At 36.3% G+C, this 57,671-nt stretch carries 56 protein-coding genes, 14 tRNA genes, 1 rRNA gene and 1 pseudogene (1 of these 72 running past the window's edge); 10 read left to right on the top strand and 62 right to left on the bottom strand.

Annotation, left to right across the window (positions count from 1 at the left end; translation table 11 throughout):
- The 3 genes from HCB45_RS09405 to HCB45_RS09395 form a co-directional block, all read left to right on the top strand.
- Positions 1-307: the end of an ABC transporter substrate-binding protein/permease gene (locus HCB45_RS09405; RefSeq protein ID WP_185619680.1), read on the top strand. 1,154 nt of this gene lie to the left of the window's left edge; 307 of the gene's 1,461 nt are visible here — the last part of the coding sequence; the start codon falls outside the window, past its left edge; its stop codon occupies positions 305-307.
- Positions 300-1,025 carry an amino acid ABC transporter ATP-binding protein gene (locus HCB45_RS09400; RefSeq protein WP_185319400.1) on the top strand — a complete coding sequence of 242 codons (726 nt, stop codon included), beginning with the start codon at positions 300-302 and terminating at the stop codon, positions 1,023-1,025. Before HCB45_RS09405 ends, HCB45_RS09400 begins: the two co-directional genes overlap by 8 nt.
- Before the next feature lie 75 nt (positions 1,026-1,100).
- On the top strand, positions 1,101-2,249 hold the full coding sequence (locus HCB45_RS09395) for a pyridoxal phosphate-dependent aminotransferase (RefSeq protein ID WP_185319457.1): 1,149 nt from the start codon (positions 1,101-1,103) through the stop codon (positions 2,247-2,249).
- Between the two features lie 42 nt (positions 2,250-2,291).
- Here HCB45_RS09395 and HCB45_RS09390 read toward each other — a convergent pair whose 3' ends face one another.
- Positions 2,292-2,921, bottom strand: coding sequence for an HAD family hydrolase (locus tag HCB45_RS09390; RefSeq protein WP_185619678.1), 630 nt, complete (start codon positions 2,919-2,921; stop codon positions 2,292-2,294).
- 173 nt (positions 2,922-3,094) lie between these two features.
- On the opposite strand from HCB45_RS09390, the gene HCB45_RS09385 reads away from it, so the two are divergent.
- Positions 3,095-4,387, top strand: a complete 1,293-nt coding sequence (locus HCB45_RS09385; protein WP_185319402.1) for an NCS2 family permease — start codon at positions 3,095-3,097, stop codon at positions 4,385-4,387.
- Positions 4,388-4,499: 112 nt separating this feature from the next.
- On the top strand, positions 4,500-4,766 hold the full coding sequence (locus tag HCB45_RS09380; protein ID WP_003737336.1) for a hypothetical protein: 267 nt from the start codon (positions 4,500-4,502) through the stop codon (positions 4,764-4,766).
- Between the two features lie 40 nt (positions 4,767-4,806).
- Here the strand turns inward: HCB45_RS09380 and HCB45_RS09375 are convergent, their stop codons facing one another.
- From HCB45_RS09375 to HCB45_RS09365, 3 genes and pseudogenes are all read right to left on the bottom strand, one after another.
- Positions 4,807-5,328, bottom strand: coding sequence for a type 1 glutamine amidotransferase domain-containing protein (locus HCB45_RS09375; RefSeq protein WP_003723656.1), 522 nt, complete (start codon positions 5,326-5,328; stop codon positions 4,807-4,809).
- A 163-nt stretch (positions 5,329-5,491) separates the two neighbouring features.
- Positions 5,492-5,801: pseudogene (locus HCB45_RS09370) on the bottom strand (hypothetical protein).
- 26 nt (positions 5,802-5,827) lie between these two features.
- On the bottom strand, positions 5,828-6,019 hold the full coding sequence (locus HCB45_RS09365) for a hypothetical protein (RefSeq protein WP_185319404.1): 192 nt from the start codon (positions 6,017-6,019) through the stop codon (positions 5,828-5,830).
- A gap of 151 nt (positions 6,020-6,170) precedes the next feature.
- On the opposite strand from HCB45_RS09365, the gene HCB45_RS09360 reads away from it, so the two are divergent.
- Positions 6,171-6,524, top strand: a complete 354-nt coding sequence (locus HCB45_RS09360; RefSeq protein ID WP_003763637.1) for a PTS sugar transporter subunit IIA — start codon at positions 6,171-6,173, stop codon at positions 6,522-6,524.
- Here HCB45_RS09360 and HCB45_RS09355 read toward each other — a convergent pair.
- The 3 genes from HCB45_RS09355 to yjfP all read right to left on the bottom strand — a co-directional run bounded on the left by HCB45_RS09355 (position 6,521) and on the right by yjfP (position 8,599).
- Positions 6,521-7,396, bottom strand: a complete 876-nt coding sequence (locus HCB45_RS09355; RefSeq protein ID WP_185619676.1) for a GNAT family N-acetyltransferase — start codon at positions 7,394-7,396, stop codon at positions 6,521-6,523. The two genes, HCB45_RS09360 and HCB45_RS09355, sit on opposite strands and share 4 nt — an antisense overlap.
- 77 nt (positions 7,397-7,473) lie before the next feature.
- Complete coding sequence (locus tag HCB45_RS09350) at positions 7,474-7,782, bottom strand: metal-sulfur cluster assembly factor (protein ID WP_003763640.1); 309 nt, start codon at positions 7,780-7,782, stop codon at positions 7,474-7,476.
- 64 nt (positions 7,783-7,846) lie between these two features.
- Positions 7,847-8,599 carry an esterase gene (yjfP, locus tag HCB45_RS09345; protein WP_185619674.1) on the bottom strand — a complete coding sequence of 251 codons (753 nt, stop codon included), beginning with the start codon at positions 8,597-8,599 and terminating at the stop codon, positions 7,847-7,849.
- Positions 8,600-8,749: 150 nt separating this feature from the next.
- On the opposite strand from yjfP, the gene HCB45_RS09340 reads away from it, so the two are divergent.
- The gene (locus tag HCB45_RS09340; protein ID WP_185619672.1) at positions 8,750-9,562 is read left to right on the top strand and encodes a Cof-type HAD-IIB family hydrolase; all 813 of its coding nucleotides are present in this window, start codon (positions 8,750-8,752) and stop codon (positions 9,560-9,562) included.
- 76 nt (positions 9,563-9,638) lie between these two features.
- On the opposite strand, the gene HCB45_RS09335 is transcribed toward HCB45_RS09340, so the two are convergent.
- From HCB45_RS09335 to HCB45_RS09310, 6 genes are all read right to left on the bottom strand, one after another.
- Positions 9,639-10,541, bottom strand: a complete 903-nt coding sequence (locus HCB45_RS09335; protein WP_010991142.1) for a YitT family protein — start codon at positions 10,539-10,541, stop codon at positions 9,639-9,641.
- 83 nt (positions 10,542-10,624) lie between these two features.
- A complete protein-coding gene (locus tag HCB45_RS09330; protein WP_185619670.1) occupies positions 10,625-10,987 on the bottom strand; it encodes a YisL family protein in 363 nt (120 codons plus the stop codon).
- Between the two features lie 19 nt (positions 10,988-11,006).
- Positions 11,007-11,855, bottom strand: a complete 849-nt coding sequence (locus tag HCB45_RS09325) for a fumarylacetoacetate hydrolase family protein (RefSeq protein WP_185619668.1) — start codon at positions 11,853-11,855, stop codon at positions 11,007-11,009.
- Positions 11,856-15,563, bottom strand: a complete 3,708-nt coding sequence (gene addA, locus HCB45_RS09320) for a helicase-exonuclease AddAB subunit AddA (protein WP_185619666.1) — start codon at positions 15,561-15,563, stop codon at positions 11,856-11,858. It lies immediately after the preceding gene.
- A 1-nt stretch (position 15,564) separates the two neighbouring features.
- Positions 15,565-19,038 carry a helicase-exonuclease AddAB subunit AddB gene (gene addB, locus HCB45_RS09315; RefSeq protein WP_185619664.1) on the bottom strand — a complete coding sequence of 1,158 codons (3,474 nt, stop codon included), beginning with the start codon at positions 19,036-19,038 and terminating at the stop codon, positions 15,565-15,567.
- 149 nt (positions 19,039-19,187) lie between these two features.
- The gene (locus HCB45_RS09310; RefSeq protein WP_185319413.1) at positions 19,188-19,544 is read right to left on the bottom strand and encodes an IDEAL domain-containing protein; all 357 of its coding nucleotides are present in this window, start codon (positions 19,542-19,544) and stop codon (positions 19,188-19,190) included.
- Between the two features lie 129 nt (positions 19,545-19,673).
- Between HCB45_RS09310 and HCB45_RS09305 the strand changes: the two genes are divergently transcribed.
- Positions 19,674-20,273: a competence protein ComK gene (locus tag HCB45_RS09305; protein WP_185319414.1), complete on the top strand. Its 600-nt coding sequence runs from the start codon at positions 19,674-19,676 to the stop codon at positions 20,271-20,273.
- A gap of 47 nt (positions 20,274-20,320) precedes the next feature.
- On the opposite strand, the gene relB is transcribed toward HCB45_RS09305, so the two are convergent.
- From relB to HCB45_RS09285, 4 genes are all read right to left on the bottom strand, one after another.
- Positions 20,321-20,668, bottom strand: a complete 348-nt coding sequence (relB, locus tag HCB45_RS09300; protein ID WP_003749261.1) for a type II toxin-antitoxin system RelB family anti-toxin — start codon at positions 20,666-20,668, stop codon at positions 20,321-20,323.
- 106 nt (positions 20,669-20,774) lie between these two features.
- Positions 20,775-22,673: a PTS fructose transporter subunit IIABC gene (locus HCB45_RS09295; protein ID WP_185319415.1), complete on the bottom strand. Its 1,899-nt coding sequence runs from the start codon at positions 22,671-22,673 to the stop codon at positions 20,775-20,777.
- A 1-nt stretch (position 22,674) separates the two neighbouring features.
- Positions 22,675-23,598, bottom strand: coding sequence for a 1-phosphofructokinase (gene pfkB, locus HCB45_RS09290; protein ID WP_185619661.1), 924 nt, complete (start codon positions 23,596-23,598; stop codon positions 22,675-22,677).
- Complete coding sequence (locus tag HCB45_RS09285; RefSeq protein WP_185319417.1) at positions 23,595-24,347, bottom strand: DeoR/GlpR family DNA-binding transcription regulator; 753 nt, start codon at positions 24,345-24,347, stop codon at positions 23,595-23,597. Before HCB45_RS09285 ends, pfkB begins: the two co-directional genes overlap by 4 nt.
- 216 nt (positions 24,348-24,563) lie before the next feature.
- Here HCB45_RS09285 and pepC point away from each other — a divergent pair, with 216 nt between their 5' ends.
- Positions 24,564-25,889, top strand: a complete 1,326-nt coding sequence (gene pepC, locus HCB45_RS09280; RefSeq protein WP_185319418.1) for an aminopeptidase C — start codon at positions 24,564-24,566, stop codon at positions 25,887-25,889.
- Here the strand turns inward: pepC and HCB45_RS09275 are convergent.
- The 13 genes from HCB45_RS09275 to ssuE all read right to left on the bottom strand — a co-directional run bounded on the left by HCB45_RS09275 (position 25,886) and on the right by ssuE (position 36,069).
- Complete coding sequence (locus HCB45_RS09275) at positions 25,886-26,329, bottom strand: 2-thiouracil desulfurase family protein (RefSeq protein WP_185619659.1); 444 nt, start codon at positions 26,327-26,329, stop codon at positions 25,886-25,888. The genes pepC and HCB45_RS09275 overlap by 4 nt on opposite strands.
- A gap of 79 nt (positions 26,330-26,408) precedes the next feature.
- Complete coding sequence (locus tag HCB45_RS09270) at positions 26,409-27,320, bottom strand: pseudouridine-5'-phosphate glycosidase (RefSeq protein ID WP_003770033.1); 912 nt, start codon at positions 27,318-27,320, stop codon at positions 26,409-26,411.
- Positions 27,317-28,435, bottom strand: coding sequence for a carbohydrate kinase (locus tag HCB45_RS09265; RefSeq protein ID WP_185319420.1), 1,119 nt, complete (start codon positions 28,433-28,435; stop codon positions 27,317-27,319). Before HCB45_RS09265 ends, HCB45_RS09270 begins: the two co-directional genes overlap by 4 nt.
- 132 nt (positions 28,436-28,567) lie before the next feature.
- A complete protein-coding gene (locus HCB45_RS09260) occupies positions 28,568-29,269 on the bottom strand; it encodes a pseudouridine synthase (RefSeq protein ID WP_185619657.1) in 702 nt (233 codons plus the stop codon).
- Positions 29,270-29,340: 71 nt separating this feature from the next.
- A complete protein-coding gene (locus HCB45_RS09255) occupies positions 29,341-30,663 on the bottom strand; it encodes an LLM class flavin-dependent oxidoreductase (protein ID WP_185619655.1) in 1,323 nt (440 codons plus the stop codon).
- Complete coding sequence (locus HCB45_RS09250; protein WP_185319423.1) at positions 30,660-30,926, bottom strand: glutaredoxin family protein; 267 nt, start codon at positions 30,924-30,926, stop codon at positions 30,660-30,662. Before HCB45_RS09250 ends, HCB45_RS09255 begins: the two co-directional genes overlap by 4 nt.
- Complete coding sequence (locus HCB45_RS09245) at positions 30,919-31,914, bottom strand: LLM class flavin-dependent oxidoreductase (protein ID WP_185319424.1); 996 nt, start codon at positions 31,912-31,914, stop codon at positions 30,919-30,921. The genes HCB45_RS09250 and HCB45_RS09245 overlap by 8 nt, the downstream gene beginning before the upstream one ends.
- Positions 31,911-32,690 (bottom strand): amino acid ABC transporter ATP-binding protein, encoded by a 780-nt coding sequence (locus HCB45_RS09240; protein ID WP_185619653.1) that lies wholly within the window; start codon positions 32,688-32,690, stop codon positions 31,911-31,913. Before HCB45_RS09240 ends, HCB45_RS09245 begins: the two co-directional genes overlap by 4 nt.
- Entirely contained in the window at positions 32,687-33,394 is a 708-nt protein-coding gene (locus HCB45_RS09235) for an amino acid ABC transporter permease (RefSeq protein WP_185619721.1), read from the bottom strand. The genes HCB45_RS09240 and HCB45_RS09235 overlap by 4 nt, the downstream gene beginning before the upstream one ends.
- A gap of 13 nt (positions 33,395-33,407) precedes the next feature.
- Positions 33,408-34,124 (bottom strand): amino acid ABC transporter permease, encoded by a 717-nt coding sequence (locus tag HCB45_RS09230; protein WP_185619651.1) that lies wholly within the window; start codon positions 34,122-34,124, stop codon positions 33,408-33,410.
- Between the two features lie 21 nt (positions 34,125-34,145).
- Positions 34,146-34,955, bottom strand: a complete 810-nt coding sequence (locus HCB45_RS09225; protein WP_185319427.1) for an amino acid ABC transporter substrate-binding protein — start codon at positions 34,953-34,955, stop codon at positions 34,146-34,148.
- Between the two features lie 16 nt (positions 34,956-34,971).
- Complete coding sequence (locus HCB45_RS09220) at positions 34,972-35,508, bottom strand: GNAT family N-acetyltransferase (RefSeq protein ID WP_185319428.1); 537 nt, start codon at positions 35,506-35,508, stop codon at positions 34,972-34,974.
- A 15-nt stretch (positions 35,509-35,523) separates the two neighbouring features.
- A complete protein-coding gene (ssuE, locus tag HCB45_RS09215) occupies positions 35,524-36,069 on the bottom strand; it encodes an NADPH-dependent FMN reductase (RefSeq protein ID WP_185619649.1) in 546 nt (181 codons plus the stop codon).
- Between the two features lie 241 nt (positions 36,070-36,310).
- Here ssuE and HCB45_RS09210 point away from each other — a divergent pair, with 241 nt between their 5' ends.
- Positions 36,311-37,204 (top strand): LysR family transcriptional regulator, encoded by an 894-nt coding sequence (locus HCB45_RS09210; RefSeq protein ID WP_185319430.1) that lies wholly within the window; start codon positions 36,311-36,313, stop codon positions 37,202-37,204.
- A 31-nt stretch (positions 37,205-37,235) separates the two neighbouring features.
- Here HCB45_RS09210 and HCB45_RS09205 read toward each other — a convergent pair whose 3' ends face one another.
- From HCB45_RS09205 to rrf, 32 genes are all read right to left on the bottom strand, one after another.
- Positions 37,236-39,188 carry a Na+/H+ antiporter gene (locus tag HCB45_RS09205; protein ID WP_185619647.1) on the bottom strand — a complete coding sequence of 651 codons (1,953 nt, stop codon included), beginning with the start codon at positions 39,186-39,188 and terminating at the stop codon, positions 37,236-37,238.
- Between the two features lie 126 nt (positions 39,189-39,314).
- The gene (locus HCB45_RS09200; protein ID WP_185619645.1) at positions 39,315-40,913 is read right to left on the bottom strand and encodes an amidohydrolase; all 1,599 of its coding nucleotides are present in this window, start codon (positions 40,911-40,913) and stop codon (positions 39,315-39,317) included.
- A gap of 3 nt (positions 40,914-40,916) precedes the next feature.
- Positions 40,917-42,158: an MDR family MFS transporter gene (locus tag HCB45_RS09195; protein WP_185619643.1), complete on the bottom strand. Its 1,242-nt coding sequence runs from the start codon at positions 42,156-42,158 to the stop codon at positions 40,917-40,919.
- A 199-nt stretch (positions 42,159-42,357) separates the two neighbouring features.
- Positions 42,358-42,969, bottom strand: a complete 612-nt coding sequence (locus HCB45_RS09190) for a hypothetical protein (RefSeq protein ID WP_185319434.1) — start codon at positions 42,967-42,969, stop codon at positions 42,358-42,360.
- A 189-nt stretch (positions 42,970-43,158) separates the two neighbouring features.
- Positions 43,159-43,689 carry an HdeD family acid-resistance protein gene (locus tag HCB45_RS09185; RefSeq protein ID WP_185619641.1) on the bottom strand — a complete coding sequence of 177 codons (531 nt, stop codon included), beginning with the start codon at positions 43,687-43,689 and terminating at the stop codon, positions 43,159-43,161.
- A 13-nt stretch (positions 43,690-43,702) separates the two neighbouring features.
- Positions 43,703-44,434: a glucosamine-6-phosphate deaminase gene (locus HCB45_RS09180; RefSeq protein WP_185319436.1), complete on the bottom strand. Its 732-nt coding sequence runs from the start codon at positions 44,432-44,434 to the stop codon at positions 43,703-43,705.
- Positions 44,435-44,479: 45 nt separating this feature from the next.
- Complete coding sequence (locus HCB45_RS09175) at positions 44,480-45,325, bottom strand: Cof-type HAD-IIB family hydrolase (RefSeq protein WP_185619639.1); 846 nt, start codon at positions 45,323-45,325, stop codon at positions 44,480-44,482.
- Positions 45,326-45,446: 121 nt separating this feature from the next.
- Positions 45,447-46,754 carry a 6-phospho-alpha-glucosidase gene (locus HCB45_RS09170; RefSeq protein WP_185619637.1) on the bottom strand — a complete coding sequence of 436 codons (1,308 nt, stop codon included), beginning with the start codon at positions 46,752-46,754 and terminating at the stop codon, positions 45,447-45,449.
- Positions 46,755-46,774: 20 nt separating this feature from the next.
- A complete protein-coding gene (locus HCB45_RS09165) occupies positions 46,775-48,691 on the bottom strand; it encodes a BglG family transcription antiterminator (RefSeq protein ID WP_185619636.1) in 1,917 nt (638 codons plus the stop codon).
- Positions 48,692-48,706: 15 nt separating this feature from the next.
- Positions 48,707-49,453, bottom strand: a complete 747-nt coding sequence (locus tag HCB45_RS09160; RefSeq protein ID WP_185319440.1) for a carbohydrate deacetylase — start codon at positions 49,451-49,453, stop codon at positions 48,707-48,709.
- Positions 49,454-49,466: 13 nt separating this feature from the next.
- Positions 49,467-49,781, bottom strand: coding sequence for a PTS sugar transporter subunit IIA (locus HCB45_RS09155; protein ID WP_003763713.1), 315 nt, complete (start codon positions 49,779-49,781; stop codon positions 49,467-49,469).
- Positions 49,781-50,137, bottom strand: coding sequence for a PTS sugar transporter subunit IIB (locus HCB45_RS09150; RefSeq protein WP_185619634.1), 357 nt, complete (start codon positions 50,135-50,137; stop codon positions 49,781-49,783). The genes HCB45_RS09155 and HCB45_RS09150 overlap by 1 nt, the downstream gene beginning before the upstream one ends.
- An 18-nt stretch (positions 50,138-50,155) precedes the next feature.
- Entirely contained in the window at positions 50,156-51,457 is a 1,302-nt protein-coding gene (locus tag HCB45_RS09145) for a PTS sugar transporter subunit IIC (RefSeq protein WP_185319442.1), read from the bottom strand.
- 154 nt (positions 51,458-51,611) lie between these two features.
- Entirely contained in the window at positions 51,612-54,395 is a 2,784-nt protein-coding gene (locus HCB45_RS09140) for a YhgE/Pip domain-containing protein (protein WP_185619631.1), read from the bottom strand.
- 33 nt (positions 54,396-54,428) lie between these two features.
- On the bottom strand, positions 54,429-54,899 hold the full coding sequence (locus HCB45_RS09135) for an Rrf2 family transcriptional regulator (RefSeq protein ID WP_185619629.1): 471 nt from the start codon (positions 54,897-54,899) through the stop codon (positions 54,429-54,431).
- A gap of 296 nt (positions 54,900-55,195) precedes the next feature.
- Positions 55,196-55,666: a macro domain-containing protein gene (locus tag HCB45_RS09130; RefSeq protein WP_185319444.1), complete on the bottom strand. Its 471-nt coding sequence runs from the start codon at positions 55,664-55,666 to the stop codon at positions 55,196-55,198.
- 19 nt (positions 55,667-55,685) lie between these two features.
- The gene (locus tag HCB45_RS09125) at positions 55,686-55,943 is read right to left on the bottom strand and encodes a hypothetical protein (protein ID WP_246414945.1); all 258 of its coding nucleotides are present in this window, start codon (positions 55,941-55,943) and stop codon (positions 55,686-55,688) included.
- Between the two features lie 126 nt (positions 55,944-56,069).
- Positions 56,070-56,153 (bottom strand) — tRNA-Leu (locus HCB45_RS09120).
- Positions 56,154-56,198: 45 nt separating this feature from the next.
- Positions 56,199-56,272: transfer RNA gene (locus HCB45_RS09115), tRNA-Cys, on the bottom strand.
- A 20-nt stretch (positions 56,273-56,292) separates the two neighbouring features.
- A tRNA-Gly gene (locus HCB45_RS09110) sits at positions 56,293-56,364 on the bottom strand.
- 5 nt (positions 56,365-56,369) lie between these two features.
- Positions 56,370-56,441, bottom strand: a tRNA-Gln gene (locus tag HCB45_RS09105).
- 31 nt (positions 56,442-56,472) lie between these two features.
- Positions 56,473-56,545, bottom strand: a tRNA-His gene (locus tag HCB45_RS09100).
- Positions 56,546-56,559: 14 nt separating this feature from the next.
- Positions 56,560-56,633 (bottom strand) — tRNA-Trp (locus tag HCB45_RS09095).
- Between the two features lie 7 nt (positions 56,634-56,640).
- Positions 56,641-56,724, bottom strand: a tRNA-Tyr gene (locus HCB45_RS09090).
- A 21-nt stretch (positions 56,725-56,745) separates the two neighbouring features.
- Positions 56,746-56,818, bottom strand: a tRNA-Phe gene (locus HCB45_RS09085).
- Positions 56,819-56,822: 4 nt separating this feature from the next.
- A tRNA-Asp gene (locus HCB45_RS09080) sits at positions 56,823-56,898 on the bottom strand.
- Positions 56,899-56,904: 6 nt separating this feature from the next.
- Positions 56,905-56,978: transfer RNA gene (locus HCB45_RS09075), tRNA-Met, on the bottom strand.
- A 21-nt stretch (positions 56,979-56,999) separates the two neighbouring features.
- Positions 57,000-57,075, bottom strand: a tRNA-Val gene (locus tag HCB45_RS09070).
- Positions 57,076-57,131: 56 nt separating this feature from the next.
- Positions 57,132-57,203: transfer RNA gene (locus HCB45_RS09065), tRNA-Glu, on the bottom strand.
- Between the two features lie 36 nt (positions 57,204-57,239).
- Positions 57,240-57,328: transfer RNA gene (locus tag HCB45_RS09060), tRNA-Ser, on the bottom strand.
- A 6-nt stretch (positions 57,329-57,334) separates the two neighbouring features.
- Positions 57,335-57,410, bottom strand: a tRNA-Asn gene (locus HCB45_RS09055).
- 10 nt (positions 57,411-57,420) lie between these two features.
- A 5S ribosomal RNA gene (gene rrf, locus HCB45_RS09050) occupies positions 57,421-57,536 on the bottom strand.
- Between the last annotated feature and the right edge of the window lie 135 nt (positions 57,537-57,671).

The raw sequence follows: 57,671 nt of genomic DNA, 5'->3' as shown, positions 1-57,671 counted from the left end.
CCAAATGGAAGCAGCTCGTTCCCTTGGTATGACACAAGGAGCTAGCATGCGTTATATCATCTTGCCACAAGCTGTGAAAAATATTCTGCCTGCACTTGGGAATGAATTCGTCACTGTTATTAAAGAATCTTCCATCGTATCGGTTATCGGTGTAACAGAACTAATGTTTATGACTGGCGTAGTCCAAGGAGCAAGCTTCAAACCGTTTATCCCGCTAATCATCACATCATTAATTTACTTTGTACTAACATTTAGCTTGTCAAGGCTACTAGGTGTTGCTGAAAGGAGAATGAGAACAAGTGATTAATATTAAAAACTTACACAAACATTTCGGTAAATTAGAAGTCTTAAAAGGCATTGACCTTGAAATCGCATCCGGAGAAGTGGTCGTAGTTATCGGCCCTTCCGGAAGCGGGAAAAGTACCTTCTTACGTTGCCTAAACTTATTAGAACAACCAACAACCGGCACAATTCTCTTCGAAAACAAAGACCTAATGGCAAAACAAACAAACGTGAACGAACTTCGTCAAAAAATGGGCATGGTTTTCCAAAACTTCAACTTATTCCCGCATAAAAATGTCCTTGAAAACCTAATGTTAGCTCCAATGAAAGTAAAAAACGAAGATAGTTCAGCTGCTAAAAAACATGCCCTTTCTCTACTTGAAAAAGTCGGCCTGGCTGATAAAGCAACTAGTTATCCTTCCCAGCTTTCTGGTGGACAACAACAACGGGTCGCTATTGCGCGAGCCCTTGCAATGAATCCTGACGTAATGCTATTCGATGAACCAACTTCCGCACTCGACCCCGAAATGGTCGGTGAAGTTTTAAGCGTTATGAAGTCGCTTGCGAAAGAAGGTATGACGATGGTTGTTGTCACACACGAAATGGGCTTTGCAAGAGAAGTTGCCGACCGTGTTGTCTTTATGGATGCCGGAGTGGTTCAAGAACAAGGTACACCAGAAGAAATATTCGGAAACCCTCAAAACGATCGTACTAAAGACTTTTTAGGAAAAGTATTAGCATAAACATAGATTACGTCTCGCCTATTTTAGGTGAGGCGTTTATCTGCACTTATAGAAAAAAGGAGCTAATTAAACATGATGAATAATTCAAAGATTGCTAAAAAACATCAACAAATGCCCGTTAATATCCTAGCTGATATTGGAACGCTTGCAAAAACAATGCCTGATATTCTCGATTTATCCATCGGTGATCCTGATTTAATCACGGATGAATCGATTATTAATGCTGCTTTCGAAGATGTTCGAGCTGGTCATACAAAATATACAGAATCTGGTGGGGATGTGGAACTAATCGATGCGATTCGTGGTTATTTCAGCCGTAACTATGCCCTTTCTTTTGAACGTAGCCAAATCCGTGCAACAGTCGGCGCACTTCATGGCATGTATTTAACTTTGCAAACCATTTTAGACGACGGCGATGAAGTCATTATTCATGAACCTTACTTCTCTCCTTATAAAGATCAAGTATTGAATTCTGGTGGTACGCCAATTATCATTCCAACATATGAAAAAGACGACTTTGCGATTAATGTCGATATTTTAGAAGCAGCCATTACCGATAAAACGAAAGCTTTAATTTTAAATTCACCTAACAATCCGACTGGTGCTGTTTTTTCACCAGAAACTTTTGAAAAAATTGCTAATTTAGCCCAAAAATATGATTTCTTTATTTTATCTGATGAAGTGTATGATGGTTTTAGTTTTTATGAAGACTTCGTACCAATGGCCAAATTTGCACCGGACCATACGATTACATTTGGTAGCATGTCTAAAAATTTCGCGATGACAGGTTGGCGCTTAGGTTATATGATTGCTCCTACTTATTTAAATGAAGCAGCGAAGATCATAAATGAAGGAATTACTTATTCCGCTCCCACGCCGTCCCAAAGAGCAGCTATTTACGCGTTAAACCATTCCGAGAAACTAATTCCTTTAGTCACAAAAACTTTCCAAAAACGCCTAGAATACATCTCAAAACGGGTAGAAGAAATCCCTTATCTTTCCTTACATCCACTTAAAGGTTCGATTTATGCCTTTATTAATATTTCCAAAACACAAATGGATTCTGTTTCCTTCACAGAATATGTCTTAAAAGAAACACAAGTCCTCGTAATTCCTGGGCTAGCTTTCGGTGAATCTGGTGATAACTATGTTCGTTTAGCCGCAACCCAAGACATAAGTGTACTAGAAGAAGCATTTGACCGTCTAGCTAAATTAACATTTTAATCAAAAGAGCAAACTCGCTTCATTCGCAAGTTTGCTCTTTTTTTATTTTAAATTGATTTCTGCAAAAGAAGAAACAACCGTCGCCCCTTTTGGAAAAGTGATATTTTTCGTAGCTTCATTTGGTACGATATATACTTTTAACCCCGCCTGCATTGCGGATAGTGCACCATTTTTTGAATCTTCTATAGCAATGGCTTCTTCTGGCTTCACACCAAGAGCTTCTACTGCTTGCAAATAAAGTGCCGGATGTGGTTTAATTTCATCCACATGATCCGCCGTTTGAATCGTTTCAAAATCAGCTAAAATGCCCAGACGATCCAACGTAGGCTCAATCCAGTCAAATCCCGAACTCGTTGCAAGACCTATTTTATAATCATTCGCTTTTACTTGTTCAAAAAATTCTTTAAAACCATCACGAAAGTCAAGTGACTGTTGGCCAAGATAACAAGCTTCCGCCACGGTACTTAAAAAAGCTTCTTTATCAAAAGCCCCGTTCGTTGCTTCCATCATATAACGAATAATCGGTTCTTCACTTGTGCCAATAATTTGTTGATAAATTTCATCTGGCAAATCAATATCATACGTATCTTTCAAATAGTTCATTGTCTCTGTATACCATAAATTCTCCGTATCAAGCATGGTCCCATCAAAATCAAAAACAACCGCCTTCACATGCATCCTCCTAGTATAAGTGATACTTTCATTGTAACATAGATAAACTATTTAAGAAATCTTCAAAAAAGGGTTGCTTTTTTAGTAAAAAACGAATAATATTGTATTTGTGGTTTTTAATGTTCGTTATTTACCATTAAGCATGATTTTTAAAAAAGGAGTGAAACACACGCATGTTTCAATTAAAGGCAAACGGTACAGATGTTAAAACGGAAGTTATCTCTGGTTTTACTACATTCCTCACGATGGTTTATATTGTAGTCGTTAACCCAGCAATTCTTTCCGCAGCAGGTGTTCCATTCAATACTGTATTTATGGCAACAATCATTTCAGCAGTTATTGGTACATTATGGATGGCGATTTTCGCTAACTATCCAATCGCGATTGCGCCAGGACTTGGTATGAATGCTTATTTCGTAACAGTAGTTACAACACAAAAACTAGATTATTCGGTCGCATTCGCTGCGGTCTTTGTAGCAGGTATTATTTTCTTACTATTATCTTTAACACCGCTTCGTGAAAAAATCATTGAAGCCATTCCACATAATTTAAAAGCTGGGATTACTGCCGGTATTGGTTTATTTATCGCTTTCCTTGGCTTCCGTATGACAGGCATTATCGTTTCTAATGATTCTAACTTAGTAGGTTTAGGTGACTTACATTCCAAAGAAGCTATTTTAGCTATTGTTGGTCTTTTAATTACTTTAATCTTGCTTGCTTTAAACGTAAAAGGTGCTTTATTTATTGGGATGATTGCCACTGGTATCATTGCTTTTATCACTGGTGAACTTAAATTTACACAAGGTATTGTCAAACTTCCACCAATGCCAGAATTCGTCTTCACTAATCCTATTCACGCTTTTGGTGATGTGATGAGTTACGGGCTCTATGCTGTCGTCTTGTCCTTCTTACTTATAACGATTTTTGATACAACCGGTACAATGATCGGTGTTGCTAAAAAAGCAGGCTTGATGAAAGGCGAATCATTACCAAACGCCAAACAAGCATTAATGGCTGATGCGGTTGCAACAAGTGTTGGTTCTATGTTCGGTACAACTCCAACAAGTGCTTATATCGAATCTTCAGCTGGGGTTGCAACTGGTGGACGTACTGGTCTTACTACTCTTACAGTAGCTATCCTATTCATGGTTTCGGCATTCTTCGCTCCACTCGTCGGCGCTGTTTCTGGAATTTCTGCTATTACGGCACCAGCTCTTATCGTTGTTGGTAGCATGATGATTGGCGCAGTAAAAGAAATTGATTGGGATACGCTAGATGAAGCTTTTCCTGCTTTCTTAGTTATTCTAGCTATGCCACTTACTTCAAGCATCGCTATCGGCTTAGCATTCGGATTTATTTCTTACCCTGTATTAAAAGTATTCACTGGTAAATGGCGCGAACTTAACTGGTTCCTAATCGTTATCGCCATATTATTCTTCATTCTTGTAGCATTTTTACCACATTAATAAATGGATAAAAGCGTCTACCAAACTCAGGTAGGCGCTCTTTTATTGGACAAAAACCCGCTATTTTGCTATAAAGAAGAGAGAAACTAATTAGAAATGAGTTGAACTTGTCGTGTTTTTAAAATCTCTACTCGCCGGTGTCGCACTTGCTGTGGTTGTTTTTCTAGCAAGCTTTTTGATACCTGATTACACTGTATCCACTCTCTATTCCATTGTTACAACTATCATTGTTTTTGCATCCATCATTCTATCCGCCTTCGTTTCCTTTGGTGGTCGCAGTGGAAACCCTAGTCGAAAAAGCCAATTACGCTGGAGTATCCTACTTTTAGTTGCAGCTATTCCTAGTTTTATTGGTTTTATTGTTACTTTTTACTTTTAAAATAAAAAGAAGCATTCCCAAAACGGAAATGCTTCTTTTTTTAATCTTCTAGAGCAGAAATGAACGCTGGTAAATATTCTGGAAGGTCTGGTGGGCGGCGACTCGAGATAATGTGTCCGTCTGTTACAACTGGCTCATTATGCCAAATAGCTCCCGCATTTGTCATATCATCTTTAATTCCTGGCGTACTTGTTACATTCACACCTTCTAAAATTCCGGCAGAAACAAGTACCCAACCAGCGTGGCAAATTTGTCCAATTGGTTTTTTCGCTTTATCAAAAGCACGAACCAAATTGAGTACACTATCAAAACGACGTAGCTTATCTGGGGACCAGCCACCTGGAACTAAAATCCCATCATAATCTTCTGCGCGAACAGAATCAAAATCATAGTCAGAAGTAACAGGGACTCCGTACTTACCGTGATAAACTTTTTTCGCTTCCTCTGCCACTAAATGCACAGAAGCTCCTGCCTCGCGCAATCTAAGCACTGGATACCAAAGTTCTAAATCCTCAAAGTCTTCACTGACAAGTGCAATAACTTTTTTACCTTTTAAAGTCATATAAATCTCCTCCTATCCTCCTCTACAGTATAACAATAACTAGGTTGTTATTAAATTATTCCGCCTATAAAAGAAGACAAAAAAAGACGCTCGAAATAAACATTTCCAGCGTTGCCATCATGTTCGGTCGTCCATGCATAACGGGATGAGGCATAGACATAAACTACACGGCCAATGAGATGAATGAAAACAAATAATGATTTTGGTGTCTAAACAGATGTCTGACTAGTTGCCATTCTATTGGAAGATGGATACACCAAAAGTCATTATAACCATGATAGGGTCTTATCCCCATGAAAATCACATTAATAAAATGAAACTTTCATCGAGGTAAAACTCTATCCTATAACTTATTTTACTATTGTTCTCGAAAAAAGCAAGTAAATAAATATAGATTTTTTGTGACGAACTTAAAAAAACAAGAAAACTTTACTATTATCATATACTTTTGTATAAAATAAATTTTTATAAATAAAAAGGAGACTATTAAAAGCTCCTTTTAACCAAAGATTTCAACAACCATCCATGAAAAAATAGCGACTAATGGAATTAACACCCATACATTATGTCCAATCAGACTAGGACGAGCAGCTGGTCTATCTTCGAGTAGTTGAATTCTTTCACGTAAATCGTGTACTTCTAGCTCTAAATCCTGCACTTTATCTTCTAGTTCATACAAACGTTCTTCCATTTTAATCCCTCCACACCTTTTTCTACATCCCATTATACGCGCAACGAAATGAAATACATCCTTCCATAGGCTGATTTATTGCTAATTTATTGTCATATTGTTTAGCCATTTGCTACAATAAAAGAAAACAATCAACTGTTGGGGTGGAAAAATGGAGATTCAAGTAGAAGAAGCTGTTGTAAAACTCATTTTACATGGGGGAAACACACGTAAAGAAGCATATAAAGCAATTGATTATGCTGAAAAATACCAATTTGATCAGGCAGACAAGCATTTACAAATGGCCCAAGAACAGTTTCAAGAAGGTCACGTTTGGCAAACAAAACTAGTCTCGATTCGCGACACCGAAACCGTAGCACACCCGTCATTTTTATTAATTCACGGACAAGACCATTTAATGACTGCCCAAGCCGAACTACAACTAGCCAAAAGAATCATTGAACAATATAAACATCAACAAAACTTAGAAAAACGCCTAACAAAATTAGAAAATCAGCTAGCTTAAGCATGAGACGTAGCTGGAAATAAGAAATAAGATTCACTTGTAAGGATTTTCGGACGCACAAATAATATATCTTCCGTCTCGATAATATATGCCGCATCAATACGCGTATCTTTTTCAGGCGTAAATAAGAGATGTATCGTCATGATTCCGTCACTAAGCATATAACTTAAAACTTCCACCACATCTAGTTTTTTGACACTAAGAATATCTAATACATACAAGTCCGTCTCTTCTCGCTCAAATAAAACAATTGCATCTATTTCTTCTATATAGTAAATATCATTTTTTAAAGCTATCAATAAATAAAACATAAGCAAGTCTTCACTATTTTTCACATCTAATGTACTAGAAAGTGGTACTCGTTCGGATACAATGCGCTTAATTAGCTGGAAATCGGTTTTATTATCGGGATTCAGCTTTTTTATTTTGGAAAATTTCTTTTTCAAAATACTAGCATCCACGGTAAAACTACTCTCTTCCACTCGCTCAAAACCAAACTTCGGATAAAAATCAAGCACAGAATCATTTGCAAAAAGATAAAGAAAATCATAGTCATGTTCATACTTAGTGATTACATGATCCAATAACTGCTTCATAAGCCCTTGGCCGCGATACTCTGGATGGGTCATTACTGTACCTATTTGAAGCGCCTTACAATCCTTCCCTTGATAAATCAGATCCATTTTATTGATAGAAACATTAGCAATGATTTCATTTTTATCTAAATAAGAATAACAAATATATTTATCATTCCAAAACCCTTTTTGAAACCATTCTTCAAAATTAATATCAAACGTACTTTCTGCAAGTTTATTAAAACTATCACGGTACATTTTATTGTCTTTATAATCACTTATTAGTTCATAATTCATTTAAAATTCCTCGATTCATTCGTATAAAAATAACAGGCACGGCGTAACATACGCCCTACCTGTTAATTTTATTTAATTTAACGTATACCAAGTGCTATTTTTGCATAGCGTGACATACGATCTTTCGTCCAAGGTGGATTCCAAACAAGATTCACATTCGTATCTTTTACTTCTGGGATATCACTTAATGCCATTTGCACTTGCTCTGTTAAAATCCCTGCAAGTGGACAGCCCATCGTCGTAAGCGTCATTGATACGGTACAAAGCCCATCTTCATCTAACTCAACATCATATACAAGTCCAATGTTTACAATATCAATTCCAAGCTCCGGATCAATTACTTGTTCCAGCGCGCCCATTAGATTTTCTTTTAGTTGCTCATCCATGAAGCATATGCCTCCTTTTTGCAATTTTGTACATTTATTGTATCATATATGAGAATGATTTTCATTATAAGAATTTCTCAAAAAAGCTAACTCCTTGTAGCATTCCTTCAACTGAAACTTTGTGTTTTGCATTATCATCAATAATAAATTCGACATTATCTGCTAAGCTCTCTTCAACCAATGTCTGATATAGTTTTTCACTGTACGCAAAAGGAACTACATCGTCTTTTTTCCCATGCCAAAGTAACAATGGGCGGTTATTAATTTTCGTAATGTTTTGGGTTAAATCAAATTTCTGTAAAGCTAAAATCCGTTCATCAACATCATAAGGAAAAGTTAACCCCTGTGTCAAAGCATATTTAGATAATTCTTTAGCAAAGTCGACATAATAAGCGCTTCCCATTAAACTAACTGCCACTTTAATATAATCATATTGTCCGAGTAAACCAAGGGATGTAATTGCCCCCATCGACACTCCTCCAACACCGATACGGTTAGCATCTGTTTTTCCTGTTTTAATTAATTCATCTGTAATTAGCGGAAATTCAGTAATATTCGTTTCAATAACATCCCAAAAATAAGTAGCTTGATCTTCCGGATTCGCGCCTTGAAGACGTTCTCCGTGTAATTTAGCATCAGGTAAAACCACCCGGAAACCTCGTTGTGCAAGCAAATAACCGTAATGTAAATAAAGTTCTTTTTGTGAAGTAAATCCATGATAAAAAATAATAGTCGGTAACTCTTTTCCTGCATTTTCACGATTACTAATATGTAAAACTGGAATTTCCGCAATTAGTTCATTTTCCACTTGAATCATTGTGAAGCCTCATTTCTATAGGTTTTATTGAGTTATTGTAAAGAACGGAATCATTTACAAATAGGTAATAAACGTCTATCATTAACCTGTGCCCTTATTTTAGCATGAAGGGCAGTTATGAACTAACCATATGAATTAAAGGAGCAAACTATGTCTAAAAAATTAATCGTACTAGATCTTGATGGCACAACACTTAGAGATGATTTAACTATCTCCTCGCATACTAAAAACACATTGGAAAAAGCACGAATGGCCGGTCACGAAGTAATGATCGCAACAGGACGCCCTTACCGAATTAGCGGCTCGTATTATCATGAGCTTGAATTAACTACACCTATTGTAAATTTTAACGGCGCTGTTTATCATCATCCAAGACTTACCACTTTCACTGAAGGCTATCATCACGCAATTGATTTACAAGTAGTTCGAGAATTGCTTGATTTCTCCAATGATTTCGCGCTAGATAATATTGCGGCTGAAGTAGAGGATAATGTCTTTTTGAAAGAACGCAATAATAGTGTACCAGAGACATTCCATTTAGGAACAGAAAATATTGTTTTTGGAAATATTCGCGATGCCATTACATCAGATGCGACATCGCTGTTATTTTTCGGTCAACTTGATCAACTAGATTTAATTAGTAAACATTTAGACGAATCACTTTCTGGCGTTATTTCTCACCATACTTGGGGAGCATCTGCTTGGCCAGCTGTAGAAATTATCAAGTTTGGCATTCACAAAGCAATCGGTGTACAAGCTGCTGCAAAAACACTTGGATTCGACCGTAAAGATATTATCGCTTTCGGTGACGAAACGAATGATTTACAGATGCTTGATTATGCTGGTGTTGGTGTTGCAATGGGTAATGCCGCTGAATCTGTAAAAAACGTCGCAAATGTTGTAACCGCATCTAACCAGGATGACGGAATCGCTTTATATCTAGAAGAAAACTTAAACCTATAACAAAAAGCTGCAAGCATGGCCTTACAAAAGTTAGAATTTCTAATTTTTTGTTTCAACCATGACTTTGCAGCTTTTTTTACATCATTTTATTTTTATACATAGCTAGCGCTAATTTTTGGTCTGCTTCTGAACGAAAATCTCCAAACACACTCGAAGTTTCCATGACATTAATAAATGCTTTAGGGTCAAATTCTCCAACAATATGTGTAATGTCATATAGCTCATAACGTGTAATAACCATGATTAGCATAGCAACATCCTGTTTTGAATATCCACCCATCGCATCTACTACGGTTATTCCTCGAACCATATTCTCATGGATAGCTTTAATAACTGTTTCAGAATGCTGAGTCATAATCATTACAGTTAGTTTTTGATGTCTAGTATGGATAATGTCAATTACTCTACTTTGTACATATAAAGAAATTAACGTATAGAGAGCAAAAGTCCAATCATAAGCAAATCCTGCCACAATAATGATAATACCGTTTAATAGTAAGAAATACTTTCCAAATGAACGCCCTGTTTTAATTGTAATATACATAGCTAAAATATCTAGCCCACCTGTCGAAATCCCAAATTTCAATGCTAACCCAACACCCACCGAAGCAATTAATGCTCCAAAAATCGCATTAAGTAAAATGTCATTCGAAACTTGTACTTCTGGAATAACAATTAAGAAAAAAGACATAAAAGCAACAGTTAAAAAGCTAAAAACAGTAAAGGATTTCCCTACTTTTAACCAACCTAATATAGCAACGGGAATATTTAACAGCAGAACAAGTAGCCCTGTCGAAATCGAAATATTCATTGTATCACGTAACATGTCTGATCCTAGTTGCGCAACCCCATTTAATCCAGCAGCATAAACTTGAGCTGGTATTAAAAAGAAGTTCATACCAATTGCATTTAAAAGTGCTGCTATGATAGCAATAGCGGTTTTTTTAGCATATTCTTTATACACTAATTTTGAACTCATCTTCTTCTCTCCTTTTTTGGCCCTAACATAACATACCAACTTTCTAGAGAAAAGAGAAGTCTTTTTTATTATTTTTTTGATTTTTAATTAAATAATGGATAACCACCTGATAAATAGAAGCCTAGTGACACGGTTATAACTACCACTATAATGAAAATCATTAAGAACATTCCTGTTGGCTTTTTTTGTTTTCTATAACTAAGCAACATTTCCACCACACCAATAACAATAATTCCCATTAAGATTTTAAATATAGCTAAAATCCAGCTTTCTTTCACACTGTATTGCACCATCATAATTCCACTTAATATGACTAAAATATAAAAAACTCGGTTAATCATTTGTAACATGGTAAATCCTTTAACAGATTTTGAATAGATTAGTAACGCTGTGATGGTTAAAACAACAATTGCTACCCAAGAAATTAAATGTACATATCCCCACATAATACTTCCTTCTTCCCTATTAAGATTTTCTAACTTTATTCGTTAAAGTGCCAATTTTATCGATTGTAATTTCAACTGTATCCCCTGCCTGTAAAAAGGTCGGAGGATTCATCCCGCTCCCTACACCACTTGGAGTCCCCGTTGCAATTATATCTCCTGGAAGTAAAGTATGACCTTTTGATAAATCAGAGATAACTTTCGCTAAATTGAAAATGAATTTTTCTGTAGAATCAGATTGCCTTACTTCACCATTTACTTTTGTTTCAATATGGAAAACAGTTTCTTCACTAGGTTGATATTCAAGTATAAATGGTCCAATTGGACAACTAGCATCAAGGCTCTTCCCAATGTAAAATTGTTTATGTTTTTTCTGCAAATCTCTAGCTGTAATATCGTTCAAAATAGTAAACCCGAAAATAGATGATAAAGCTTCCCTTTCAGATACATCTCTAATTTTTTCTCCAATTATAACTGCTAACTCACCTTCATAATCTAGCTTATTTGTTATATCTTGATGCAACTCAATTTCGCCATTATGGGGCAGTAAACTATTCGCACTTTTAGTAAAGACAAGAATATGGTCAGGTATATCTCCTCTATTCCCCATTTCTAATACATGATCATAATAATTTTTCCCTACTGCGATAATGTTATTAGGAGGCATAAAAGGTATTTGGATTTCTACATCTGCTAGGTCAATACTTTCCTCTGCCATCTTTATGTCCGGAACAACAGGTTTTTCTTTAATAACATCTAATAAAGTAGCTGGTGGATCTTGAAAAATAGCTTGTGCTGAGATAATTTTATTTTCATTTACTAAAGCACCATAATTAAGTTGCCCATTATATGAATAGCTTAACCATTTCATTTAAATACCTTCCTCTATGTTTATTTGGCAAATATGTTGTCCATCGAAAAAATATAAATATGCTTGAGAAACTTTTTTCCCACTAATTGCTTGAATAGCTTCTGCATAAAGTTTAATTTGAATTTGATAACGCTCCCTCATCACTTTCTCTGCTACCCCCCAGTTATCATATCGTCCTTCAATTTTATCTGTCTTGTAATCGATTAAAATAATGGATTCTTCTTCCTCAATCATGCTATCAACAACACCTTGAATGAGCACGTGTTCATCAAGGTTTGTTTGTTCGTATAATTTAGCTGCAGGAAGCAAGTAACTGAATGGAACTTCACGCTTCACTTTATCTTTTTTCTGCAAAACGGTTTTTCCTAGAGCTGATTCAAAGAACGCAATAATTTGGTTAACATTGATAGCTTTAATTTGTGCTTCTGTAAGGATATCTTTTTCTCTCATTGATTGTAATAATGAGATTAAATCTTTTTCGGTTGGTTTATCATGTAGTGGCACAGCTTGCATTAATGTGTGCATTGCCGTACCAATTTCTGTAGCAGACAATTTATTTTGTTGCAAAAATTTAGGTCGGTCTAAAGATACTTTTTGGAATTCTTTTAGGATAGATGTATCACTCCAACTATCTTGCAAAGAGAATTGTCTTTTAAGCTCTGTCACAGACTGTTTAGCGCGAATTCCAGTAGATTCCTCATCTTTATATTGGTAATGCATAAAACGCTCAATTTCATCCTTATATGGACTTTTAACGGGCACTTGCTTATGTGCTTTTACATTCTCCATCCAGTTATCTGATTTTTCCTTTTCTAAGTCATCAGTTAGGAACATTTCTTTCGTTTTAATTTCAATTTGAAGTTTCATATCTGTTAGAAGTGTTTTAATCTTTTCTTCACATAATAATTCTTTAAAATGGCTGTGGCGGATTGTAGCATTTCCAATCCAATCTAAATAACACTTCGCCTTCGCTCGAATTGCTGCTGGTAAAATAGTTTCTTGTTGGTTACTTACTTGCAACCAATTTTTACTTGTTTTTTCAAAATCTGGAACAGTTGCCGTTAAAATTAGTTTTTCTTCCGCACGAGTAAGTGCAACATATAAAACTCGCATTTCTTCTGCAATCATTTCCCGAGATTTTTTTTGTTTTATCGCTTGTTGCATGATAGTTGGATAGACAATCATCTTTTCTATATCTCGATAGTTAGAAGCAAAACCATAGTCTTTGTCTAATAGTGTTTTACTATAAATATCACGCATATTAAATTTTCTACTTAATCCTGAAACTATAACTACTGGAAACTCCAAACCTTTACTTGCATGAATCGTCATCATACGCACTACATCTTCTTTTTCGCCGAGCGTTTTGGCTGTGCCTAAATCATCTCCACGAATTTCTAATCGCTCAACAAAACGCACAAAACGGAATAATCCACGGAAAGAAGTTTTTTCATACTGATTCGCACGATCATACAAAGCGCGTAAATTAGCCTGACGTTGTTTTCCACCTGGTAACCCGCCTACAAATTCATAGAAGTTTGTTTCTTGATAGATTTGCCAAATTAAGGCAGTCAAATTCTCCCGAATAGACAGTTCACGCCAATTGTTTAATTGTGTTATAAAACGACTAATTTTATTTGCTGCATCCGAAACTGTAATATCCTTATAGGCTAGCATCGCATCAAAAAAATAGCCTTTTTTCTTCGCCATCCGAATTTGCCCTAATTCTTCTTCATTTAAACCGATTATTGGAGAACGCAGAACTGCTGCTAGTGGAATATCTTGATATGGATTATCGATTACTTTCATTAGAGCAATCATTGTTGCTACTTCTGTCGTTTCGAAATAACCAGAATTATTATTGGCATAGAAAGGTATATCTTTTATTTTCATTGCTTCTTCCATATCTGGTGCACTCGTCATGGCTCTTGCTAGAACAACAATATCTCTGTATTGAATTGGTCTATTTTGTTGTAACTTTTTATCATAAATTGGAAACTTGTTATCTATCATGTCTCTAATTTTTGTCGCAATAGCTCTTGATTCAACTTGATTTTTTTGCAATTCTTGTGGCGATAATTCATCCTCAGATTCTTTTTCTTCTGATTTCATATCAATTAACAAAAGTTCTGTTGCCATATTGTTAGCTTCAGGAAAACTAGCCCCTAAAGTTAACTCAGCCGCCTCATCATAATCGATTTCTGCAATATGCTTATCCATCAACTGATGAAAAATAAAATTGGTAGCATCAAGAACTTCTTTTCTACTTCTAAAGTTTTGAGATAAATCTATTCGTATTCCGCTGCCTTCTCCGTCTTGCTGATATTCTTGATACTTCGTCATGAATAAAGTTGGTTCCGCTAATCGAAAACGATAAATCGATTGCTTTACATCCCCTACCATAAACAAGTTTCCTTTTGTATCATTCGAATTAGTGACAAGCAAAAGAATAGTTTCTTGCACCATATTAGTATCTTGATATTCATCAATTAATACTTCTTTGAACTGGTTTTTATAACTATTTGCCACATCAGAGGGAGCACCATTTTTTAAAAGTATTTTTAAAGCTAAATGCTCTAAATCATTAAAGTCTAATACTCCACGTTGTTGTTTTTCCTCAAAAAAGCTTTCAGCAAAATTTTTCACTAATTTACTTAACGTTTTAATATCTGGTTTCATTTTGTCTAAATCAGCTAGATAATTTTCTTCTTCTCTTGAAAACCAATCTATTAAGACATTTTTCACTTCTTTTTTTGCAGCATCACGGAGTTTTTTTGCTTCTTCTACATATTCTTCATCAAAATCAGCTTTATTTTTAAGCGCAGGTATACGTTTAAAATCAATGCTCTCAACACTAAATTTCATGTCTTGCCAATTATCCCAACTACTACTTGATAAAGTGTTAATTTGCGCTAAATCATTTTCTAATGTGCTTAAATAAGGCGCCGGTCCATTATTTTCATTTGCATAATCTATCGCGTTTAGCAAATAACTTTTAGCTTGATTCATTCTAAGTTGGATATCTTCTTTAATAATTGGAAAATAAGGTAATTCTGTGATGGAAGCAATCGCCTCTGTATCGTAAAAACTTACCATTTGTTCTAACCATAAATCAGGGTTTGGATTTGCTCTAGAGAAATCATAAAGTTTCGAGATTAACGTATGCAACTCAGCATCAGTTCTATCCCCAGTAAATGATTCAACTAGATGAAAAAAGGCTTCATTATTTTCTATACCATATTGTTTTTCTAACAGGTTTTCTAAAACTTCATCACGAATCATACTACTTTCAATAGGTTCAATTAAACGGAAATTAGGATCAATATCGGCTTCGAAATAATGTTTTCGAATGATTTCCAAACAAAATGAATGCAAAGTCGAGATGGAGGCATAGTTTAGTAATGCGACTTGTTTTTTTAAATGTGCAGATTCCGGATTTTGCACTAATGCTTCTTCTAAACTTTTACCTATTCTATACTTCATTTCAGCAGCTGAAGCATTGGTAAAAGTTACAATCAATAATTCATCAACATTTAGATTTTCTGTTTCATTTATTAGTTTTTCAATGATTCTTGTAACTAAAACAGCTGTCTTACCAGAGCCCGCAGCAGCTGCTACAAGAATATTGTTCCCATTTGCTTGGATGGCTTTCCACTGGTCATCAGTCCATAAAGAATTTTCTGGTTTGGTTGGTATATTTATGCCCATGCTACTGCGTCCCTCCTTCTATATCCATTTTTGTTAAAATCGTTTCTGTTTTTTCATTTGTTAAATGTCTATATTGATTACTCGTTAAGGATGGATCAAATCCACAAAATGAGCGAAATCCACAAAATTGACAAGGTGTTTTTTCTTTTAATTTATAAGGATTAATGGAAACAGCTCCATCTAGTATTTTATTTCCTGCCTCTTGATACTTTTGCCTTACAAATCGGCGCATTTTATCAAACTCTGCTTTTGTTGCAGTTCTGGAACGGGCACTTAACTCACCGTTTTGCTTAATTTCAGCTGGAATAATATTGGAAGACTTTCCTTTTTCCAGATTTGTATCCATGAGCGAAACAGCCACAGGATCTGATAAAATTAAGCCTTTCATTTTGGAACTTTTTTGCAGTTCCCGAGCAATTGCTTCATCACTCAATTCTTTTTCTGCTTGGACATATTGATTATGCATATGAAAGTACAAAACTCCAGCAGGTTCAGCAGTTTTGCCTATCATTTTTTGAGCATTTGTTATAACTATGTCTAAATAAGTAAGCATTTGAAGAGCCAACCCATAATAAACTTCAGTAAGAGCCAAATCATGTGAACTAGATTTATAATCAATGATTCGAAGGAAAGTACGATCATCTAGTTCAGCTGCATCAATTCTATCAATACGTCCTTGTAAAAGAAGTTCGCTATTTGATTGTAATGGAATTTTTAAAGGTGGAATATCTCCTTTCAAACCAAAATCCACCTCTAAACCAATTGGGCGAAACGCACTGCTTTTCGCTTGTTCATTTAAAACCGTAGTAGCTCTTGTAATAATTTGAAGTAATTTATACTGAATATATTCCATCCGTTTTGAACTTAATAAAATTTCATGTTGAATCTTCGGAGCTAAAAATGTCATCGCAAGTTTAGCCATTTGTCTACATTCTTCCTCCGTCAAATCACCCCAATCTCGGTTAGTTCGCTTTAATTCAGCCGAAATCCATTCCATTGCCCCGTGGAAAATTTCTCCCATGTCTACAGCTTGTAACTTATAATGAGCTCTTTCTTCTAATTTCAAGCCATATTGCGCAAAGTGTTGGAACTCACAACTAAAAAATTTCTCCATTCGCGAAACACTCGCATGAATATTTTCACCAAATAGATTTTTAGCAGTTGTTTCTTGGAGTGGTTTGGTATTATTTTCATAATAAAGACTAGAAAGTACTTGTTTTGCTACCTCAGATTCTTTGTTATCTTCAAAATAACTATTATAAGCATCCCACCATACATTTGATAAAGGATAACCACGTTTATACATTTGTAATTGGCTTGTTAATAAACCCAGTGTAGCTTGTTTAGAACGAATATAACTACTTTGGTCTTCATCATTCAGTAAACTTGGGTCAGTTAAATAAACCGATTCATTTAAATTTTTGAATTGGCCTTTTATTTTTCTTAGATAATTCGATTCGCTAAGAACTTTTCCTTCCTCATCTGCAGCTGGATAACTAAGAAATAATTTGTCGCTTGGCAAACTCATTATTTTATAGGCTAATAAATCTTCTTCACCAATGTTATTTTTAGCAGATGGCTTTAAATTGCTATTTTCTACTCGTAAAGAATCGCGATCTTGATCTGACAAAATCCCTTTATCTTTTTGACGTAGTGGCATTACACCATCATTCATTCCAATCGCAAAAACAACTTTCATATTAAGCAACTTTGCATTTTCCATATCAGCTAAAACTATTTGATCTAAAGAAGGTGGTAGTAAAGAAAATTCTAGCGCATCCAAGCCAGTCGTAATTATTTCAGAAAAACTATTAATATCTAATTCTTCCTCACCTAAAACTTCTACAAATTCATCTAGCAGTTCTGATATTGAGCTCCAAGCTTGTTCATGTTCTCTAGCAAGTTCCAAATAACCATTTTCTTCTGCCACTTGTCTCCATGATTCTAAATGTTCTACAGCTTTAACTTGCTCCAAATAATGATATAAAGCCGTAGCAAATTCTATTCCTGTTTTTGCTTTTGTTAAATTATCTTCTAACGTTGAAAGCGGTTCAACAATAAGGTTTCTCATTTCATTAATAATGCTTTGAGTCGCCAATTCTTCATCTGTTTGTGGCAATACATTGGTAGAAAGTCCTCGAATTTTACGATAAATCCAATCGCCTTCTTTTTCCCATTTCCACTTATTTTGAATACCATTTTCAAGTACATAATTTTCTAATATATCTGCTTTTCTTCTCATAACACTCGCATTTTCAGCCGCATCAAAGTAAAATTCTGTTTTAACTGCTTGGAAAATTGGTTCATATTTCCAATTAAATAAAATCGCATCAATACTGGAACGAATAAATTCAATAAATGGATGTTTTGCCATTGCTCGTTTTTTGTCTATAAAAATAGGAATGTCAAATGACTCCATTACTGTTTCACATAAAATATCATAATCACTGATGTTTCTAGTCAAAATCGCTATGTCTCGGTATCTATAACCGTTTAATGTTAATTGCCGAATTTCGCGGGCAACACCTTCCATCTCAGCACGCCTATTATTAGCTTGACGGATGGTTAAATCATTTGCTCCACCTTCATATGACGAGTATTTATTATCTCCCCAAGCGTTGGCTAAAAAGGCTAATGATTCGGAGTTAGCTCGTTTATTTTCTATAAGGATTTTCTCCGGTTCCACTTGAATTTTATTTAATTTAGCCATCTCTAATAAAGCAAAGTATGCTTCAGTGCTCGCTTTAAACATACTGAATTCTTCCAAACCTTTATGAATTTCAGGCACGTTTAAAGTTAACGATACTGTTACTTTATCGCATTTTTGCATGAGCTTTTCTATTACTGTTAACTCTTGATTGGAAAAAGAAGTAAAACCGTCAATAATTATTTCCGTTTGATTTAAATAATCACTTTCAATAATTTTATCTGCTAATAGCCTCAGATAATCCTCGTTTTCAAGAAATTTTCCTGCTAATAATTCCTCATATTTTTGATAAATAAGCGAAATGTCATGTACTTTGCTAGATATACTTGTAGATAGATTTGTCGCGCTATTCTCTAATTCTTCTATAGAAATTTCTTCTTGTTTCATTTCTTTAAATAACTTAGCCAATTCTGAATAAAAGCCTTTTTTTGAAGTAGCTCTAGAGAAAATTTTCAACTTATCTTTTTGATCTAAAGCAGCTTTTCGAATAACCATCTCAATACCTGTTTGACTCAGAAAAGTTTTAGATAATCCACCTGTTTCTTGAAGTATTTTCCAAGCAAGCCTACTAAAACTGAAGATTTGTGTCCCTAACATCCCTGCCAAGTTTTGTTTATTTAAAAAGCTTGTTTCCATTTGAAACGTCATTTGATCGGGGACGATAAAAATATACGTCTTGGAAGTTTTTTTGATTTTTCCGCCTACTTCATCCATCAAATGAGTGGTTTTACCTGTTCCTGCTTTACCAGAAATTATTTGAAGTGTCATACCCTCACCACCGAACATATGTTTTTATTTAGTTTACCACATTTGAGCAATCTGTCCAGAACTTTTTTCGGAACATTTTTTTTACGAAAATTTATAAAACAGCTCAAAAAAACTAAGATAGCTCTTACTATCTTAGTTTTTCATATATTCTACTCAAAAGCCAGCATTTCCTGTTGGATTTTATTCATTTTTTCTGTTAGTTGCATAAATTTAGCTTTGTTCCTATTATCGAGAGCTTTATCAATTTCAGCTCTAAGTTGTTCTAATTTTCTCTCTTCTAGGAGCATCGTCAGGAAGCATTCGATAAAAACATTTGTTAATTCTTTTTCACCCTTAAGGACGCCCACCTGATTCATCAACGAATTAGAAAAATCACGCATTTCCACGACTACCACTCCTTCACTCATATTTATTACAATTTCGAAAAAATGTAATATGACAAGAAAAAACAGAAAACAGCTTGAAAATACAACTTTACGAAAATCTAATGACTTGTAAATTACCATGTGCTATAATGACAAAAAATAACTCATAACTTACTTTGGTGCTTAGTCGTTATTTGGAATTTTGTGCATTACGCAATAATTTCAGGTTACTTCTTAGACATAAATACAAACATAGAGGAGTTGAATGAAATGAAAAAAGAACAAATAAGTACTCAGTTTTATGAAGTAAATCCCCACACAATGATTATTTTTCCAAAAAAATCTGGAAGTATAGTCTATTCAGAAATTTATGAAGTTGATTCTCATTATACTTCTAAATTTACCCCATTTGAGTTAATTAAAACCAGCTGCAACTTTTTCGGATCAAGCTACGATGGACGTAAGGAGGGAACAAAGCATCTAATAGGTGTTACTCATAAGCCACCTATCATTATTGATCCGGTTACTTCTACCTATGTATTCCCAACTGTCGCACCAAGTTCAACAGACTGTATTTGGATTTTCCCACAACATATCAAGGATTATCATTCAATTGGATATAACCATACGTTGATAAAATTTTCTAATTTACAGACTTTTGAAATTGATATGTCATTGGCCTCTTTTAATAATCAAATTGCTAGGACCTCCATGCTACATATGAAGTTCTCACAAAAAATGCGAACAATGGAGAGCAATTTCCCTTCAATGAATATGTTTTTTCCACCAGCTACACTCGCTGCTGAATCTAGACGATTTTATAACACTATGCTTTCTGAAAAAGACGATCCAAAAGATCCTGAACAATAAAATTAAAAACCAGATATACTCATCGTATATCTGGTTTACTTCTTAAATTATTTTTTATTCTCAATCGCATCTGCAATTCGTTTTAACATCAATAATTCTTCTTCTGAATATGTATAAGGCAATTCCAAATACCATTTCTCAAGCTCAGGATTTCCAATTAAAGGAAAAGCATTTACTGAATTTTTTTCTCGTAAACCTGCTACATCATCTAGTAAAAAGTCTGTTGTAGTACCCAAAATTTCTGCTAATTTAGCCAAAATAAAGATTGGCGGTCGGTGGTTATCATTTTCATATTTGCTGATAGTTGATGCAGTAGTTCCAATTTTCGCCGCTAATTGTTTTTGAGTAAGTCTATTTTTCTTTCGTAAATGAATTAATTTTTCTCCAAATTCCAATACGCCCACCTCTCTTCCTTTCCATTATAACAACTTTTAAGGAAGAATTCGAGAAATCACATAAAAAGGAACCGTCTTTTTAAATTTAAAAGACGATTCCTGTCTATTATACTGTTGGCTTTTTGCGTAAGATCCCAATTAATGCTGCACTTATTATAGTTCCAATCACAATGGCGATAAGATAGAACCACGGTTGAGATACTAAGAAGATAACAAATACTCCTCCGTGTGGTGCTAATACTTTAATATTTAAAAACATTACAATTGCCCCAGTTATTGCACTTCCTGCGATAAAACTTGGAATCATTCGAAGTGGATCTGCTGCTGCAAATGGGATAGCTCCTTCTGTAATGAAAGAAGCACCTAAAATAGAATTGGTTAGTCCAGCATCACGTTCTTGTGCTGTAAATTTGTTTCTGAAAATAAGAGTTGCTACGAATGTTGCTAGCGGTGGTACCATACCAGCAGCCATGGTAGCCGCCATAATCGCGCTACCACCTGTTGCAACACTTGCTGCAAGCGTTCCAGTTGCAAAAATGTAGGCTGCTTTGTTAATTGGTCCACCTAAATCTGCAGCCATCATTGCTCCTAAGAGTAATCCTAGAATAACCGCGTTGGTTCCACTTAAACTATTTAAGAAGTCATTTAACCAAGTATTTAATGCACTCATTGGCACATTTAATAGTAGCATTAATAGTCCAACAATTAGGACAGATAGAACTGGATAAAATAGGACTACTTTAATTCCATCTAACGTTTTTGGTAATTTTTTGAGCATAACTTTAATTAACTCAACTGCATAACCCGCAAGAAAACCACCTACTAACGCGCCAAGAAAACCTGCTCCACCTACAGACGCAACTCCACCTGCTACAAAACCAGCTACAAGTCCTGGTCTGTCCGATATACTGTAAGCAATATAACCCGCGAATACTGGAAGCATAAATCCGAATGCAACATCGCCAATTTGTTTCAATAATGCTGGTATTTCATTATATGATCCTAATTTTGCAAGTTGATCTTGTGGCACACCAAGTATTTGATCCAGCATAAATGCAATAGCAATTGCAATCCCACCACCAATTACAAATGGTAACATATGGGAAACGCCGCTCATTAAATGTTTATAAATTTGTTGGCCAATGGAAAGGCCATCTGTACTTTCTGTCGCCTCACTCCCTGATTCAGCTTTATAAACAGGTGCATTCCCTGAGATAGCTTCTTTTATAAGCTCTTCTGGTTTATGAATTCCTGCTGCAACTGGTTTCGCAATTAAATGTTTCCCATCAAAACGAGGCATGTCTACTTGTACATCAGCTGCGATGATAACTCCATCAGCTTCAGCAATTTCTTTATCAGTTAACCGGTTTTCTACTCCTCTTGAACCATTTGTTTCTACTTTAATTCGAACACCTAATTTATTTGCTGTTTCTTGCAACTTTTCTGCAGCCATATAGGTATGAGCAATACCAGTTGGACAAGCAGTAACCGCGACAACTGTTTTGCCAGTATCGTTAGAAGATGTAGGAGCAACAACTGTTTCTTCTGTATCTCCTTGCTCTTCGTTAAATAGCTTGATTACTTCGTCTGGTGTTTTTGCATCTTTTAATGATTGAACAAATGCTGGATGAACTAATAATCTTGAAAGTGCTGCTAGTGTTTCTAAATGAGTTGCATTTGCACCATCTGGAGCTGCAATCATAAAGAATAAATGAGCAGGTTGACCATCTAAAGAGTTATAATCTAAACCTTCTTCACTTTTCGCAAAAACTACAGTTGGTTCATTAACTGCTTTTGTTTTCGCATGTGGCATTGCAATTCCTTCACCAACTCCAGTAGAGCTTTGGGCTTCACGATTCATTATCGCTTCTTTAAAAAGTACCTCGTCATTAATTTTTCCATTACTTTTAAGTGAAGCAATCATTTCATCAATGGCAGCTTCTTTTGTTGTAGCTTGTAATGACATAATCATAACGTCTTTGCTGAGTAAGTCTGTAATTCTCATTTTAGTGCCTCCCTGTTATTTTAGTTATCTTCACTTGTGGTAATAATTCATTAATTAAATCTTTTTCTGCTAGATCTGTTGAAAATGCTGTTGCGCCCCCAGTTGCAACGCCTGCAGCAAATGATTTAACTGGATCGTTAGTTTTATCGAAAGTTCCAACGAATCCGGCAATCATTGAGTCACCAGCTCCAACTGAATTTTTCAATTCTCCCTTTAAGGCATCAGCGAAATAAACATCTTCTCCTGTAAAAAGTAGAGCGCCGTCGCCAGCCATGGATACGATTACATGTTGTGCGCCTAGTTCTAGGCATCTTTTTCCATAGGGAATGAGATCTTCTACGCTATTTAACTTAACACCAAATAATTCTGCCAGTTCGTGATGATTTGGTTTAATAAGGATTGGACGATTTGGTAATGCATCTAGCAGTTCTTGTCCAGTCGTATCAATCATGAAGTTAGCTTGTTTTTCTTTACAGATTCGGATTATTTTATTGTAGAAATCATTTCCTAATGAAGGTGGTACACTTCCAGATAAAATAACAATGTCGCCCGCAGTTACCTTGTCCATCAATTTTAAAAATGCTTGAATTTCATTTTCAGCAATTGTAGGACCTAAACCATTAATTTCTGTTTCTTCTCCATGCTTTAGTTTGATATTAATACGAGTGTCATCTTTTACTGTCACAAAACCAGTTTTTATGCCTTCATTTTGAAGCCAGTCTTTGATAAATCCACCAGTAAATCCGCCTAAAAACCCTGTAGCAAGGCTCGGTACATTCAATTGATTTAGAACTCTACTGACGTTGATACCTTTGCCCCCAGGTAATTTAAAATCTTGTTTCATGCGATTAAGTTCGCCAAGTTTTAATTGATCGATTTGCACAATATAATCAATTGAAGGGTTTAAAGTAATTGTATAAATCATTTTTCTACCTCGATTATTTTAGTTTTTTGGATAAAGGATTCTTTTACTTCTGAAGGAATATAGTCTGTTACAATAGTAGCTTCATCTATTGAAAACATTTTTGAAAAATTAACTTCATTGAATTTCGTATGGTCTGCTACAATAAAAACGCGATCAGCACAGTCTTTTGCAGCACGTTTCACAAATGCTTCTTCCATATCTGGTGTCGTATAGCCATGCTCCGGATGCATAGCATTAGTCCCAATAAAAGCTTTGTCAAAATGATAATTTTTAATATTATCCAAGGCAACTGCGCCAATAATCGCTTTTGTATGCACTTTCATTTTGCCACCTAAAAGATAAGCATCAATATTTTGACGAACTAGTTCTTCAATATGGGTTAGTCCATTTGTAACTACAGTAATATTTCGGTTCGCTAAGTGAGTAATTAATTCTAGTGTTGTGGAGCCTGCATCTAAATAGATACAATCATTTTCTTCCACCAAACTAGCACAATATGCTGCGATTTCTTTTTTACTTTGAATGTTTTTGAATGATTTTTCATTCATGCTTGGTTCTTGATTATGAGAAATAACAAGTTTTGCTCCGCCGTGTACACGTTCGATTAATCCTTGTTCCTCTAATTCGATTAAATCACGACGAATAGTTGACTCCGAGGTATCTAGCCCTTCAACTAATTCTTGTAATTTAATAACACCAAGTTTTTCAATACTCTCCATAATAAGTTGTTTTCGCTCTGCATTTAACATTCTTACTCCTCCATCCAAAGTTAGTTTATCATCTTTTTCTTTCAAAATCAACCGTTTTCATCCAAAAACATTCATTTATAATCAATTTCATTCATATTATATCATGTGATTCGCCAAAAACCTTCATAATAGTTCAGATAGTTGTTTTCTTATGCACTTTTTATTTTTAGCAGTATACTTAATTAGAAGGCAATGTTATATATAGGAGGAATAAAAATGAGTACTGAAATATCGTTTGAGCAATTAGAAAGTTTTTCCAAAAAATGGCGTGAAAATCCAGATAAATTAGTTTTCCAAGCTAGTATTATGAAAAATGGGATTAAAGCAGCAACAGAAAATCCTGTATCAAAAGCAACAGTACAACCCATTTTTTCTCATGAGGTTCATACAGACAAAGTTTCTAACCAACAGCAAAGTGGAAGGTGTTGGATGTTTGCAGCCTTAAATACGTTTCGTCATAGATTAAATGGGACACTAGGCCTGAAAGATTTTGAGTTATCGCAGAACTATACTAACTTTTGGGATAAATTAGAGAAAGCTAATTATTTTATAGAAAATATTATTGAAACAGCGAGTGAAGATGAGGATAGCCGATTAGTTTCATGGTTGCTTGATACACCTCAACAAGATGGCGGTCAGTGGGATATGCTTGTTTCGATTATTGAAAAATATGGGGTTGTTCCTAAATCTGCTATGCCAGAAACTTATCAAAGTAGTAAGTCTGCGGATTTAAATCATCTATTAAACGAAAGACTTCGCACGGATGCAGTTATTTTGAGAAAAGCTGTTAGAGAGCAGGAAGATACAGCTGGGTTGAAGGAAGAAATGCTTGCTGAAGTTTACCAGCTTTTAGTTATGACTTTAGGTGAACCGCCGAAAGTGTTTGATTTTGAATATCGAAATAAAGACAATGAATTTAAACAAGACTTACAAATTACGCCTAAAGAATTTTATAAACGTTATGTAGATATGGATTTGAACGATTATATCCCGCTTATCAATGCGCCAACTAAAGATAAACCTTTTAATCAAGCATTTACAGTCGATTATTTAGGAAATATTGTAAATGGGACGCCTATTAAGTATTTGAATGTGGAAATGAATGTATTAAAAAAAGCCGCCGCAGATCAAATCAAAGACGGTGAAACTGTGTGGTTCGGTTGTGATGTAGGTCAGCTTTCAGAACGAACTACTGGAATTATGGATACTGATATTTTCTTATTAAATCAGGCTTTTGGATTTAAAACAGCTATGACGAAAGCGGAACGCCTTGATTATAAACATAGTATGCTCACTCACGCGATGGTTCTAACTGGGGTTAACATTGTTAATAATGAAGTTAATCGTTGGAAAGTGGAAAATAGTTGGGGAGAAAAGATCGGCAACAATGGATATTTTGTTGCTAGTGATGATTGGATGGATGAATTCACATTCCAAGTGGTGGTCCATAAAAAATATTTATCTAAAGAATTGATTGAAGCATTTAGTAATGAGCCAATTGCGCTAAAACCTTGGGATCCAATGGGTTCGCTTGCACTTTAAATTGTAAATTCTGAGATGATTTTGATTCCATTCATTTGGAAAAGAGCTGTTGCTACGCCGGTACCATCTTTTATTTTTCCAGAGAAGGTGCCGTCGTAAATAGCACAGCTTCCACAAGAAGGACTTTTTTCCTTCATAATTATTTGAGTAATACCGAGTTCTTTCATTTTAGCCAAAGTTAAACTCGCTCCGTTTTTATATTCTTCTGTTACATCTAATCCTTGATTATCCATTACTTTAGCGCGACCTAGCCAGACGTCTTTACCATCTCCGCCTACTATTTCAGCTGGATTTCTTGGTGTTTCCAAACCACCTGCAACTTCAGGGCAGAAAGGAATCGCTTCTCCATTTTCAACCATTTGTTTCATTTTAGTAATTTCTTTATCTTTTCCGTCATATCTACAGGCAATTCCGGCTAAACAAGCGCTTACAGCAATCATTTATATTCCTCCTTTATTTTTAAATTTATTTTAACATAAAAAAGCTGCCACCACTTAAAGGCGACAGCTCTTTTGATTATTAGATATTTTGGTAAGCTACGGCTATTTGAGTACCGATTAGTGCGTTGTGTTTAACAAGTTCGATATTTGCTTCTAAGCTCTTACCGTCTGTTAGTTCTTTTACTTTTCCAAGAAGGAATGGTGTAACGTCTTTTCCGTGGATGTGGTTTTCTTCTGCTTCTTTAAGTGCAGTTTGGATAACATCGTTAATTACTTTTTCATCCATTGCAAATTCTTCTGGGATTGGGTTTGTGATTACAGCGCCACCTTCAATTTTTAGATCCCATTTTGCTTTAAGGGACTCCGCGATAACTTCTGGAGCATCTGCACGTAATGTTAATTCTACGTCGCTTGAACGAGTGTAGAATGCTGGAAGTACGTCTGTTTGGTAACCAATTACTGGAACGCCTTTTGTTTCTAAGTATTCCATTGTTAAGTTTAAGTCTAAGATAGATTTCGCTCCAGCACATACTACTGCTACATTTGTTTTCGCTAACTCTTCTAAATCTGCGGAAACGTCCATTGTTGTTTCGGCACCGCGGTGAACTCCGCCGATTCCACCAGTTACAAAGATACCGATTTCTGCTAATTCAGCACAGATCATCGTTGCAGCTACTGTTGTTGCTCCTAGTTGTTTTGTAGCAATAAGGTAGCCAATATCACGACGAGAAACTTTTGCTACATTGCTGCTTTTAGCAAATAATTCTAATTCTTCATCAGAAAGACCGATTTTAATTTTACCGTCGATTAAAGCGATTGTTGCCGGTACTGCGCCGTTATCACGGATAATTTGTTCTACATCACGCGCCATTTCAACGTTTTGTGGGTAAGGCATGCCATGAGAGATGATAGTGGATTCTAGGGCTACGATAGCTTTTCCTTCTGCTTTTGCTTGTTTTACTTCTTCAGATAATGATAGATAATTTTTCATTTGAATTCCTCCAGATCTTTTTGTAGTTGGGATGTTGATAAATTTTGGCGAACAGTGTATTCAGATTCGAGTGTTCGCGCAGCATTTACGCTCCCTGCTTTTAAAATTTCTTGTAAAGATTTTCCTTCTAACCATGCATAAATTACCGCAGAACAAAATGCATCTCCTGCTCCTGTCACATCTACAATGTTTTCAATGACAATAGCGGGTTCAAAGATAATGCCTTCTACGTTGTTTGCTGCAACTGCACCTTTACTGCCATTTGTAACGATAACATTTTTCACGCCTAAATCTAGCCATTTTTGTGCAGCTAAGCGCCAGTCTTTCTCGTTTTCAATGGTCATTCCTAGGTGAGTTTCTGATTCATCTCGGTTGCATATTAGCCAAGTCACGTGATCCAATCGTTCTGGTAAATGAGACATTTTAGGTGAGGAAACGGGTACTAAGACTAATGGAATGGAATTAATTTCGGCAAAACTTCCAAGGTATTCTAATGTTTCTTTTGGACAATTTAAATCGGCAATAATGGCGCTCGCTTGACTTAGCAAGCCTTCATTTTTCGCCAGTACATCTGGGGTTAGGTGATCGTATGCATCCATGTCCGCTAGTGCAACGAGCAAATCTCCATTGTTTTCAAGTACAGCTGTATAAGAACCTGTTGCGATGCTTGGAAATGCAGTGACATAATCTAAGTTCATATATGTATTACTGGCATTTTTGACAGCTTCCCAGTCGGAGTCTGTTCCACAAGCAGTGAGTAATATAACTTCTTTTCCAAGGCGACCAAGGTTTTCACCAACATTCCTAGCAACTCCACCGGCACTTTGTGTTGAGCGTACCGGGTTAGATGTAGCTAGCTGGGCCTTGTCTTTAATGTAAAACTTCCGATCGACGTTCGCTCCACCTATACAGACGATTTGTTTGGCTTCATTTAAAATATAGGCTTTTCCTAAAATACGACCTTTTTTAATAAGGCCAGAAATAAGGTTCGCTACTGTCGGTCTTGATAAATCAAGTATATCAGCCAGTTCTTGTTGAGAAATGTAAGGATTTTTACGGATGGAATTGAAAATTATCTCTTCCTTTTCGTTCATTTTCGCTTTATTATTCTCCACGATATAATGCACCTCCATTCCAAACTTTTGTTTTAATTTCAAACACATGTTTATTATATATGTAAATGCTTTCTTTTGCAAACTAAAAAAACGAAAATCTACTTCTTTTAGGAAGAAAATTTTCGTTTATCGTTATTTATTTTGAAGGATAAGAAGCTCATTTTCGGTCAGTGGGCGGTATTCACCGAGTTCAAGAGATTCATCTAGTTGTAAGTTCCCCATTGAAATTCGTTTTAAATAGCTGACTGTTTTCCCGCGGGCAGCGAACATTCTTTTTACTTGATGGAATTTCCCTTCTTGGATAATTACTTTTATTTCATTTGGAGTGATAATTTCTAAGCGTGCTGGTTTGCAAGTATAGCCATCGTCAAGTTCAATTCCAGCTGCGAAAGCTTCTACATCCTCTACTGTAACATCACCATCAATTTTAGCATAGTATGTTTTATCTATATGCTTTTTAGGTGAAAGTAAATTGTGAGCTAGCGTGCCATCGTTCGTTATAATTAGCAAGCCTTCTGTATCTTTGTCTAACCGACCGACTGGGAACGGATCAGTAAGCGTATCTTCTTGGGCGAGCAAATCAATGACTGTTTCTGATACATTATCTTCTGTTGCACTCACGACATTTTGGGGTTTATGGAGCATAAAATAGACGAATTCTTGGTAAACGACGGGGGTTCCGTGAACAGTAACTTGATCTTTGTCTGGATTCACTTGGGTCTTACTGTTTTTTTGAATCGTTCCATTTACGACAACTGCCCCGGATTTAAGTAGTGGTTTCACTTCTTTGCGACTCCCGAAACCTGTGTGGGACAATAATTTATCTAAGCGCATGGTTTAGCTCCTTTTTTCTTTTATTGTAACAAAAAAACGAAGATCCTTAAAGGCGCTCCGTTTTCTTTCTATTATTTGATATTAACGGCTTGTTTATTTTTGGGTATTTCCAGACCTAGGTTGCCTCTTAAGGTTGTGGCTGGATATTCGTTTCGATACAATCCCCGACTTTGTAAAAGCGGAATAACTTGATTGACAAATGTTTCAAAAGTACCTGGGATGTCAGACGCGATGATAAATCCATCTGCCGCCTCATTTTGAAACCAAATTTCGATTAAATCAGCTACTTGTTCTTTTGTTCCTATAAAAGGTGTTTTCGGGGTGGCAGCTTCGGTCGCTACTTGGCGCAGGGTCAGGTTTCGCTCTTTTGCTTCTTTTTTGATTCGATCTGTCGTACTTTGAAAAGCATTTTTACCGATGTCGCCAAGGTCAGGGAAAGGTTCATCTAGTTCAAATTGGCTTAAATCATAGTCATCGAAGTAACGCGCGAGATAGGTGACGGCATTTTCAATCGGAATGAGACTCGCAAATTCAGTGTATTTCTGCTCGGCTTCTTCTAAAGTATCCGCTACAATTGGGCTAATTCCTGGGAATATTCGGATTTCTGCTGCATTCCTGCCAGCTTTTTTAGCACGGATTTTCACGTCTTGATAGAATTGAATAGCTTCTTCAAGTGAATCTGAATGCGTAAAAATAGCTTCCGCATTTTGGGCTGCAAAATCCCGACCTGTACTAGATGCTCCCGCTTGGAAAACGACTGGTTCTCCTTGTTTGGAGCGGCCGATATTTAATGGTCCTTCCACTTGAAAATACTCACCTTGATGATTCAAACGATGTAATTTTTCTGGATTAAAAAATTCGCCGGTTTCTTTGTTATAGGTAAAAGCATCTTCTTCCCATGAATTCCATAGTCCACGAACTACACTTAAATGTTCAGCCGCAATAGTATACCTGTCACTGTGGGTCGGGAGGTTTTTCTTGCTATGATTTCGTGCTGCGCCTTCTTGCGGAGAGGTGACTAAATTCCAGCCCGCTCGACCACCACTAATATGATCTAATGAGGAAAGTTGCCTTGCGAGCGTGAATGGTTCCGTAAATGATGTCGAAAATGTTCCAACCAGCCCGATATTTTCTGTAGACTCTGCTAAAGCGGATAAAATAGTAATCGGCTCAAAACGATTAAGAAAATGCGGAATAGATTTTTCAGAAATAAAAAGACCATCAGCAATAAATACAAAACTAAATAGGCCTTGTTCCGCAATTTTTGCACGTGTTTTATAAAAATCTAAATCTGTACTTGCTGCTGGGTTAATATCTGGGTGGCGCCAACCATCTGTTGTGCCGCCAACGCCGTGAATGATTGCGCCAAACTGGATTGTATCTTCTCTAGTCATTTTACTTCCTCCTTTTGTAATAAGGTTTTTTCTAAGTATTCGATACCGATTTCGGTTACTGCTTGGTAAGTCCCTCTTTCTATGTCGCCAATTTCTACTACTGGAACGTGGCGAATACCGTATTTGGCTTGCAGTACTTCTCGTAAGTAATCATGGTCTGTGACGTCAATATCTTGGAAGACAATATTTTGCTCGGTTAAATAATCTTTCACATCTTTACAGTAGTGACATCCAACTTTACTCCAAACAACGACATTAGCCATGGACAACTTCCTCCTTTATCGTTTCACTTAATAATTGGTACGAATAGCGTTTGATTTCCGTGGATTTGACAGGTGTTAAAACGACAAAATCTTGAATATTATATTTTTTTGAAAGTCGGGTAATTTCTTCTCCAACATCTTGCTTCGTCCCAGTTATTGCTCCAATTTTTTGCGTAATAAATCGATACGGTTGGTTGATATCTTTCACGTAAGCTTCTGCTTGTTCGCGTGAGCCGACATTTACTCTCCGCCCATCCGAAAGCTCCACTTTAATTGATTCTCGCTCTGGAATATGACGGTCTGCAGCAGCTTTTGTCTCAGCTACAACAACAATTGGCGCTAATTGAAAACTTGCTAGTTGATTAACTTGATACTGCTCAAATGTATCACGTGCTTCTTTTAAAGTTTCCTCTTCGCCGTTAATAAAATAAGCAAATACAAAAGAAATCCCAAGTTCGGCAGCTTGTCTTGCACTCGCTACACTTCCGCCAAGCAAAAAGATTTCCGGATTATTCTCTGGTAGTGGTTTTGCTTCGGCTTTGGAAGCAGGTTTCCGTGTAACAAAATCGACTAATTCTATCAACTTAGCGTCAAATGTTTGAATTGGCTTTGCAAAGTTTTTCTGAAGGGCATCGGTCGCTGGTTGAAATCCACCGGGCGCTTTACCGACACCGAGAGAAATTCGTCCTGGAGCTAAGTTTTCAAGCACGTGAAATTGTTCAGCAACTTTATATGGACTATAATGTTGCAGCATTACGCCGCCAGATGCGAGCTTAATAGAAGTTGTTTTTGCGGCAATGTATCCTAAAAGAACTTCCGGTGCAGCTCCAGCAATTTCGTCTGAATTATGATGTTCAGCAACCCAAAATCGATAAAAGCCAAGTTGTTCTGCAAGCTCTGCAAGTTCTACAGTATTTTGTAAAGCCTCACTAGGACGTTCGCCGGGATTAATAATACTTTGATCCAAAATGCTAAATCGGATAGTCATATGACACGCTCCTTTTTCACTTCTTTGATTTCATATAAGTAATCAGCCGAAACTCGGTGTAAAAAGCGTTTTGTTCGTTCTTCTTTTGTGTGGTTGAATACTTCATCTGGCGTGCCTTGTTCGACAATGAGCCCTCCGTCCATAAAGACGACTTGATCTGCGACGCGTTTTGCGAACTCCATTTCATGTGTGACGACAATCATCGTTGCACCCGCGCGAGCGATTTCTAACATTACTTCTAAAACTTCACCAACAAGTTCCGGATCAAGCGCTGCGGTTGGTTCATCAAATAAAATGACGTCTGGATTAATCGCGAGCGCACGTGCAATGCCAACGCGCTGTTTTTGTCCGCCTGATAGCTGGGAAGGATATGCGCTAAACTTATCGGCTAGCCCTACCTTTGTTAACTCCCGCGCAGCAATCTCCCGCGCAATTTTTTTCGGGATTTTTCTCACAACAGTGAGTCCTTCCATTACATTTTGAATGACAGTTTTATGGGAAAAGAGATTGTATTGTTGAAAGACCATTGCAGTATTTTTTCGTAATTGTAATACTTCTTTTTTGGAAGGTTTCTTGCAGTTAATTATTTGGTCATGCATAGAAATTTCACCATTTTCCGGACGTTCCAGTAAGTTTAAGCAACGTAAAAAAGTGGTTTTTCCTGAGCCACTTGGACCAAGAATCGTCACTACTTCTCCTTTTTTTACGGTTAAATCAATTCCTTTTAAAACTTGATTTTGTCCAAAGCTTTTTTGAATATTTTTAATGGTAATCATACTGTCCCTCCTTGATATTTAGCGATATTCTTTTCCAAAATATAATTAATTGCTTCTATTAAAATAGTTAAGAACCAATAAATCAGTGCTGCACCAATGAATGCTTCGAGAAAAGCGTAATTATCAGAGGCTACAATCGTGGCCATTCCAGTGATTTCTGGAACCGCGACGATAGCTGCAATCGAAGTTGTATGCAAAAATCCGATGCATAAGTTAGTAAAATTCGGTAGCGAAGTCATAAAAGCTTGAGGTAACAGCACTTTACGAATCGCTTGACCATGCGTATATCCCATAGAATAAGCTGCTTCCATTTGGCCAATATCTACAGCAATAATTCCAGACCGTAAAATCTCAGTTAGGTAAGCTCCCGCCGTAAAGGATAACGCGATTATCACAAATACCACAACTGGGATTTTATTTGCTGATATGCCTAAATCAAATGACTTACTTAAAAAATCGACAATGAGCGGAATTCCTAAATAAATCAGCATTATATGTAAAATCGCTGGTGTGCTTCGAAAAAACGACACATAAAACCTGGCAATCGGCTCCAAAAAACGGACATGGTACATCCGGATGAGCGTTAGTAAAATAGCGATTATAAAACCGAACAATATCGGAAAGAAAGTCATCGCAAGTGTTAACGGTATCGTTTTTAGCATCGCCATTACGGCTGTCCCAATAAAAGGCACATCAAGCGGCATCATCATCTCTCCTTTAAAGTTCTATATCAAAAATACTGGTGAATCTGGTATTCTCTTTTTTAACTCGTTTTTCAATCCATTTGAAAGAATACTCAAGTAGGACTGCTGTAATATAGTAAATAATAGATAACGAAATATAAACTTCGAGCGCGTGATTGCTTAGCGTAATTAATGTTTGTCCTCTACCTGACATATCCATCACACCTATCGAAAAAGCTAGCGAAGTATCTTTCAAATACCCAATGACTAAATTCCCAAAATTCGGCAATGCTTGATAAAGTGCTTGAGGCAAAATGATACGTAAAAATGTTTGGCGCCCGTTCAGCCCGACACTATAAGCCGCCTCCGCTTGGCCCGCATCTACACTATTTACACCAGCCCGGATAACCTCTGCAATGGTCGCCGCACTACTTAATGCATACGTTGCAATAGCGGCATAAAGTGGATCCATTTGCGATAAATCAATCCCGAATATGCCAAAAAGTGCTGGAATTCCGTAAAAAACAATAAATAATTGCACCATAATTGGTGTTCCACGAAAAAATGAAATATATATGCGAGCAAATTGATTTAAAACAGGAATCTGATAAATTCTTGGTAATGATAAAATAATCCCTAATATAAAACCGAAAATAAGCGAGAGTGCCAAGATATATAACGTAATTGGTAAATAACCCGCTAACGTCGGAATAAAATCAGCAATCATTTTCACATCAAACGCTTTATCCATTTAAATGGCACCCCCAATTTTTTAATATTGTTCTTTTGAATAATCTGCACCAAGCCATTTTTCACTCAATTTTTTCAATGTCCCGTCATCAATAATGGATTGAAGTGCTTTATCTACGTCCTTGCTCAGTTCCGTTTTATTTTTACCAAGCATGAAATATACCTTTGCATTTGATAAAACATCGCCTACTACTTTTTCTTTGATGGCACTTGTTTTATTTTGGAAATCTACAGCAAAAGGTGTGGAAATTGTTGCATCCGCGCGACCTGTTTTTAGTTGGTTGGCTGTATCATTAGAACCTTGTCCCTCATATGCGATTTCAAAATTATTGCCTTGTTCTTCATTGATTTTCTTTAAGACGAGCGCGCCATTTGACGTCGCACTTGTGATAACACGTTTTCCAGCTAAATCTTTTGTATCATTTATGCTGTTATTACTATCTAATACGGTTAACTGTAATGGGAAATTATTATATGCTACATCGTTAAATAAAAATTTCTTCTCGCGTTCTTTACTTTTTTCCATTTGATGCGCTACAATATCCACTTTTCCGGCACCAAGACTAACGAGTAAATTAGAAAAATCCATCGTTTTAAACTTGAATTTATAGCCTGGTAAACGTTTGTCAATTTCTTTCACTAGTTCAACGTCATAACCCGTTAATTTGCCATTTTCATCTAAAAAGCAAACATTAGGAAACTGTGTACCTGTTCCGACCGTGATTGTTTGAACTTTTTTATTTGCTGCTTCTGGTTCGTCTTTCGCTCCACATGCGCTTAATGTTAATGCGACTACAAGGCCCAGTGCTAAGATCCCATATTTCTTTTTCATTCTTTCTCCCCCTTTTTTATGTCCAGCTAGGTATTCCAAGTAATGCGGCATCGAATTTTTCCGGAATTAAAATTTTCCGCATCATCACACCGACATCGCCGTCCTCTTCGTGTTCAAAATAAACTTCATAACCGCGGCGCAAATACATATCAAGTAGCCACGGATGTTTTCTAGCAGAAGTACCAAGCGTAAGTGCCGGAGCTTTAAGAGTATCGCGAAGTACCCGCTCTTCTACATAAGTTAATAATTTATCACCAATCCCTTTTCCAGCTAGTTCTGGCGCTGTTGCAAACCACCAAACAAATGGATATTTAGAAGGAGGCGAACTACTCTCCCACGGAAAACGAACAGTAATTGTAGAAATTAATTTACCATTCCGTTCTAAAACAAAAGCCGAAGAATTAACGATATTTTCGGTAACCATCGCTAAATCTGCATTAGTAGAAGGCCAATCGATTCCCAGTTCTTTCACAGACTTAAAAGCACTCGACAACAATTCCAAAAACTCTGGCGCATCTTCCACAGTCGCCACTCTAAAAATATCTTCTGCCATTTTCTACTCGCCTCCTTAAACTTCCACTGAATTTTGATTTAATAACGAAATGAACTGATTTAATGCACTATCCAGTCGTTCTTTCGCCGTAATTTCAATTTCATAAAGCCCATCACCCAGCCGCTCGATTTGCTTATCAACCGTAAACTGACCTTTCAAAATTATCTCAGCCCCTAGCTCTTTTAAAACTGGATCTAGCGCGTACTGTAATGCAAGTAAATGTCCATTTGATCCGCCAAGCCCTAGCGGCAAAATCACTTTCCCTTTTAAAGCTTTGAGCGGTAAAAGGTCTAAATAAGCTTTTAACACGCCTGAATATGCAGCTTTAAAAATGGGTGTTGCGATAATAACGCCAGAACTGGACTCAATTTCACTATTTGCTAAATGAATATCAGGATGCGTAAAATCGGCCGTTACTAATGCTTCTGCTTGAATTTTGTGCACTTCGATGATTTTAACTTCCGTACCATTATTCGTTAATTGATTTGCTGCTAGTTGAATTAAACCGTTCAGCCGAGATTCCGTTTTGATACCCCCAGCAATAATTGTCACTTTTCCCATCAAATCGCCCCTTTTAATTCCCATCAACTTACTTGGTTTTTAGATATTAGCTATACTATAAAGTAAAAGATTCTGTTTGGCTAATCAAAAAAACTAATAGCTAACCACAGTAATACTAATACTTCTATTCTAATCCGCATTATTCCTATGAATTTTATCAGATTAATAAATTGCTTCTGGCTATTTTACGGTGTATACTGTTAGAAATATCAAAAAACTCCAATATGAAGGGGGAATTATATTGGAATTTAGAACCATTAAAACTTTTTATACGGTAGTAAATACGGGAAGTTTTCAGCGGGCTGCAGAAGTATTAAATTATTCGCAGCCGACTATTTCGATGCGAATTAAACAACTGGAACAAGATTTGGATGTGCAGTTGTTTGAACGGGGGAAAACATTAAAACTAACCCACGCCGGCAGATTGTTTTATGAAAGAGCAGGTCAGCTAATCGCTCAATATGAAGTACTGGATCATACAATATTTGATTTAAAAAATGGCAATGCCGGCCTTATTAAAATAGGAATCTCAGAACCTAGCGCGAGCCTCGTCTTACCACAAATTTTAAAACAATTTTTAACCGATTTTCCAAAGCTAATGGTGAATGTTTCTGTAGATGATGCTAATACGTGTAGCCAAAAGTTGATTGACGGGGAAATTGATTTTGCCATTTGCGGAGAACCTGAGCTAATTTTGGAGAACTTTTATTTTCCTTTTTACCATGATACGCTTGATTTGATTGTGTCAGAAAACCATCCTTTAGCTTCTCGGACGTCTGTAGAATTGCTTGATTTGCGCGATGAATGCTTTATTTTCACTCCAGCAAATTGCCCGATTCGCATCCAAATTGAGCAACATTTAAAACGTGCCATTGGTAGTGATTATAAAAAAATGGAACTCACTAGTAGCATGTCTCATAAGTATTTTGTCCGTGAAAACGTTGGTGTTTCAATCTTTACGAGCACAGCACATTCCGAACTCCTAGAAGGAACTGTTCGTATTCCGATTAAAAATTTACCTATTTCACCTCCAATTGGTCTTTTAACTAACCAAAAAGAAAAAGACTTTGATAGTACCACGAAAGAATTTATTGACCGGATTATTTATTATTTTGATGATAAAAAAAGCAGTTAGACTAAATAAATAGTCTAACTGCTTTTTTTCGTTAAAATTCTAGTTGGAAACTTGCTTCAATCGCAAGAAGATTATCTCGGTAAACTTTCATTTCTTTCCTCGTAATTATCCCTTTTTCAAAATAATGTTGAATTGTTTCCCGTTCAATTTGAGAAGCTAAATCAATCGTTGTTTGTAGTTCTTCATTATCTGTTTCTTTTTTATGTTTGCCATAACCTAAGGCTCGTTCAAAATTCATTAAATACAAGGAAATAATTTCAGGGTTAAATTCGTTTTTATCAAGTTCATTTAACTTTTGAACGACGAATTGATTATTTTCATTTTGGAGTTTAGCTCGCTCTTTTCTACGTTCTTCAAAAGAAAGTGGCACTATGCGGAAATCACGAATACTATGACTTAAAAGCTGACGGTATCTCATTCTCGCCCGATATTTTTCAGCTCTTGTTTGGACATAAAGTCGTTTCCCAAGCCGCATCATAAGCGATAACCCAACCCCGGTGTCAATTTTCCGTTCGAATACGAGCCTTCTTGTATTTTCAAGTTGCCATTCTTGCGTTAAACGCCGCAGTTCTTTCTCAGTAGCACTCACTTCTTTATGTTCCATTAACGAAAAAATTCGGCCATTATACATTTTTAGTACATTATTCATTTCTACTTCATTCTCGTCTGTTTTATAACGTTGCAATTGACCGACAACATCTCGTAATAGCGCAATTGCAGTAGTATGATCGGCTACTACAACCTCTTTTTTAGTAGCAAAAAGAGGTAATGTGAAGTTAGCTAAAAGTAGTGTCGTAATAATTACTCCAGCGGCAATAAAAATCAATAAATCACGTTCAGGAAAAGCATTGCCCTGACCTAAAACAAATGGTAGGGATAGCGCACTGACTAATGTAATCGTGCCTCGTACACCTGCTACAGTATACAAAAACGTATTTTTTAGCCTGCTCACTAAATCTGCATGGGGATTTTCCTCGTAATTGCGGAAAAACAAAATCCATAAGAAACGAAGAGCAAGTAGTAAAAACGTTATTCCGAAAATATATAGGAACAACATGCTTTTATGTATCCCCGTATCTTCCCAAATAGCTGTCATAATTTGCGGCAGCTGAGTCCCAAGTAAAACAAACACAAGCCCATTGAGACTAAAAATAATTACTGACCAAGTATTTTTAGAAAGCAAATTAAGTTGCGCCATTTCTGGATTGATTTTTTTATAACTAAACGAATGCACCATTCCCGCGCTAACTACAGCTAAAATACCATTAACTCCAATCTTTTCCGCCACCATAAAAATTAAAAAAGGCAGCAAAATTTCCATTAACATAAAAGAAGTCATATTTTCAATTCCGAGTTGGCGCAGACCACGCATTAGCACGATTTTCAGTAAACTAAGCACCACTCCAAGCGCAATCCCCCCTAGCGAAAGCAGTAAAAAACTTGTTCCAGCAGATATAAAGGAGAATGTTCCCGTCACAAGCGCTAAGACTGCGAATTGAAAGGAAACAAGTCCAGAAGCATCATTGATAAGCGATTCTCCTTCTAAAATATGCATAATTTTATGTGGTACTCTTACTTTTTCAGCTAACGCTCCAACCGCGACCGCATCAGTTGGCGCTAGTGCTGCAGCAAGCGCAAATGCAGCCGCGAAAGGTATCGCTGGAATTAAATAATGAATAAAAGCTCCTAAAACTCCCACGGTTACAAACACTAGACCAATTGATAATGATAAAATGGCTTTTCGATTTTTCCATAACGATTTTTTATCCGTCCTAGCCCCGTCATTAAAAAGGATTGGAGCCATAAATAGTAATAAAAATAACTCAGGATTTATATCCATCGTATGATCTCCGAGCGGAATCGCCAAAATAATCCCTAGTAGTACTTGAATTAAAGGCACTGCAATACTAGGTAAAAATCGACTTAACACATTTGATAAAAAAACTGCACTTAACATTAATAAAATCAGTTCAAAAATCTCCATTAATACATCCCTCGTTCCCGTTTCCGTGCCAATTTTTTAGTCTCTTGGCCAGAATTTATCCGTTCTCATACTAACAAAATTATTTTTTGAGAACATCCGTCTCTGTATGGAGTTTTTCATGTTTATTTACTTTTTCTGATAAACTACTTGTTCATTAACAACTGTCATCATAACTTCTAGATGACGAAGTTTTGCAGGTTTTATTAGGAAAGGGTCTTCTGCTAAAATCGTAAAATCCGCTACAAATCCAGGGGCAATTTGACCACGGGTAGTCGTTTTATAGCTTGCAAACGCAGCCCCTTTTGTATAAAGTTCGATTGCTTCATATACGGTAAGTGATTCTTCTGGCCAATATTGCACACCATCCAAATCTGCGTTAGCCGTTCTTGTAACAGCGGCATGAATCCCCAAAAATGGATTAGGCACTTCAATCGGGGCATCACTACCTCCAGCTAATGGAAATCCTGCTCGTAAAAGCGAATTCCAAGCAAAAGCAAGTGGCGGATGATTTTCACCAAGCACATCGATAGCCCACGGAAGATCACTAGCCATAAACTGTGGCTGCACATCAAATAATATCGGTAAGCCAGTCGCTTCTGCTATTAGTTCTTTTGTAAGCCAAGGTGTATGAATTAATCTATCGTATTGTCCTTCTTGAGGCGGGTTTGCTCGTAAAGTTCGAATCACATTAGCAAAAGCTTGATCGCCTAAAATATGAATCGCAACAGGTAAACCCGCTTTTCTTGCTGACTGAACTAAATCCTCAAAAGCTTGATTGGAATGAATTTGTAGTCCTTTTTCGTTCGTATTATCAGCGTATCCCGCACTCATTAGCGCCGTACGCGAACCAACTGTACCATCATAGAAAATTTTCATTGCGCCTAATTCTAAAAATTCGTCACCACTTATAAAACTTTCTTTAGAGGCTGAATAGTTAGCTAGTTCTGCATGATGAATTAACAAATGTGCGCGAAATGGCAATCCATTTGCTCCCACCGTATTCCGAAAGGTTGCAAAAGTAGATTTAAATCCCGTAAAATAATGTAAGTCTTCCGAATGTGCGCCGGTTATTCCTTTAGACCATAAATCTGTTATTGCGATTTTTAACCAAGCGCTTAATTCAGCAGGTGTCACCGCCGGAAACGCGTCTATAGCAAGCGTTGTCGCATTATCTCTTAAAATACCAGTAAATCCCCCAGCTTTATCACGAACAATTTCACCACCGCCATCAAAAGCGTTTTCCGAAAAGTTTTCGATGTGCGCTTTTAAAGCCGAATTAATCGACACACTATGGTAATCAATCCGTCTAACTAAAATTGGATTGGTTTTACTTACCTCATCCAAATCAGCTAAAGAAATCAATGTTTGTTCATCTGACCATTTATTTTCATCATAACCCTCTACAAACAACCATTCCTCATTTGCAAGTTGCTTTGTTCGTTCAAGAATAAGTGCTAATGCCTCTTTTTTAGTGGTTGTTTGATTTAAGTTCAGTCGCTCTAAAGCTTGTCCGTACCATAGCAAATGGATATGCGCATCAACAAATCCCGGAAAAACTACTTTCCCTTCCAAATCGATTGTTTCATCAATTTCAGTAGCATATTGTTTTTTGAGGTCCGCTACTTCACCGACGGCATGAATATGACCATTTTTTGTTAAAACAGCAGAAACTTGCTCACCTTCTGCTGTCATTTGATAAAATACACCGTTTTTCCATAATTTCATTTTCTATTCCCCCTGATTGATGGAAATTTTCAAGACTGCTTTTTCTTGTTGGTCCTTTTTCTGTAAAATTTGTTGTAATGTAATGCTAACTAGTGCACATCCGAGTAAAATAAATGCGCCAATAAATAAAGCTTTGATGCCGCCTAAATTTTGAACTACAATTGCTCCTAAAAATGGCGCGAGCATGCGAGCAGCTGTAGCCATTCCGTTCACTAAGCCTTGATATAAACCTGCCGCTCCTTTTGGTGCAAGTTGATAAGCAATGGTTGGAATCGCTGGCCAAGCAAACATTTCGCCGAGTGTTAAGAAAATCATCCCTAACACAAAGCCGCTATATACGCTTGCATTCATTGCGACAACAAAAGATAAAATAAATAAGAAAATACCGATATAAATTTGCGCCAGTAAGTATTTTTTAAATCTATTAACAACTGGAATTAAAATTAATTGCCCAAGTACAATAAGAGCGCCGTTTAAACTCCATAAATTACCGTATTCACTAGATGTCACACCTTTTATTTCCGTCATATAAGTAGAAAGATTGGACTGCCACTGTACGTGCGGTAATTGGCAAAGTAGGTATGTCAGTAATAGTAGCACAAAAGAACATAATGCGAGCTTCGTTGGAAATTCTCGTTTTGCTCCTTTTTTACGATGCTTTGTTTCTACATTCACTTTTTCTGATTTCCAGTCTATTTTATGGAAGAAAAAGAAAAAATAGCCAGCAAATATAATTGCAAATACAAAAGAACCAATATATACGTGGCTCATTCCTTGTTTTGCTAATAGACCTGCAAGAAGCGGACCTACTGCAACACCGATATTTTGAGCTACGTAAATCGCATTAAATCCTGTTCTACCGCCAGTTGGATGCGTTAATCCTGCCGCCGCGTAAAGCCCTGAAAACACCATTCCCATTGCAATACCAACTGCCCATAAATTCCAAATAAAGAACGGAAATCCATGGAAGAAACATAATGACGCTGTTGAGAGCACTAATATTATCGTACCAATTGTAAGTGAAATAAACCCTGAAAAACGGTCAAAAATAAGGCCACCAATAATACTAGAAATAATTCCTACACCTGAATTAATCAACAATACTAATGAAGCATCCGTGGTTGACATACCCAATTCTTGCGTCATGTATATCATATTAAAAGGCCAAATAAATGATAGCCCTGTATATAGTAACACCATTCCAATAATAACAATCCATAAATCCTTTGGTAACCATTTTGTCATTTTTTACACTTTCCCTTCTTAAAAACTAACCTTTTTTAGGTTATCACAACCAAGCGCTTTCGAAAAGAAAAATTTCATCAAAAAACCACCTAGCAAATTATGCTGGTGGCTAATAAGGGACTGGCAATAATTCCCTATCATGGTTATTCTAAGTGTACTATGAATTGCATCATTTGTCTGTGAAAATGTTAGAAATATCTTAATTATTTTTTTCTAATAATAAATCATATTCTAAATCTCTTAAATAAGAGTGAAATTGGGATACATTTATTTCAAAATAATAACCTAATTCATAGAGAATGTGTCGTTCTTTCAATTCATTTAATTGAGCTAAATAGGACTCTTGGGGGAGTTTTTCCATAATCTCTTGACGAAAGTACCCTTGTGCTATTTTCCAAGAAGTAGTATGAAGTTTATCAGGCATTTTATTAATAAACCATTGGATACAATCCTTTGTTTCTCGTTTTAAAAAGTTCATTTCTATTGCAGTTAAATCTTCCAGCTTTACTTTATCCATGTTTTTCACTATATCAGCAACATATGTTAAAGGAATTTTCCATGCAACGGTTTTACTTAAAGGGTGAATTTTTGTCTTTTCTCGAATAAAACCAAGAATACTTCCTTTTCCCCAGGAACTATTTTTTTCTGCATATTGTGTTACGCTTCCTTCATCAATCGCGTAAACAAATTCACTATTTTCAGGACAATAAATAATATCATCCTTATTCCAATAAACCAATTCGGCTACCTCTTGAAACTTCGGATTACTAGTTAAAGTAAAAATTAACTCCATAGTAAACATTCCCATCATTTATCCTGCCTCCTCAAAATCATTGCGAAACTGCAACTTCTTTAATCATAATAAAAAAAGAGCGAGAGGTAAGTTCCTAAAGAACCATCTTCTCGCTTCTTTTGTCTATTTTGTGACAAAATTAATATATTTCTTTTTAAAACGTTATATTTTTAACGTTTTAAGATAAAACTAGATAAAAAAATAACATTAATTCTGATGTTCTCCCTTTCTAATAACCCACCAAAGGGATAAACAAGTAAAACCTTGAAAAACAAAAAACAATCCTAAGATAATTCCAATAGCAATCGCTACTAATGTATTCGTAAATAGCGAAATAACTGCAATGATGATTCCTAAAATCCCCATGATGAGTAGTAAAGTCCAGCCCGGGAAACCTTTTACAGCGAAAGCCGTTAAAATTCGTAAAATCGCTGAAGCTAATATCCAAATTGCAAAAATGATAATAAAAATGCGTTCTGCCATATTTGATTCAAAAATGGCAAAACCACCTACCAAGATAGATAATATCCCATCCAACATAATCCATTTAGAAATACTCCAATATTTACGTTCTCCAAAATAAGAAATAACTTCATTAATACCATTTAGCACTAAAATAATACCGATAAAAATAGTTAGCGCTTGAAGAGAAGTACTCGGATTAAACATTAAATAAATACCAAGTCCAACCATAGCTATACCAAGGATTAACACAAAATAAGTATATAACTTTCTCATCATTCCACTCCTTTTAATGGTTAGTAAGTAAAGATCCAGCTGCCTCATCTATAATAAAGACAACATTTGGATGATTTCGCAAAATAGAAGCCGGGCAATCTACGCTAATAGGTCCTTCTAACAACCCTTTAACCGCCTCGGCTTTACGTTCACCTGAAGCTGTTACTAAGATTTGTTTTGCATCCATCATATCCGCAAGCCCCAGTGTAAGCATTTGGGATGGCGCTTCTTCTTCTTTTAGATTGTTATACATGATGGTACTTTTAATGGTAGATTCATCGCTATCTGCTAAAAATAAGCGAGCATCAAATGGGGTACCTGGTTCATTCGCACCAAGATGACCATTTACTCCGAGTCCTAAAATCTGTAAATCACGTTCATTTTCTTTCAAAACTTCCTTGTAACGGGCAATTTCATCCGTAAAATCATCTAAGCTTCCATCTAACAATTCTACTCTTTTTGGCATTTTGGTGATTAAATCATAAAATTTTTGATGCATATATGTATAGACAGTAAAAGATGCCTCTCTTTTAGCCACATATTCATCAAGGTTCATTAAAAATACCTTTTCAATTGGGATTTCACCAGCGTTAATTCCTTTAACAAGTCCTGCAAACATCCCATCAAAACTCGCTCCTGTTGTTGTATTGATAACTGGATTATCATTTTCTGTAATTATTTGTTTCACTACTTCAAGAGCTTCTCGTGACATTTCTTCATATGTTTTTGTTTTAATTAATTTCATCAAAATTCCTCCTCCATATACTACTCATTACCCAAACAATATTTTCTAAATCAAGTTATGTTTTTCGAAGCTTGCATATAATCCATCTTCATCAACCGATTTAGTAACTTCATCAGCAAGTTTTTTCAACTCTTCTTTAGCATTTCCCATTGCAATGCCAGTTTCACAATACGCAAGCATTTCTGCGTCATTCATACCATCACCAATCGCAATGGTATCTCTTTTGTCCGCACCAATATGCGCTAACAGAAACTCAATTGCTGTTGCTTTATGAATATCCGGAACCATCAATTCCCCACTGTCTTCTCCAAAAATAGGAACCGTACAATGCAATACTTCAAATTTACCACTAAATTCTTTTTTAATTTCTTCAAATGGTACATCTTTGTTTTCTAAAAAACATGCTTTATTAACATCTGAGCGGTAAAGGTTCGTTTCACCGTAAGTTAAACTTTCCATAAACGGATGTGGGTTATTAACTTTTTTCTCACGTGCTATTGGATCATTTTCCACATCGCCGTAAACTAAACTATCTAAGTGGGCTTCTAAGTTTTCACTAGCAAACAAGCCACCGTTTGATTCCAAATAAAAATCTAAATTCTTTTCGCGGAAAAAATCAACCATATGAACAACATCTGCATCCGCTACTTTTTTATGATAAATAGTTTCATTGTCTACTTCGATATAACCCCCACCAGCCCCAATAATTCCATCAAAACCAATGGATAAAATGGACTCATAAAGCTCTGGTTTGGACCGACCAGTACATAAATAAACTTGATGCCCATTACTTCTTGCTTTTATTATGGCCTCCCTTGCCGATTCTGGTACAAGCCCATCATCACTCACTAGTGTGCCATCTACGTCTACAAATACTATCTTTTTCGTCATGTAATACCTCTTTTCGTCTGTTAATAGTCTAATTATAGCATTTCTTTCATAGGAAGACGTTCAATTATATAACAAAAAAACATCGAATAGTAATAACTGTTACCATTCGATGTTTTTTATTTTATTTTAACACTGGCCAAAATGCTTTATTTTCACTAATCATTTCATCCAACACTTTTTTAGCAACCGTTGCATTCGGAACTGATTGATTAAGTGTAAATGCTTGTAATGCTTTTTGATAAGAATTTTCAAAGTAGGCATCTACGAGTAATTTTTCTGCTGCAACTTGTGCTTCCATTAAGCCTTTATGGAAATCTCCAATCTCTGGCAAAGCAATAGCTTCTACACCGGTCGCCCCAACATAAGCTGGTACTTCAACCACCGCATCACTGCGTAAGTTAGGAATAGAGCCTTTATTTTCAACTATTAACATAAAGCGACTTTTCTCATCATTTAATAAGGATGTAGCAATATCAACAATATATAAACCATGCACGCCAAAGTAGAAATCAAGCACATCTTCTTTTTCTTTATTACGGATTTTGTCAGCCATTTCTTGAGTTTTTTGCTCGCGGCCGTCCATTACTGTATTAGCACGCGTATAATTTGGATCTGCATAATCTACATACATATCCGGATACAAATAATATTCTAAATAATTATTTGGTAAGTTATCTGGGAAGTTTTGCACCATAAAGCGAATCATATTAAATGCGCGGTTCCAACTTGGGTCTTCTTCTTTGATTTCTTGAACTTTTAATTTCTCTAAAAGCTCTGGCATAATATCACGTTTCAATGATTTATCATAAATTTTGGTATACCAACCAAAGTGATTCAAGCCATAGTAAGTAGCAACCCAGTTATCGCGGTCATATCCATAATTTTTTGCTAGTGTATCTTCAATACCAATTGTCATATCACAAACATTAATCATTCGAATACCTGGAAATTGTCTACGTACTGCTTCAGAAATAATTGTTTCCGGATTCGTATAATTTAAAATCCAAGCTTCTGGAGCGTATTTTTGAATAAAGCCAACTAATTCTAAAAGTGGGCCAATGCTGCGAAGTCCATATGAAAATCCGCCAAGTCCACATGTTTCTTGTCCGACTAAGCCATGTTTAAGTGGGATTTTCTCGTCTTTTTCACGCATTTTAAGTCCACCAACACGAATTTGTGAAAAGATAAAGTTAGCGCCAGTAAAGGCTTCTTCTGGGTTGGTTGTCTGAACTAGCTTAATACTTGAAAAGCCTTGTTGCTCTAGCATATATTGCAGAATTAAAAACATGTTTTCATTTCTGGATGCTTCAATATCGTATAAACGAATTTCACTTACTGGAAGTCTTTCTTGTCCGTTAAGCACTGCTTGAATAATTCCTGGCGTGTAAGTACTTCCACCACCGGCGATAGTAATAATTTGTTTTTGCATGCCTTTCACTCCTTAAAAACTTACTCATTATTGTTATAAATAGTTTGTAATAACTCCACGCATTCACGATAAGTGCTACATTTGCTTATTTGTTCTACATACGATTTATTAGAAGCTATTAACGATAAAAAATCATTAATTAATGGCGCTTCCGTTCCATCTAATTCTTCAATCATTGGAATCATAATTAGACTAACCTTGTGACTATCCCAAATAATTGGCTTTTTCATAATACAAATAAAAATACCACTTTTAATCGCAACATTTTTAATTGGATGAGGTAAAGCAATCCCTGTTGGTATAGCTGTTGAAAATAACTGTTCCCTGCTAAATAATTTTTCCGTAAAACCAGTCGGTACATATCCTTTACTTATACAATATTCACTTAAAAAATCAATTGCATTATATTTCTGGTCATATTCATAATTGGTCAAAAATAAATCTTCATGTAAATATTTTTCTTTAATATAAGCAAATTTTTTCATTTTATTAGCTTCTATCGTTGCCGAAAGCTGTTTTTTTATTGTTACTTCTTCAATTAAACCAATATTGTTTGATAAGACAATACACGGGACTTCCACAGGCAAATCAATTTTTTTAGTAGAAATACACAAATCAACATCTACATTTTCTGAAAGTAGTAATTGACACTGTGTATTATCGGTAATCTCTATAACTTCTACGTTTACGGGTCTTAGTACTTCTGCCAATTGCTCTCGTAAGTAATACATCGCAGCTTTACCTTCTAGAACAATGAGTGCAATCCGTACCACTTGGTTAAGTTGATGTTTAGCTTCTATTTTTCGGTAGTATTGGTATAAATACATTACGAGTAGAATAATTTCTTCTTGATTGAGAATTACTCCTAGACGTTCTAATAACTTTTCTCCGATGAAAATGGCAATATCTAGTAAGTAACTGTACTGCTGCGTGATGATATGTGTCACTTGATTTTTAATGACAATACCTCTTTTAGCCCTCTCAAGTGCGATAAAAATATGTTTTGTCATATCGCTAGTTACTTCTAAATCAGTTGTAAAATCTATGAGATAAACATGCTTAATTTCTTCAAGAATGAGTAAAATTTCTTGGTAAAGTTCGCCTTCTAAGACCTTTTTAGTAGTCACTTGATTTTCAAAATTATTCATCGCAACAATTTTTTCATATTCAGTCAAAATAAATTGTTTCATTTCAGCAGAAATCCCATAACCCGCTTCCTGCTCTAACGCATCAAAGAGCTCTCTTAAAAACGGGTTATCGATTTCTGTAACAGTTGATTGGTCTGGATGTTTTTTTAAGAAACTACTACTATAAATTATTTGCGTTAATAAGATGGTTTCATCAAAATACTTTAAAACAACCTTATGTTTATTAATCATTTCTAATACTATTTGACGAACTTTTTCATTATTAATTTCTAGAAAACAATTGGTAATTAAGATTGTTTTTAATGACTCATCTAGCTTTGCGATGCGGTTTAATAATTCCATTTTCGTAGTTGGTGTGGCACTTATAGCGTAAATACCATCACTAGAATGAATGACTACATCTAAACCTAATAATTGTTCAAAGTAGCCCCGCAACCACTGAATATCACGTTGGATGGTAGATTCTGATGTGAATGTTTCGGTTGCATATTCGTATATATCTACTCCATCATCTACAAGTAATTTCTTAATTAATTGCGCCATCCGGTTTTGTTCAAACCCAGTTTCTTCCTCAACGTCAACCGGAAAAGGTTTCTCCATATTATAGGCATATCCTAACTTTTTAGAAGTAAAGATAAAGTCCTCTCCTATATTTTCTTTAATAACACGTATATCGTTTCTAATTGTCCGATCGCTTATTTGAAATAAATCCGCTAATTTTTTTCCAAGCAACCAATTATTTTCATTATACAGCGTGCTTAAAATATTCTTTTGACGTTGATTAAGCATTTTTAATCACCTATTTCATTTTTTTGGAATATCATGATAGGAAATTAATTCTACATTATTTTCATTTAAAAACTGGCGCATTCTCGGTGAAATTAAACTTTCTAATTCATTCGCGCGTGGCGTAGAGAATGTTGAATTTTCCAGAATAAAAGTATCTAGGTAACCAGGATGTGTCATGATTTCAACATAATCATAACACAAAATAGAAGCTGCATTGTCATAAATATAGTCTAAGTTATCATATTCACCATACGGGATTTCAAGCGGCTTTTCCCACATAAACTCGACATGCTCAAAACCTTTTGTATCATGATTTCTAAGTGGTATCCCAATTTCTTCTGCTAGCCTTTTCGCGGCATTAGTAACGGCTGGATAAATATCTGTTGAAAATAAATGGCTATCCAAGTGGCTTGGCTTTTTCTTCATAAACTCAGTAAAACGATAATATTGTGCTTTAAACTCTTGGTAAACCTCTTCTTCGTTGTACGGATATTCAGGAGTAATAAATTTAGGCTTTATTAATTCGCCGTCTTCATTCACTAAAGTTGCTCCATTTGTTAGCGGTTTACCAAGTGTCAAATTAAGATGCAAGCCAATTCCGAGCGTTGGTGTTTTTTTAGATAACTCTACCGCATGTTCAAAAGCTGGCATAGTAACCATTAACGTTGTAGAAGTTAATACACCTAAATTATGTGCATCAATAATTCCATAATTGATAGCTCTTGTGAACCCAAAGTCATCTGCGTTGATAATTAGTTTCATAGCTTTTCTCTCCTTACTTTTCATCTAAACGCTTATACAGATTAAGCACGGATTTAACTAAGTCAGAGTATACAAAAGCATTCATTAGATGATCTTGTGCGTGAATTAGCAGTAAAGAAAGTTCTTTAGAGCTACCGTTTGCCTCTTCTTGAATCAAAGACGTTTGAACATGATGGGCTTCTCTTAAAGATTGATTTGCTTGCTCGATACATGCTTCTGCTTCTGCAAATTCACTTTTTTCAGCGTGTTGGACGGCTTTTAAAAACAAGGAAGACGCATCTCCTGCACTTGATATTATTTTAAAAGATTGTAATTCAGTGCCTTCCATTAGTTTCCCTCCGTCGTAAGTGTATTCGTTCCAGCTTCTTTAATTTTTTTAAACGCAGCAATAAGAATTGGTACTGCATTCATATTGCCATAATCTTCTTTATCAATTACTTCTACAGGAACTTTTAACCCGCGTTCTGTTGTAGCTTCTATTACTTGTTCATATGCCATTGATAATTGCGGCCCGAGTAAAACAATAGACACGTTATCTAGGTGGTCAGAATATTCATCTTTCCCCCAGGCTTCAATTGTAATTCCTTTATTCTTAAACTTTTCTGACGCTGCAATAGCCTCTTCCATCTTTTTTACTAAAATAGAGGTGGATAATCCGCCAAAACATACTAACATAATTTTCATGTCTATCGTCCTTTCCTACTAAAAATCAAAATCGTCTAGACTAGCTTCTTGGTTCCCACTAGTTTCTTGTACAAGTGCTTCTTTTTCAGCAATTTTAAAGAATGGATAGTAAATAAGTGCTGAACAAACCAAGATAAGACCAAGTACAATAATATATCTCCAGTCAAAAGATGCAACAATGGCCCCGATTGGAACTGGTACATATGGAGAAACCATCGTAAATGGATTCATAAGACCTAGCTTGATTGAGAACCATCCAATTAAAGCTGCAATTTGTGGCGCAACCATCATTGGAATAAAGAATCTCGGGTTTAAAACAATAGGAACACCAAACATTACAGGTTCATTAATACTGAAAAATGTTGGAATTAATGCCAATCTACCTAGCGTCTTATAACGTTTAGATTTAGAGAACATCATAATAACAACGAGCGCGCCTGTTACTCCTGCTCCTGTTACCCCAACGATACTCCACATAAAGTCTGGAGTGAAAATAAGCATGGAAGAAAGTGGTTCACCTTTTGCAAGTGCTGCTGCATTGGCGTCTACGTTCTGGAAAGCTACACTTAACCAAACCGGCGCCATAACAGAATATCCGTGAATACCAAACCACCATAATAATTGCTGGATAAAGATAATCAACATAATTCCAGGTAGCGTGTTTACAAGCGAAGTCAGTGGTGAGAATAATGTTTGAATAAGCTCAACAACTCGAATACCGCTAAGTGATTCAACACCAAAGCTTAAAATTGCCACGATTAAAACCGAGAATAAAATCGGCCATAAGTTTTCAAAAGAACGTAAAATCGGCGTTGGCACACCTTGACCTAAATTAATTGTGAATTTCAATTTATTTTTAAAAATGTGTAGGATTTCTACAGATAACAAACTAATCACTAAAGCTACAAAAATACCTTCGCCGGCAAGATAAGTTACATCACTTCCTCCAGCTTCAAGTGGTCTTACTGCTACTACAACAAAACTCATTAAAGCTGTTACAATTGCCCCAATATCCCACAAATTACGCTCTTTTGCATAATAATATGCTACGAAAATCGCTACATATACAGACATTAATCCAAAGGTAGCAAAATGAATCGGGGAGGTAATGTTATTGATATATTCAGCAACAGCAGCAATCCAACTAGGTAGTTTTGGGATTCCTCCTAATTGCTGGAACAATACCGGGACTGCACCAACTAAAGTTATTGGAACAAGTGCCATCATTCCTTGACGTATTGCCTTCATCTGGGTGTTACTTTCTAATACTTTTGCAAATGGTAATAGCCATTTTGACAGAAATCGTTCTAATGCTTTCATTAATTTTCATTTCCTTTCACTAAGCTGTTATACGTTCATGATAGCGCATACAAAAACACCTCACAATTAATCTTATTTCCTAAGCATAGGAAATCCTTTTTAATACAAAAAAATCCCTATAAAGTAATTGCTACTTTATAGGGATTTCGCTATTTTAGTTTTCTAATGCCATTAATTTTTGATTATCATCAAGTGCTGATTCATGTGCATCATGGCGTTTTTTCAAATGACTCATTGATAGGTAAAGTAAACCGATACATGCAATCATAATAATTGTAAGAACGAGCATCGACATACTATATACATTTGGTCCCATACCTGCTGCCAGTGACTCTCTAAAGGCATAAATTGAATAAGTCATTGGTAAGAATGGATGGATTAAATTGAAGAACCATCCAGTAAGTGGCATTGGGAATGTTCCGCCTGAACCCGCTAATTGAACAATGAGTAATACCATCGCGATAAATCGACCTGGATTATCAAATGTCATTGCAAGTAGCATAATTAAGAACATGTAAGCAAGAGCTGTAATAATCGCTGTTCCAAAGAACTCAACGATATTATCTGGTCTTAATCCTAACGCTATCATGATGCCGCCTTCTAGAAGAGCCATCGCAACTGCTGCGACAAAGCCAAGTGATAGTTTACTTAACCACCATTTGTAAGCTGGTTGACCTTCCATAGAAACACGTCTAATTGGCATAATGAAGTTAAATACAAGTGCACCAACGTATAAAGCAAGTGACAATACATATGGTGCTAATGCATGTCCGTAGTTACTTACGTGCGTATATTCATTATGTGCGAGTTTTGTTGGAGCAGCAATCATGTTGAATGTTTTGTCAGTTGCTTTTGTATCTTTCACTTGCTGTGCACCGTCTGCAAGTTTGTCTGTTAATTCTGTGCTACCATCTGTTAATTTAGTAAGTCCATCACCCAATTGGAAGGAACCGTTCGCTAGTTTGGAAGAACCATCGGCAATTTTCGTTGAGCCATCTGCTAATTGTCCTACACCTGAAACTAGTTTTGGTGAATTAGCGGATAATTGATTTAGACCACCTGCTAATTGGCTTGAACCAGCTTGTAGTTGATTTACGCCTCCAGCAAGTGTTGGAACTTTTGCAGCTAATTGGTTTGTTCCGCCTTGTAGTTCTGTTGCGCCTGAACGTAATGCGTCTGAATTGCTTGCAAGTTTATTACTTCCATCATTTAACTGACTTAAGCCGTTTTCCATATTTGAACTACCGGCAGCAAGTTGTCCTACGCCTGAAGTTAAAGTTGGAATTTGGTTGTTAAGTTCATTTGTTCCTGCAACTAATTTGGCATTGCCGGCTTGTGCTGATTTTAGTCCAGCTGTTAATTGGTTCGCACCACCGAGTAAAGTTTGACTGCCCGAACCATTGATTGCTTGATGGATACCATTAAATGCTTCTGTAGTTCCACCATAAACCGCTTTATAACCAGCTGAAATTTTCGCTACACCAGTTTGCAATTCAGTTACTTGTGACTCTAAAGCTGCTAAATCAAGCGCTGATAATCCACTTTGTAGTTTTTCTACAGTCGCTACTTGAGTGGCAGATTTTTGTGATTCTTTATCTAAATCAGCTTGAATTGCATCAATAATTTTTTGTTTATCTTCTGCGCTCACACCGTTTGTTGCATTAATTTTTGCTTTAATTGCTTCGGCATCGAAGTTCGCATTGGATTTAATAAAAGTTAAACCATTTTGTAAATCAGTTAAGCTTTTTTGAAGTGCTTGTAGTTGTTTAGCGAGTGCTGCATCTTCACCGTTTACATTTTGATTTAATTGGTCGATACCTTGTTGTAAATCATTCATACCTTGTTTTAATTTAGCTATTTTACCTTGGCTATTAGTTAAATTACCATCTAGTTCTTTTAAACCTGCTGAAAGTTTATTACTGCCATCAACTAGTGAATTTAAGCCAGTTGCCAGACTTTTTTGACCGTCGTTTAATTGTGTTACTCCAGATGCAAGAGCTGGTACGCTGCCATTCATTTTGTTTAAACCAGCAGAAAGGGCAGTAGAACCATTGTATGCTTGGTTAATTCCACCAGAAAGTGTATCTACTCCTGATGTGTATGTCGAAACTCCATTTGATAATTTCGTTGCTCCACCGTCAAGTGCAGCCACACCGTCTTTAAGTGGCCCTACACCAGCAGCAAGCGTTGAAACACCAGCATTTAGTTTATCGCCACCAGCAGCCGCAGTGTTCACGCCATCTGTGTAAGTTTTTAAACCAACTTCTAACGTATTAGCGCCATCTTTGAACGTTAAAGAGCTATCTGCGAGCGTTTTTAAATTAGTAGAAATTGTTTTATTACCTTCTTGTGATTTCACGAGACCGTCTTTAATTTTTCCAGAGCCATCAGCGGCTTGAGCGAACCCATCACCAGACTCTTTAATTTTATCGAAAATTGCTTCCGCGTATGATTTTGTTACCTCAGCGGAAACCTCGCTTTTCAGTTGTTTGGCTCCTTGTTCACTCACAACTTGTCCTAAATAGTTAAGCGAGCCGTTTGTTTTATAGGTTAATTCCATTTTTTTCGGATCTTTATCTAAAACGGATGCTGCATTTTTAGAGAAGTCTTTTGGAATTGTGACAACCATATAATATTTGCCATCTTTTAAACCTTGTTCCGCGTCTTCTTTGGAGAGGAAATTCCAATCGAGTTCTTTGTTACTTTTCAGTTTGGTTACTAACTGATCACCAACATCCATTGTTTGACCGTTATAATCAACCGGTTTGTCATTGTTAACTACCGCTACTGGTAAATCCCCTGTTTTGCCATACGGATCCCAGACGGATTTTAAGAAAAAGCTTGCATATAAAAGTGGAATAAACAGAATAACTACAAATGATAAAAGTAGTATTTTGTTTTTAAATAATTTTTTCCACTCATTTTTTACCATATCCATTTTATTACCGCACTTCTTTCTTTTAAAGATTTATTACGCTTCGTTCCAATCTATGATAGTGGTTCGTTCTTTCCCAATAACTTGCTCTACTAAAACAGATAATTTTTGCGAGAATAAATAATTAGCGTATTCTTTATCAGCGTTTCTAAAAGCACTTGTAATGGTGTGTATTCCGGACTCTGCAAATTCATGATAGTCAGAGAAAACAGTGTGGATTAAGTCGGAATCTGGGTATGTATCAATTTTCCCCTCCACTGCTTCTACAATGTCCAGCAAATTAATTTCTTCAGGGTCTTTAGCAAGCGTGAAACCACCGTTATTACCCGACACTGAATTAATCAGCCCGCTAACGACTAGCTTCCTCAAAATTTTACTAATATAAGACGGCGACGAATCACGCAAACGGTGATGAATAGTTACGGAAGAAATGGGAACATCTACCTTCTGGGTGTACAACATCGTCATAATACAAAAAACCTGATCCATACTTTTGCTCAACTTCATAATAAAAATCCTCCCTCTTCCCATTATTACCTTTCAATATCCTTAATGGACATTCAACATCTATATACAATACACCCATTTTTTTTAAAGTGCAAGCCTTTTTTACTAAAAATGGAAAAAAATTTAATGAATGCGTTTTTATGAAATTAGCATTCCAACAAATTTGCTATTTTACAGGCATATTAATGTATTTCATTTATCCATTGGTTACTATAAACTAACAAAAGAAGCACTATCAGTGGATATTCTTTAAAGACCATCCACCGATAATGCTTTCATCGAAATATTTTGCTTTCTTAATCAAAATCATAAATATATACTTCTATACCTTTATCCGTAAGTGTTTTTCTAATAATAGGTTCAATAATTTCCCATTTTCCGCCAGCCAATCCACACCCAATTCTAGGCATATGAATACTCGCTTGCTGCTCTTGCGCAATTTTAGACAATTTTTTTAAACAGCTTTCTACTGCTTCATATCGAATGGGAGCCCCTTTTGATCCTGTTTTTGTTCCTTTCTGTCCAACCATGTTACAAACACTAATATAATCCAACACTGGAACCAGTTGAATTTCTCCCAATTTAAAATTATTTTTGCCCTTATACCATTTTCTATACGCTTTTTCTGGCTCTTTCCACTTTCTAGAAATAGCTAAAACAAAACCTTTTCCCCAACCACCAACATCATTACAAATATGTGCGATAATTTTATTTCCTTTTGCCATCGGATTTGTAGCGTCGCCTTTTAAATAAATAATTTCTGTCATTTTCTCCACCTCTGTAAATTTATTTAAACATAGTTATATCATTAATTATTTTTTGTAAGTAGTATAACATGTCATTAAAATCCGTTAATGCATAAACTACCACCGGTTCTTCCCAATTCAAATTTTTTATTACAAAAATTTTATATTGCTCCCCATAAAAGCCAACATCTAACAGTAAATCATTAGGATATTGAACTTGTAAAATATCCTCTTTCAAAAGACCACTTTGATCAAGAAAAGTAATATTTCCATTTTTGTAATTTATTTTTGAAAACATTTAATTATACACCTCTTCTACTAAATTGGCCTTTTCCGTCTCTATTTATAACATAACTTTCAAGCAGATTCCACCTTTACAATAAAAAAATACCAACGAATCGTTAGAAACGTTGGTATTATAGTATACCGGCGGCCGGGGTCGAACCGGCACGCCCTTGCGGGCACAGGATTTTGAGTCCAGCGCGTCTGCCAATTCCGCCACGCCGGCGTAACAATATATTAAATTATAACTTTAAAACATTAATTATGCAAATGGAGGCGCCAACCGGATTTGAACCGGTGATAAAGGTTTTGCAGACCTCTGCCTTACCACTTGGCTATGGCGCCGCACAATATTCAACTAAAAAAGCGGAAGACGGGGTTCGAACCCGCGACCCCCACCTTGGCAAGGTGATGTTCTACCGCTGAACTACTTCCGCATTAACTGGGCCAGCTGGATTCGAACCAACGCATGACGGAGTCAAAGTCCGTTGCCTTACCGCTTGGCTATGGCCCAACAATTATAATAGTTTTATAAAAACAAAAAGGGCGGATGATGGGAATCGAACCCACGAATGCCTGAACCACAATCAGGTGCGTTAACCACTTCGCCACATCCGCCATTATTTTATATATGGCAGGGGCAGTAGGAATCGAACCCACACTGGAGGTTTTGGAGACCTCAGTTCTACCTTTAAACTATGCCCCTATAATAATGGTGGAGGGGAGTGGATTCGAACCACCGAACCCGAAGGAGCGGATTTACAGTCCGCCGCGTTTAGCCACTTCGCTACCCCTCCATATTAATAAAAGAAAAAAAGTGGCTTGGGACAGAATCGAACTGCCGACACCTTGAGCTTCAATCAAGTGCTCTACCAACTGAGCTACCAAGCCATAATGGCGGTCCCGACGGGATTTGAACCCGCGATCTCCTGCGTGACAGGCAGGCATGTTAACCCCTACACCACGGAACCACTCTATTGCGGGGGCAGGATTTGAACCTACGACCTTCGGGTTATGAGCCCGACGAGCTACCAGACTGCTCCACCCCGCGACAATATTATTATAAAACTAATGGTGGAGGTTAACGGGATCGAACCGCTGACCCTCTGCTTGTAAGGCAGATGCTCTCCCAGCTGAGCTAAACCTCCATAATTACTATTCTACTCTAAAAACATGAAATTGTCTCTAATAGATTAGTAAAAAATGACCCGTACGGGAATCGAACCCGTGTTACCGCCGTGAAAGGGCGGTGTCTTAACCGCTTGACCAACGGGCCTCAGTAAGAAAATGTTACTTTATTATTACGTGTAAACGGAGAGCAAGGGATTCGAACCCTTGAGACAGCTTACACCGCCTACACGGTTTCCAACCGTGCTCCTTCGGCCACTCGGACAGCTCTCCAGAAAATGGCTCCACAGGCAGGACTCGAACCTGCGACCGATCGGTTAACAGCCGATTGCTCTACCAACTGAGCTACTGTGGAATAATACATTGCCCGGCAGCGACCTACTCTCGCAGGGGGAAGCCCCCAACTACCATTGGCGCAGAGAAGCTTAACTACCGTGTTCGGGATGGGAACGGGTGTGACCTTCTCGCCATAACTACCAGACAATATTAAGTTGTTGAAAGATTGCTCTCTCAAAACTAGAGAAGAAAGTTTTCAGTTAGGTAACTTCGTTTCATTTTTTGGTTAAGTCCTCGATCGATTAGTATTTGTCCGCTCCATGTATCGCTACACTTCCAC

The sequence above is a fragment of the Listeria farberi genome, assembly GCF_014229245.1.
Lineage (GTDB): Bacteria > Bacillota > Bacilli > Lactobacillales > Listeriaceae > Listeria > Listeria farberi.
The sequence above is the reverse complement of the archived record's forward strand: the minus strand, read 5'-3'. Positions and strand labels throughout refer to the sequence as shown.

What these genes read in the sequence shown, in the direction of transcription:
- HCB45_RS09395 (WP_185319457.1), top strand. Translation starts at nt 1,101, where the DNA reads ATGAATAATTCAAAGATTGCTAAAAAACATCAACAAATGCCCGTTAAT.
- HCB45_RS09385 (WP_185319402.1), top strand. Translation starts at nt 3,095, where the DNA reads ATGTTTCAATTAAAGGCAAACGGTACAGATGTTAAAACGGAAGTTATC.
- HCB45_RS09375 (WP_003723656.1), bottom strand. Translation starts at nt 5,328, where the DNA reads ATGACTTTAAAAGGTAAAAAAGTTATTGCACTTGTCAGTGAAGACTTT.
- HCB45_RS09365 (WP_185319404.1), bottom strand. Translation starts at nt 6,019, where the DNA reads ATGGAAGAACGTTTGTATGAACTAGAAGATAAAGTGCAGGATTTAGAG.
- HCB45_RS09360 (WP_003763637.1), top strand. Translation starts at nt 6,171, where the DNA reads ATGGAGATTCAAGTAGAAGAAGCTGTTGTAAAACTCATTTTACATGGG.
- HCB45_RS09355 (WP_185619676.1), bottom strand. Translation starts at nt 7,396, where the DNA reads ATGAATTATGAACTAATAAGTGATTATAAAGACAATAAAATGTACCGT.
- HCB45_RS09350 (WP_003763640.1), bottom strand. Translation starts at nt 7,782, where the DNA reads ATGGATGAGCAACTAAAAGAAAATCTAATGGGCGCGCTGGAACAAGTA.
- yjfP (WP_185619674.1), bottom strand. Translation starts at nt 8,599, where the DNA reads ATGATTCAAGTGGAAAATGAACTAATTGCGGAAATTCCAGTTTTACAT.
- HCB45_RS09340 (WP_185619672.1), top strand. Translation starts at nt 8,750, where the DNA reads ATGTCTAAAAAATTAATCGTACTAGATCTTGATGGCACAACACTTAGA.
- HCB45_RS09335 (WP_010991142.1), bottom strand. Translation starts at nt 10,541, where the DNA reads ATGAGTTCAAAATTAGTGTATAAAGAATATGCTAAAAAAACCGCTATT.
- HCB45_RS09330 (WP_185619670.1), bottom strand. Translation starts at nt 10,987, where the DNA reads ATGTGGGGATATGTACATTTAATTTCTTGGGTAGCAATTGTTGTTTTA.
- HCB45_RS09325 (WP_185619668.1), bottom strand. Translation starts at nt 11,855, where the DNA reads ATGAAATGGTTAAGCTATTCATATAATGGGCAACTTAATTATGGTGCT.
- addA (WP_185619666.1), bottom strand. Translation starts at nt 15,563, where the DNA reads ATGGGCATAAATATACCAACCAAACCAGAAAATTCTTTATGGACTGAT.
- addB (WP_185619664.1), bottom strand. Translation starts at nt 19,038, where the DNA reads ATGACACTTCAAATAATTTCTGGTAAAGCAGGAACAGGTAAAACCACT.
- HCB45_RS09310 (WP_185319413.1), bottom strand. Translation starts at nt 19,544, where the DNA reads ATGGTAATTTACAAGTCATTAGATTTTCGTAAAGTTGTATTTTCAAGC.
- HCB45_RS09305 (WP_185319414.1), top strand. Translation starts at nt 19,674, where the DNA reads ATGAAAAAAGAACAAATAAGTACTCAGTTTTATGAAGTAAATCCCCAC.
- HCB45_RS09295 (WP_185319415.1), bottom strand. Translation starts at nt 22,673, where the DNA reads ATGAGAATTACAGACTTACTCAGCAAAGACGTTATGATTATGTCATTA.
- pfkB (WP_185619661.1), bottom strand. Translation starts at nt 23,598, where the DNA reads ATGATTTATACAATTACTTTAAACCCTTCAATTGATTATATTGTGCAA.
- HCB45_RS09285 (WP_185319417.1), bottom strand. Translation starts at nt 24,347, where the DNA reads ATGTTAAATGCAGAGCGAAAACAACTTATTATGGAGAGTATTGAAAAA.
- pepC (WP_185319418.1), top strand. Translation starts at nt 24,564, where the DNA reads ATGAGTACTGAAATATCGTTTGAGCAATTAGAAAGTTTTTCCAAAAAA.
- HCB45_RS09275 (WP_185619659.1), bottom strand. Translation starts at nt 26,329, where the DNA reads ATGATTGCTGTAAGCGCTTGTTTAGCCGGAATTGCCTGTAGATATGAC.
- HCB45_RS09270 (WP_003770033.1), bottom strand. Translation starts at nt 27,320, where the DNA reads ATGAAAAATTATCTATCATTATCTGAAGAAGTAAAACAAGCAAAAGCA.
- HCB45_RS09260 (WP_185619657.1), bottom strand. Translation starts at nt 29,269, where the DNA reads ATGCGCTTAGATAAATTATTGTCCCACACAGGTTTCGGGAGTCGCAAA.
- HCB45_RS09255 (WP_185619655.1), bottom strand. Translation starts at nt 30,663, where the DNA reads ATGACTAGAGAAGATACAATCCAGTTTGGCGCAATCATTCACGGCGTT.
- HCB45_RS09250 (WP_185319423.1), bottom strand. Translation starts at nt 30,926, where the DNA reads ATGGCTAATGTCGTTGTTTGGAGTAAAGTTGGATGTCACTACTGTAAA.
- HCB45_RS09245 (WP_185319424.1), bottom strand. Translation starts at nt 31,914, where the DNA reads ATGACTATCCGATTTAGCATTTTGGATCAAAGTATTATTAATCCCGGC.
- HCB45_RS09240 (WP_185619653.1), bottom strand. Translation starts at nt 32,690, where the DNA reads ATGATTACCATTAAAAATATTCAAAAAAGCTTTGGACAAAATCAAGTT.
- HCB45_RS09235 (WP_185619721.1), bottom strand. Translation starts at nt 33,394, where the DNA reads ATGCCGCTTGATGTGCCTTTTATTGGGACAGCCGTAATGGCGATGCTA.
- HCB45_RS09230 (WP_185619651.1), bottom strand. Translation starts at nt 34,124, where the DNA reads ATGGATAAAGCGTTTGATGTGAAAATGATTGCTGATTTTATTCCGACG.
- HCB45_RS09225 (WP_185319427.1), bottom strand. Translation starts at nt 34,955, where the DNA reads ATGAAAAAGAAATATGGGATCTTAGCACTGGGCCTTGTAGTCGCATTA.
- HCB45_RS09220 (WP_185319428.1), bottom strand. Translation starts at nt 35,508, where the DNA reads ATGGCAGAAGATATTTTTAGAGTGGCGACTGTGGAAGATGCGCCAGAG.
- ssuE (WP_185619649.1), bottom strand. Translation starts at nt 36,069, where the DNA reads ATGGGAAAAGTGACAATTATTGCTGGGGGTATCAAAACGGAATCTCGG.
- HCB45_RS09205 (WP_185619647.1), bottom strand. Translation starts at nt 39,188, where the DNA reads ATGGAGATTTTTGAACTGATTTTATTAATGTTAAGTGCAGTTTTTTTA.
- HCB45_RS09200 (WP_185619645.1), bottom strand. Translation starts at nt 40,913, where the DNA reads ATGAAATTATGGAAAAACGGTGTATTTTATCAAATGACAGCAGAAGGT.
- HCB45_RS09195 (WP_185619643.1), bottom strand. Translation starts at nt 42,158, where the DNA reads ATGACAAAATGGTTACCAAAGGATTTATGGATTGTTATTATTGGAATG.
- HCB45_RS09190 (WP_185319434.1), bottom strand. Translation starts at nt 42,969, where the DNA reads ATGATGGGAATGTTTACTATGGAGTTAATTTTTACTTTAACTAGTAAT.
- HCB45_RS09185 (WP_185619641.1), bottom strand. Translation starts at nt 43,689, where the DNA reads ATGAGAAAGTTATATACTTATTTTGTGTTAATCCTTGGTATAGCTATG.
- HCB45_RS09180 (WP_185319436.1), bottom strand. Translation starts at nt 44,434, where the DNA reads ATGAAATTAATTAAAACAAAAACATATGAAGAAATGTCACGAGAAGCT.
- HCB45_RS09175 (WP_185619639.1), bottom strand. Translation starts at nt 45,325, where the DNA reads ATGACGAAAAAGATAGTATTTGTAGACGTAGATGGCACACTAGTGAGT.
- HCB45_RS09170 (WP_185619637.1), bottom strand. Translation starts at nt 46,754, where the DNA reads ATGCAAAAACAAATTATTACTATCGCCGGTGGTGGAAGTACTTACACG.
- HCB45_RS09165 (WP_185619636.1), bottom strand. Translation starts at nt 48,691, where the DNA reads ATGCTTAATCAACGTCAAAAGAATATTTTAAGCACGCTGTATAATGAA.
- HCB45_RS09160 (WP_185319440.1), bottom strand. Translation starts at nt 49,453, where the DNA reads ATGAAACTAATTATCAACGCAGATGACTTTGGGTTCACAAGAGCTATC.
- HCB45_RS09155 (WP_003763713.1), bottom strand. Translation starts at nt 49,781, where the DNA reads ATGGAAGGCACTGAATTACAATCTTTTAAAATAATATCAAGTGCAGGA.
- HCB45_RS09150 (WP_185619634.1), bottom strand. Translation starts at nt 50,137, where the DNA reads ATGAAAATTATGTTAGTATGTTTTGGCGGATTATCCACCTCTATTTTA.
- HCB45_RS09145 (WP_185319442.1), bottom strand. Translation starts at nt 51,457, where the DNA reads ATGAAAGCATTAGAACGATTTCTGTCAAAATGGCTATTACCATTTGCA.
- HCB45_RS09140 (WP_185619631.1), bottom strand. Translation starts at nt 54,395, where the DNA reads ATGGATATGGTAAAAAATGAGTGGAAAAAATTATTTAAAAACAAAATA.
- HCB45_RS09135 (WP_185619629.1), bottom strand. Translation starts at nt 54,899, where the DNA reads ATGAAGTTGAGCAAAAGTATGGATCAGGTTTTTTGTATTATGACGATG.
- HCB45_RS09130 (WP_185319444.1), bottom strand. Translation starts at nt 55,666, where the DNA reads ATGACAGAAATTATTTATTTAAAAGGCGACGCTACAAATCCGATGGCA.
- HCB45_RS09125 (WP_246414945.1), bottom strand. Translation starts at nt 55,943, where the DNA reads ATGTTTTCAAAAATAAATTACAAAAATGGAAATATTACTTTTCTTGAT.